The organism is Streptomyces sp. NPDC001889, from assembly GCF_053594535.1.
Genome location: NZ_JBSFER010000011.1, coordinates 1 through 57,671, shown reverse-complemented (window position 1 = coordinate 57,671; position 57,671 = coordinate 1). Strand labels below are relative to the sequence as shown.

Annotated in this window: 42 protein-coding genes (1 of these 42 running past the window's edge); 16 read left to right on the top strand and 26 right to left on the bottom strand. The window is 73.1% G+C overall.

The window, feature by feature from the left end:
• The 3 genes in view from ACWCRA_RS14430 to ACWCRA_RS14420 are tightly spaced (each overlapping or abutting the next) and all read left to right on the top strand, a layout consistent with a single transcriptional unit that may run on beyond the window.
• Positions 1-115: the final stretch of a sodium:solute symporter family protein gene (locus tag ACWCRA_RS14430; protein ID WP_351543745.1), read on the top strand. The gene continues 1,451 nt to the left of window position 1, outside the view; 115 of the gene's 1,566 nt are visible here — the last part of the coding sequence; its start codon lies beyond the left edge, outside the window; it ends in the stop codon at positions 113-115.
• A complete protein-coding gene (locus ACWCRA_RS14425) occupies positions 112-714 on the top strand; it encodes a sigma-70 family RNA polymerase sigma factor (protein ID WP_351543742.1) in 603 nt (200 codons plus the stop codon). Before ACWCRA_RS14430 ends, ACWCRA_RS14425 begins: the two co-directional genes overlap by 4 nt.
• Complete coding sequence (locus ACWCRA_RS14420; protein WP_451067719.1) at positions 711-1,010, top strand: hypothetical protein; 300 nt, start codon at positions 711-713, stop codon at positions 1,008-1,010. Before ACWCRA_RS14425 ends, ACWCRA_RS14420 begins: the two co-directional genes overlap by 4 nt.
• Before the next feature lie 30 nt (positions 1,011-1,040).
• Here the strand turns inward: ACWCRA_RS14420 and ACWCRA_RS14415 are convergent, their stop codons facing one another.
• Genes ACWCRA_RS14415 through ACWCRA_RS14405 form a run of 3 tightly spaced genes read right to left on the bottom strand, consistent with a single transcriptional unit; the run spans position 1,041 to position 2,789 of the window.
• Positions 1,041-1,985, bottom strand: coding sequence for a hypothetical protein (locus tag ACWCRA_RS14415; protein ID WP_351543739.1), 945 nt, complete (start codon positions 1,983-1,985; stop codon positions 1,041-1,043).
• Positions 1,982-2,581: an RNA polymerase sigma factor gene (locus ACWCRA_RS14410; protein ID WP_351543736.1), complete on the bottom strand. Its 600-nt coding sequence runs from the start codon at positions 2,579-2,581 to the stop codon at positions 1,982-1,984. Before ACWCRA_RS14410 ends, ACWCRA_RS14415 begins: the two co-directional genes overlap by 4 nt.
• Positions 2,559-2,789 (bottom strand): hypothetical protein, encoded by a 231-nt coding sequence (locus ACWCRA_RS14405; protein WP_451067718.1) that lies wholly within the window; start codon positions 2,787-2,789, stop codon positions 2,559-2,561. Before ACWCRA_RS14405 ends, ACWCRA_RS14410 begins: the two co-directional genes overlap by 23 nt.
• A 464-nt stretch (positions 2,790-3,253) precedes the next feature.
• On the opposite strand from ACWCRA_RS14405, the gene ACWCRA_RS14400 reads away from it, so the two are divergent.
• The 3 genes from ACWCRA_RS14400 to ACWCRA_RS14390 all read left to right on the top strand — a co-directional run bounded on the left by ACWCRA_RS14400 (position 3,254) and on the right by ACWCRA_RS14390 (position 6,733).
• Positions 3,254-4,657: a cytochrome P450 gene (locus ACWCRA_RS14400; protein WP_451067717.1), complete on the top strand. Its 1,404-nt coding sequence runs from the start codon at positions 3,254-3,256 to the stop codon at positions 4,655-4,657.
• 222 nt (positions 4,658-4,879) lie between these two features.
• Positions 4,880-6,223, top strand: coding sequence for a cytochrome P450 (locus tag ACWCRA_RS14395; RefSeq protein WP_451067716.1), 1,344 nt, complete (start codon positions 4,880-4,882; stop codon positions 6,221-6,223).
• A 66-nt stretch (positions 6,224-6,289) separates the two neighbouring features.
• Positions 6,290-6,733, top strand: a complete 444-nt coding sequence (locus tag ACWCRA_RS14390) for a BlaI/MecI/CopY family transcriptional regulator (protein WP_351543725.1) — start codon at positions 6,290-6,292, stop codon at positions 6,731-6,733.
• Here the strand turns inward: ACWCRA_RS14390 and ACWCRA_RS14385 are convergent.
• The gene (locus tag ACWCRA_RS14385) at positions 6,669-7,637 is read right to left on the bottom strand and encodes a zinc-binding dehydrogenase (RefSeq protein WP_351544031.1); all 969 of its coding nucleotides are present in this window, start codon (positions 7,635-7,637) and stop codon (positions 6,669-6,671) included. The two genes, ACWCRA_RS14390 and ACWCRA_RS14385, sit on opposite strands and share 65 nt — an antisense overlap.
• Positions 7,638-7,912: 275 nt before the next feature.
• Between ACWCRA_RS14385 and ACWCRA_RS14380 the strand changes: the two genes are divergently transcribed.
• Positions 7,913-9,355, top strand: a complete 1,443-nt coding sequence (locus tag ACWCRA_RS14380) for an aminotransferase class V-fold PLP-dependent enzyme (protein ID WP_351543723.1) — start codon at positions 7,913-7,915, stop codon at positions 9,353-9,355.
• Positions 9,356-9,385: 30 nt separating this feature from the next.
• On the opposite strand, the gene ACWCRA_RS14375 is transcribed toward ACWCRA_RS14380, so the two are convergent.
• Positions 9,386-11,098 carry an ATP-binding cassette domain-containing protein gene (locus tag ACWCRA_RS14375; protein WP_451067715.1) on the bottom strand — a complete coding sequence of 571 codons (1,713 nt, stop codon included), beginning with the start codon at positions 11,096-11,098 and terminating at the stop codon, positions 9,386-9,388.
• Positions 11,099-11,447: 349 nt separating this feature from the next.
• On the bottom strand, positions 11,448-11,897 hold the full coding sequence (locus ACWCRA_RS14370; protein WP_351543717.1) for a PPOX class F420-dependent oxidoreductase: 450 nt from the start codon (positions 11,895-11,897) through the stop codon (positions 11,448-11,450).
• 199 nt (positions 11,898-12,096) lie between these two features.
• On the opposite strand from ACWCRA_RS14370, the gene ACWCRA_RS14365 reads away from it, so the two are divergent.
• On the top strand, positions 12,097-13,065 hold the full coding sequence (locus tag ACWCRA_RS14365) for an N-acetyltransferase family protein (protein ID WP_451067714.1): 969 nt from the start codon (positions 12,097-12,099) through the stop codon (positions 13,063-13,065).
• 130 nt (positions 13,066-13,195) lie between these two features.
• On the opposite strand, the gene ACWCRA_RS14360 is transcribed toward ACWCRA_RS14365, so the two are convergent.
• A complete protein-coding gene (locus ACWCRA_RS14360) occupies positions 13,196-15,529 on the bottom strand; it encodes a chitinase C-terminal domain-containing protein (RefSeq protein ID WP_351543711.1) in 2,334 nt (777 codons plus the stop codon).
• Positions 15,530-15,856: 327 nt separating this feature from the next.
• Here ACWCRA_RS14360 and ACWCRA_RS14355 point away from each other — a divergent pair, with 327 nt between their 5' ends.
• On the top strand, positions 15,857-18,151 hold the full coding sequence (locus ACWCRA_RS14355; RefSeq protein WP_351543708.1) for an excinuclease ABC subunit UvrA: 2,295 nt from the start codon (positions 15,857-15,859) through the stop codon (positions 18,149-18,151).
• Between the two features lie 123 nt (positions 18,152-18,274).
• Here ACWCRA_RS14355 and ACWCRA_RS14350 read toward each other — a convergent pair whose 3' ends face one another.
• Both ACWCRA_RS14350 and ACWCRA_RS14345 read right to left on the bottom strand, forming a co-directional pair.
• Positions 18,275-18,772 (bottom strand): hypothetical protein, encoded by a 498-nt coding sequence (locus tag ACWCRA_RS14350; RefSeq protein WP_451067713.1) that lies wholly within the window; start codon positions 18,770-18,772, stop codon positions 18,275-18,277.
• Positions 18,773-18,890: 118 nt separating this feature from the next.
• Positions 18,891-19,460: a TetR/AcrR family transcriptional regulator gene (locus ACWCRA_RS14345; RefSeq protein ID WP_351543702.1), complete on the bottom strand. Its 570-nt coding sequence runs from the start codon at positions 19,458-19,460 to the stop codon at positions 18,891-18,893.
• Positions 19,461-19,620: 160 nt separating this feature from the next.
• On the opposite strand from ACWCRA_RS14345, the gene ACWCRA_RS14340 reads away from it, so the two are divergent.
• Complete coding sequence (locus ACWCRA_RS14340) at positions 19,621-22,092, top strand: glycoside hydrolase family 3 protein (protein WP_451067712.1); 2,472 nt, start codon at positions 19,621-19,623, stop codon at positions 22,090-22,092.
• A 124-nt stretch (positions 22,093-22,216) separates the two neighbouring features.
• Positions 22,217-23,026 carry an SAM-dependent methyltransferase gene (locus ACWCRA_RS14335; RefSeq protein ID WP_451067711.1) on the top strand — a complete coding sequence of 270 codons (810 nt, stop codon included), beginning with the start codon at positions 22,217-22,219 and terminating at the stop codon, positions 23,024-23,026.
• Positions 23,027-23,043: 17 nt separating this feature from the next.
• Here the strand turns inward: ACWCRA_RS14335 and ACWCRA_RS14330 are convergent, their stop codons facing one another.
• Positions 23,044-24,288: a cytochrome P450 family protein gene (locus tag ACWCRA_RS14330; protein ID WP_451067710.1), complete on the bottom strand. Its 1,245-nt coding sequence runs from the start codon at positions 24,286-24,288 to the stop codon at positions 23,044-23,046.
• A 255-nt stretch (positions 24,289-24,543) separates the two neighbouring features.
• On the opposite strand from ACWCRA_RS14330, the gene ACWCRA_RS14325 reads away from it, so the two are divergent.
• Together ACWCRA_RS14325 and ACWCRA_RS14320 are read left to right on the top strand one after the other, a co-directional pair.
• Entirely contained in the window at positions 24,544-24,843 is a 300-nt protein-coding gene (locus ACWCRA_RS14325; protein ID WP_351543691.1) for a hypothetical protein, read from the top strand.
• Positions 24,836-25,792 carry a hypothetical protein gene (locus tag ACWCRA_RS14320; RefSeq protein WP_451067709.1) on the top strand — a complete coding sequence of 319 codons (957 nt, stop codon included), beginning with the start codon at positions 24,836-24,838 and terminating at the stop codon, positions 25,790-25,792. Before ACWCRA_RS14325 ends, ACWCRA_RS14320 begins: the two co-directional genes overlap by 8 nt.
• A gap of 232 nt (positions 25,793-26,024) precedes the next feature.
• On the opposite strand, the gene ACWCRA_RS14315 is transcribed toward ACWCRA_RS14320, so the two are convergent.
• The 15 genes from ACWCRA_RS14315 to ribA all read right to left on the bottom strand — a co-directional run bounded on the left by ACWCRA_RS14315 (position 26,025) and on the right by ribA (position 52,873).
• Entirely contained in the window at positions 26,025-26,258 is a 234-nt protein-coding gene (locus ACWCRA_RS14315) for a ferredoxin (protein ID WP_351543687.1), read from the bottom strand.
• Positions 26,255-27,451 carry a cytochrome P450 gene (locus ACWCRA_RS14310; RefSeq protein ID WP_451067708.1) on the bottom strand — a complete coding sequence of 399 codons (1,197 nt, stop codon included), beginning with the start codon at positions 27,449-27,451 and terminating at the stop codon, positions 26,255-26,257. Before ACWCRA_RS14310 ends, ACWCRA_RS14315 begins: the two co-directional genes overlap by 4 nt.
• Positions 27,452-27,641: 190 nt before the next feature.
• The gene (locus tag ACWCRA_RS14305; RefSeq protein ID WP_351543681.1) at positions 27,642-28,067 is read right to left on the bottom strand and encodes a hypothetical protein; all 426 of its coding nucleotides are present in this window, start codon (positions 28,065-28,067) and stop codon (positions 27,642-27,644) included.
• Positions 28,068-28,210: 143 nt separating this feature from the next.
• The gene (locus ACWCRA_RS14300; RefSeq protein WP_451067707.1) at positions 28,211-29,119 is read right to left on the bottom strand and encodes a hypothetical protein; all 909 of its coding nucleotides are present in this window, start codon (positions 29,117-29,119) and stop codon (positions 28,211-28,213) included.
• Between the two features lie 175 nt (positions 29,120-29,294).
• The gene (locus tag ACWCRA_RS14295) at positions 29,295-30,470 is read right to left on the bottom strand and encodes a DUF418 domain-containing protein (protein ID WP_351543675.1); all 1,176 of its coding nucleotides are present in this window, start codon (positions 30,468-30,470) and stop codon (positions 29,295-29,297) included.
• Positions 30,471-30,660: 190 nt separating this feature from the next.
• Positions 30,661-31,551, bottom strand: coding sequence for an SGNH/GDSL hydrolase family protein (locus ACWCRA_RS14290; protein WP_351543672.1), 891 nt, complete (start codon positions 31,549-31,551; stop codon positions 30,661-30,663).
• 703 nt (positions 31,552-32,254) lie between these two features.
• Positions 32,255-33,388, bottom strand: coding sequence for an acyl-CoA dehydrogenase family protein (locus ACWCRA_RS14285; RefSeq protein WP_351543669.1), 1,134 nt, complete (start codon positions 33,386-33,388; stop codon positions 32,255-32,257).
• Positions 33,385-33,636 (bottom strand): phosphopantetheine-binding protein, encoded by a 252-nt coding sequence (locus ACWCRA_RS14280; protein ID WP_351543666.1) that lies wholly within the window; start codon positions 33,634-33,636, stop codon positions 33,385-33,387. The genes ACWCRA_RS14285 and ACWCRA_RS14280 overlap by 4 nt, the downstream gene beginning before the upstream one ends.
• A gap of 98 nt (positions 33,637-33,734) precedes the next feature.
• A complete protein-coding gene (locus ACWCRA_RS14275) occupies positions 33,735-34,658 on the bottom strand; it encodes a 3-hydroxyacyl-CoA dehydrogenase family protein (RefSeq protein ID WP_351549906.1) in 924 nt (307 codons plus the stop codon).
• Between the two features lie 823 nt (positions 34,659-35,481).
• The gene (locus ACWCRA_RS14270; RefSeq protein ID WP_451067706.1) at positions 35,482-45,183 is read right to left on the bottom strand and encodes an SDR family NAD(P)-dependent oxidoreductase; all 9,702 of its coding nucleotides are present in this window, start codon (positions 45,181-45,183) and stop codon (positions 35,482-35,484) included.
• On the bottom strand, positions 45,180-47,324 hold the full coding sequence (locus ACWCRA_RS14265; RefSeq protein ID WP_451067705.1) for a non-ribosomal peptide synthetase: 2,145 nt from the start codon (positions 47,322-47,324) through the stop codon (positions 45,180-45,182). The genes ACWCRA_RS14270 and ACWCRA_RS14265 overlap by 4 nt, the downstream gene beginning before the upstream one ends.
• Before the next feature lie 372 nt (positions 47,325-47,696).
• A complete protein-coding gene (locus ACWCRA_RS14260; protein WP_451067704.1) occupies positions 47,697-49,580 on the bottom strand; it encodes an NAD(P)H-dependent oxidoreductase in 1,884 nt (627 codons plus the stop codon).
• Between the two features lie 23 nt (positions 49,581-49,603).
• On the bottom strand, positions 49,604-50,641 hold the full coding sequence (locus tag ACWCRA_RS14255; protein WP_351549894.1) for a formylglycine-generating enzyme family protein: 1,038 nt from the start codon (positions 50,639-50,641) through the stop codon (positions 49,604-49,606).
• Positions 50,638-52,326, bottom strand: a complete 1,689-nt coding sequence (locus tag ACWCRA_RS14250; RefSeq protein WP_351549891.1) for a WD40 repeat domain-containing protein — start codon at positions 52,324-52,326, stop codon at positions 50,638-50,640. Before ACWCRA_RS14250 ends, ACWCRA_RS14255 begins: the two co-directional genes overlap by 4 nt.
• Positions 52,319-52,873: a GTP cyclohydrolase II gene (gene ribA, locus ACWCRA_RS14245; protein WP_351549888.1), complete on the bottom strand. Its 555-nt coding sequence runs from the start codon at positions 52,871-52,873 to the stop codon at positions 52,319-52,321. Before ribA ends, ACWCRA_RS14250 begins: the two co-directional genes overlap by 8 nt.
• A gap of 1,546 nt (positions 52,874-54,419) precedes the next feature.
• On the opposite strand from ribA, the gene ACWCRA_RS14240 reads away from it, so the two are divergent.
• The 3 genes from ACWCRA_RS14240 to ACWCRA_RS14230 all read left to right on the top strand — a co-directional run bounded on the left by ACWCRA_RS14240 (position 54,420) and on the right by ACWCRA_RS14230 (position 56,336).
• Complete coding sequence (locus tag ACWCRA_RS14240; RefSeq protein WP_351549885.1) at positions 54,420-55,235, top strand: SDR family NAD(P)-dependent oxidoreductase; 816 nt, start codon at positions 54,420-54,422, stop codon at positions 55,233-55,235.
• Between the two features lie 218 nt (positions 55,236-55,453).
• Positions 55,454-55,822, top strand: coding sequence for an STAS domain-containing protein (locus tag ACWCRA_RS14235; RefSeq protein ID WP_351549882.1), 369 nt, complete (start codon positions 55,454-55,456; stop codon positions 55,820-55,822).
• A gap of 88 nt (positions 55,823-55,910) precedes the next feature.
• Positions 55,911-56,336 (top strand): ATP-binding protein, encoded by a 426-nt coding sequence (locus ACWCRA_RS14230; RefSeq protein WP_351549879.1) that lies wholly within the window; start codon positions 55,911-55,913, stop codon positions 56,334-56,336.
• 151 nt (positions 56,337-56,487) lie between these two features.
• Here ACWCRA_RS14230 and ACWCRA_RS14225 read toward each other — a convergent pair whose 3' ends face one another.
• Entirely contained in the window at positions 56,488-57,357 is an 870-nt protein-coding gene (locus ACWCRA_RS14225) for an alpha/beta fold hydrolase (protein ID WP_451067703.1), read from the bottom strand.
• Positions 57,358-57,671 lie beyond the last annotated feature (314 nt).

The window sequence follows — 57,671 nt, the reverse complement described above, 5'->3', positions numbered from 1 at the left end:
CGCGGGCACCGCCGTTCTGCGCCGGTGCGGCACACCCGGCGGTCCCGACACCACCTCGCTCGCCGCGCGACCCCATCCGACACCCCGGCCCGAGACGGGAACCAGCTCCCCATGAGACGGACACCACGCGCCACCTCCACCCTCGCCCCGCCGGCGCCACAGCCGGAGGGGGGCGCGCCCGCGGCCGGCGGGCCGGGGCCCGGCACGGACACCGGCCCCGCCGAGCCGGAGCGGGAAGCGGCGCTCGCCCGTCTCTTCGAGCTGCACTACACCTCGATGCTCCGGCTCGCCGCGCTGCTCGGCGCCGACGACCCCGAGAACATCGTCGCCGAGGCCTACTACGAGATCTACCGCAAATGGCGGAAGCTGCGCGACGCCGACCGGGCCGAGTCCTATCTGCGCTCCGTCGTCTGCAATCTGACCCGGATGCGGATACGCCACCTCCAGATCGTCCGCAAGCACGCCGGAGCCCCGCCCGCCGAGTGGACGGCGTCCGCCGAGCACACCGCTCTGCTCCACGACGACCAGCGGGCCCTGATCACCGCCCTGCGGCAGTTGCCGCCCCGGCAGCGCGAGGCTCTCGTGCTGCGCCACTGGATGGGGCTCAAGGAAAGCGAGATAGCCACGGCCATGGGAATCTCCACCGGCTCGGTCAAGACCCACACCGCACGCGGAATCGCCGCGCTCACCCAGGTGCTGGAGCACCGCCGGTGAACGGCCAGGACACCGAGCCGGTCCACGGCCACGGCACCGAACGGCAGTTGCGCGAGGCCATGGAGGCCCTCGCCGGACAGGTGCACCCCGCCCCCGGCGCCTACCGCGCCGCACGGGGGGAGTGGCACCGCCGCGAGCGCAGACGACGGCTGACCCTCACCCTCCTCGTCGCCGTCGTCTTCACCCTGGCCGTCCTCGCCGGGCTCTGGGTGCTGAACTCCGCTCCCGCCGGCTCCGGGGCCGGCTTCGGCGACGAGCGCCCCCCTGCCCCCACGGCCCCGCCGTCCGGCGGCTGAGACCGTGCGGCCCGGGCCGCCGGCGGTCCGTCAGATATCGGCCGCGACCGCGCTGTCGTGCGGCTCCGGCCCCACCACCAGCACACCGGGACCGTCGCCGGTGGCCAGCGAGACCCGCCAGATCCGCCGCTCCCACCCCGGCGGCCAGACCGTGCCCGCGTCCCAGCGGATGCCCTCCAGCCGGACCCCCTCCAGGGCCACGGCGGACAGATCCGCCCCCCGGAAGTCATCACCCGCCTCCTCCGTCTCCACCACCGCCGCCAGCAGCGACTGCGCCGACTGCCCCGCCGCCTCCAGATCGTCGGCGAGATCCCGCGCGACCTCCAGCGCGCCCGTCCAGGGGACCGGGCCGTCACCGAGCCGGGGCAGCAGCTCCGCCTCCAGCAGCCCCCGCGCCCCCCGGGCCGCGTCCATGAGCCGCCCGGCCCGTGCCGCCAGCCGCGCCCGGGCCACCTCCGGATAGTCGTACCCCGTCAGCGCGGGCGGCCGCGGCGGTGCCTGCGGCAGGGAGAGCACGTCCCCGAGCGCCGCCGCCACCCGCGCCGGCACCGCGCCCGACTCCTCGGGAACCCGTCCCTCCTCCAGCCGCGCGACCAGCTCCAGCACGGCCTCCAGCGCACGGCGGACCGTCACCTCCAGCTCCCGGGGCCAGTAGGCCCGCGCCATCCGCAGGGTCTCCTCGCGGTACTTGAGCCGGACCGCCGCCGGATGCCGCATCAGCACACTCCCGCACCCCGCCGAGGGGCCCCGGCGCACCCGGACCTCCTCGCGCACCCGGTCCGCCCGCCGCACCACGGCGGCCAGCGTCCGCCGGTGGGCCGCCGCCAGCAGCCGGCTCAGCGCCAGATCGGGATCGCACGGCTCCGGCGGACCCCCCTGGCTCATCAGCGAGTCGTAGACCGCGATGCCCACCTGCCGGTGCGCGTCCGCCAGCAGCGCGTCGAGCCGGTCACCGCCCCCGTCCGCCCCGCTCATCCGTCCCCCTCCCGCTCCCCGGGCCCGCCCGGATGCCCCCGGCGGAGGCTCGCCTTGAGCGAGGCCCGGGCCCGCGCCAGGTTCTGGCGCACCGCCTCCGGGGTGATCCCCATCGCCCCGGCGCTCTCCTGGGCGGTGAACCCGTCCAGATTCCACGCCATCGCGGCCCGCTGCTTGGCCGGCAGAGCCAGCAGCAGCTCGATCACCCGCTGCTGCTCCGCGCTCAGCTCCGCCGCGTGGGCCGGGGTCTGCCAGTGCGGCGAACGCACATCCGGGACCTCCGCGCACGGGTCCTCGGGCCGCACCTGCTGGCGCAGCCACGAACGCCAGGCCACCGTCCGCAGCCACGCCTTGGGGTGCGCGATGTGGACACCGGGCCGGCACATCTGCGTGAAGGCGTCCTGGGCCGCGTCCTGCGCCTCGTTCCACGACGCCCCGCTCAGCAGCAGAAAACGGACCAGACCCGGGTACTCGGCCTCGTGCAGCTCCTGCGCCAGACCGATACCGGAGGGCGCGCCCTCCGGCACCGGGCGCTGCGGTGACGGCGGCACCGGCACACCGGTCAGCTGCAGTTCAGCGCCCGCCGCGTCCTCCATGAGGGCTCACCCCTGCTCCGCCGAACGGGCCGGTGACACGGAGGCCGACAGCCGCCGGGGCACGGCGCTCCGCACGGTCCGGCTCCGTGAGCTTCTCCATGACGGCCTCCTCCACCAGCCGCTTCACAGCCCGGCGCGCGGACTCCGCCATCCGCCAGACGGCGCCGAGCACCACGACCACCGCCGCTCCTGACACCACCACATCCACAGAAGCCTCCTGACACCCCGCCGCACACCCTGCGCGGCACCGGGGATCTGTAGTGCGCGGGAGAACCGGAAGTGTGACATCGTCCCGCTCCCCGGGACCGGTCCGCCGGTGGCGGCGGCGCGCGTCCGGCGCGAGGGCTGCCCCGGCCACCAGCCGACGGTGCGGAGAGCGAGGATTCCGTCACAGCGGGTGATTCGCCCGGTACGGGTGTCCGCCCGTCCCGGCCGCCGGCCCCCCGGCGGCCGTCCGGGCCCAACCGGTCGGTCAGAGGAGCGGACTGACGGCGTGTCCGGCCGAAACGGAACAGGGATATGCTGCGTGCGGCTCAGGATCTTGTAGGACCGCAGCAGGGTGTGCGGGCTCCGCGGTCCGATGCCGGAAGAGTTGTTCGTGAGCGCCCCGCCGGGAACCTCCGTGACCGCGTCCGCCCGCGCGGCGCTCCTCACCATGGCTTCGGAGGCCTTGTGACCACCCCGCGCCCAGACGTCCACCGCGATGCCCACGCCACCGTGCCGCCCCCCGGCTGCCCCGCGCACAATCTGGGCCCCGACGGGCTGCACCGGCTCTACGGGCCCGTGGCGGAGGGCAATCCCCGGGGGCTGTACGAGATGCTGCGCCGGGAGTACGGTCCGGTCGCGCCGGTGCTGCTCCACGGCGACCTGCCCGCCTGGCTGGTGCTCGGGCACCGGGAGAACCTCGAAGTGATGCGTACGCCGTCGCTGTTCACCCGGGACTCCCGCGTCTGGACGATGTTCCAGCAGGGGCGGGTGGCACAGGACTCCCCGCTGATGCCGATGCTCGCCTGGAAGCCGGTGTGCGTCTTCACCGACGGCGACGAGCACGCCAGGCTCCGGATCGCCGTCACCGACGGGCTCTCGCAGTTCAACCGCCACGGGGTGCGCCGCTATGTCACCCGGCACACGCGTCAGCTGGTGGACGCCTTCGCCGCCACCGGTGAGGCCGACCTCATCCGCGATTACGCCGAGAAGCTGCCGATGCTGGTGATGACCCAGCTCCTCGGCATGCCCGAGGAGAACGGGCCCCGTCTGGTCGAGGCGTCCCTCGACCTGATGAAGGGCACCGAAACCGCCCTGGCCAGCAATGACTTCGTGGTGGAGACCCTGCGCAACCTGGTGCGGCGCAAGGCGGAGCGCCCCGGCCGGGATCTCGCGAGCAGGCTGATAGGCCATGAGTCGGCCCTCACCGAGGACGAGGTGGTCGAGCATCTGCGGCTGGTCCTCGTCGCCGCCAATGAGACGACCGTCAATCTGATCGCCAACACGCTGCGGCTGGTCCTCACCGACCGGCGCTTCCGCGCCAGCCTCTCGGGCGGTCAGATGACCCTGCCCGACGCCCTGGAGCAGGTGCTGTGGGACGCCCCGCCGCTCTCCACGATCCCCGGGCGCTGGGCCATCGGCGACACCGTGCTCGGCGGACGCCAGATCAGGGCGGGCGACCTGTTGATGCTCGGCCTCGCCGCCGGCAACACCGACCCGGAGATCCGGCCCGACCTCTCGGCCCCCGTCCACGGCAACCGCTCGCACCTCTCCTTCAGCAGCGGCCCCCACGAGTGCCCGGGCCAGGACATCGGCCGCGCCATCGCCGACACCGGCATCGACACCCTCCTCACCATGCTGCCCGGACTCGAACTCGCCGTCTCCCACGGCGACCTCGACACCAGCGCTGCCTGGCTGAGCGAGCGCGTCGGCTCCCTGCCCGTGCGGTTCGAGCCGGTCCGCCCGGCCGCCGAGGCCGAGCAGCAGAGCCCGGCCGGCGCGCAGCCGCTGCCCGCGGCGCACTCCCGCCCCGCCCCCGCGTCCGCACCGGCGTCCGGGCGGCGCCCCTGGTGGAAGGCGCGCCGGCGCTGACGCGACCGCGTACCGCACCACGGATGCCGGGGGGAGACGATCCCGCCGGCATCCGGCATTCTTCCGCTCCCCCGGGGCAGAAGTAGAGACGGCAGACTCTGGGAATGGCGCATTCCGGTGAGTACTATGCGGCGTAGTAGTGCAGCCGTATCGTGTGCCGTGCGCCGTCGTACACCTCGCCGCGATCGGATGGCAGGCCGAAGCAGAAGAGGAGTACACGAGTTGTCCGCTGGCTTGCAGCAGATACCCGGCGCCCCCGGCGCGCTGCCGATTCTCGGCCACGCCCTGAAGCTCTGGCGGGACCCGCTCGGCTTCCTCACCTCGCTCCGGCGGACCGGACCCCTGGTCCGGGTCGGCCTCGGCACCCTGCCCGTGTACGTCGCCACCAGCGCCGAACTCATCCACCAGGTCACCGTCGCCCAGTCCCGTTCCTTCGAGAAGGGCCGGCTCTACGACCGGGTCCGCCCGCTCTTCGGCAACGGCCTCGCGAACGCGAACGGCGAACACCACCGCAGCCACCGCCGGCTGATCCAGCCGATCTTCCACCGGACCCGGATCGCCGGCTACACCGAGGTGATGAGCCGGCACGCCACCGCGCTCGCCGCGTCGTGGTCGGACGGCCAGCGCGTCGCCGTCGAGGAGGCCATGAGCGACTACACCATCGCCACCCTCAGCGAGACGATGTTCTCCGGCGACTTCGGGCGCCCCGCCGTCGACGCGGTCCGCCGCGACCTGCCCGTCATCCTGAAGAACGTCCTGGTACGGGCGGCCTCCCCGAAGTTCCTCGACGGACTGCCGATCCGGCCGAACCGGGATTTCGACCGGGCCAGGGCGAGCATGCGGGGCATCATCGACGAGGTGGTGGCCACCACCCGGCGCGAGGGCTGGAGCGGACGGCACGACCTGGTGTCGCTGCTGCTCGACGTCCGGGACGAGGACACCGGCGCCGGACTCACCGACCAGGAGATCGGGGACGAACTCGTCACGATCCTCTTCGCCGGAACCGAGACCACCGCCTCCACTCTCAGCTGGGCCTTCCACGAACTCGCCCGCCACCCCGAGGTCGAGCGCCAGGTGCTGGCCGAGATCGACGAGGTCGTCGGCACCCGCCCCGTCACCTACGACGACGTTCCCCGGCTGACCACGATCCGGCGGGTGCTGGACGAGGCCATCCGGCTGCACGGCGTCACCCTGCTGATGCGCCGCACGACCGAACCGGTCGAACTCGGCGGCTACCGCCTCCCCGCCGGTGCCGAGATCGCCTTCAGCCTGTACGCCGTCCACCGCGACCCGGCTCTTTACCCGGACCCCGACGTCTTCGACCCCGACCGCTGGCTCCCCGGCCGGCGCGAGAGGATTCCGCGCGAGGCGTTCGTCCCCTTCGGCGCGGGCAACCGCAAGTGCATCGGGGAGGCCTTCGCCTGGACCGAGGCGACCATCGCCCTCGCGACCGTCCTGGCCCGCTGGCGGCTGCGCCCGGTTCCCGGCCACACCACCCGCGAGGCGGCGTCGGCGATGGCCCACCCCGACCACGTCCCCATGATCCTGGAGGCGCGGCGGAACTGACACCGGGCCGGCCGCGCCGGGGGAGGCCGCTTCCCCCGCGCTCCGGCACGCTCCTAGGCTGGTCCCGTGAGAGGCCAATTAGGAGAACTCGAAGACGCGGTGATGACCCGGCTCTGGCGGTGGAACCGGCCGGTGACGGTCAGAGAGGTCATGGTGGACCTCCAGCGGGAGCGCCCCATCGCCTACACCACCGTCATGACCGTGATGGACAAGGTGCACCGCAAGGGCCTGCTGCGCCGGGAACTCGACGGCCGGGCCTACCGGTACACGCCCGTCTCGACCCGCGCCCGCCACACGGCGGAACTGATGCACGAGGCCTGGTCCCGGAGCGACGAGCCGGCCGGTGCCCTGGTGGCGTTCTTCGGCGCGATGACCGCCGAGCAGCGCGGCGCCCTCGCCGACGCGCTCCGGTCCGCCGGTGCCACCGGCGGCCGAAGACCCGACCTCAGATCCGGACGACGAGCTTGCCCGCCCTCCGGCCCTCCTCCAGATCCCGGTGAGCGGCCGTGATCTCGTCCAGGGCGTAGACATGGACCGGCCCGAGGGACAGCCGCCCGGCCGCGATCCGGTCCAGCGACTGCTGGAGGACCTCCGGGGGCAGATCGGCGGAGCCGCCGCCGTAGGCGGTCAGCCGGACCCCGCGCGGCAGATACTCGATCGGGTAGAACTCGTGGACGATCCACTGGTTGGAGAGCATGCCGGTGAAACAGACCGTGCCGTGCACCCGGGTGGACGCCAGAGTGTCCGGCAGCGTCGGTGTCCCGACCAGCTCCAGCGCGGCGTCCACTCCCTCGGGGACGATCTCGCGCACCCGCGGCGCGATGGTGCCGTCGTCCACCAGCGGATGATCGACACCGTGCTCCGCGAGCGCACCGGCCCGCTTCGCGGAGCGGGTGGTCGCCAGCACCACCGCTCCGATGTCCTTTGCGAGCGCGGCGGTGGCCAGACCCAGCGCGGAGGTCCCGCCCCGGATCAGCAGGGTCTGCCCCGACCGCAGATCCAGCCCGGTGGTCAGCGAGCCGTAGGCGGTCTGGAGAGTCTCCGGCACCGCGCCCAGCGTCTCCCACGGCAGATCGGACGCGAAGGGGATCACCTGGGCGCGCGGTACGACGGTGTACTCGGCGTAGCCGCCGTCGAAGGTGCGCCCCATGCCCCCCATCACCGTCATGACCTGCTGCCCCGGCCGCAGCACCCCGTCGGGGTCGGCGTCCACCGTGCCCGTCGCCTCGATGCCGAGGACCCGGGGCAGGGTCACCCCCTCGGCAAGCCCCAGCCGGGTGTGCAGCTCGGAGCGGTTGAGGCCGAACGCCCTCACCCTGATCCGCACCCACCCCGGCTCCGGCTCCGGGACCGGCAGGTCCCGGAGCCGGAGATTCTCCGGTGGGCCGGGCTCGTCGAGGACGACAGCCCGCATGGTCTTCTCCGCCACGGAATCTCCCTTGCTTGTCCGCCGCGCCCATCGTGACCCGGCGACCGGCCGCCCCGGGGGAACCTCCGCGCCGGACACCCCCGGACCGCCCTGATGGCCGCATGCCGCGGCCCCGCTCCGGGGACCCGCCCGGCCCGGCGGCGGGTGGCGGCCGGGCCGGTCACCACCGGCCGTGGCGCGGCGTTCCGTGCCCCGGCGTTCTTGCCGACCCGGTGTGCCCGGCCGCATCCTGGGAGCCGGGGAGCCGGACAGGGGATGGAATGACCGAGAACGTCACCGAGACCGACGACCGACCGACACCCGGGAACCGCCCCGACACCGCCTCGGAGTTCGCGCGCATACGCGCCACCGAGTACGGCTACCTCGACGAGACCGGCCACATATATCTCGACCACACCGGGTCCGGCCTGCCCGCCCGGCGGCAACTGCGCGCCCAGGCCGACCGGCTCGCCCGGGGCGTCTACGGCAACCCGCACACCGACAGCCCCGCCTCCACCCCCACCACCGCCCTGGTGGAGCGGGCCAGGGAACGGGTGCTGGACTTCGCCGACGCCGATCCGGCCGAGTACACCGTCGTCTTCACCGCCAACGCCACCGCCGCCTGCCGGCTCGTCGGTGAGGGCTACCCCTTCCGGCGCCGGAGCGCGGAGCTGCTGCTCACCCTCGACAACCACAACTCCGTCAACGGCCTGCGGGAGTTCGCCCGCGCCCGGCGCGCCCCCACCACCTACATCCCCCTCGCCGGTCCCGAGCTGAGGGTCGCCGACGACGACCTCGGACAGGCGCTGCGGGGCCGCAGAGGAGGGCGGGGCCTCTTCGCCTACCCGGCACAGAGCAACTTCACCGGGGTCCAGCACCCCCTGGAGTGGATTCCCCGGGCCCGGGAGCGCGGCTGGCACGTGCTGCTCGACGCCGCCGCGTACGCCGCCACCAACCGGCTGCGGCTCAGCCGCTGGCCCGCCGACTTCACCGTACTGAGTTGGTACAAGGTGTTCGGCTACCCCACCGGCGTGGGCTGTCTCATCGCCCGCACCAGCGCGCTGGAACTGCTGCGGCGGCCCTGGTTCTCCGGCGGCACCATCCAGGTCGTCAGTGCCCAGGGCCAGTGGCACCGGCTCGCCGACGGCGGGGCCGCGTTCGAGGACGGCACGGTCAACTTCCACGCCATCCCGGAGATCTGCACCGGGCTCGACTGGGTCGAGTCCGTCGGTGTCGACGCCATCCACGGCCATGTCGCCCGGCTCACCGGCCGGCTGCTCACGGGCCTCACCCGGCTGCGCCACAGCGACGGCCGCCCGCTGGTACGGCTGTACGGGCCCCGCACCCCCCACCGGCGCGGCGGCACCGTGGCCCTGAACGTGCTGGACGCCCGCGGCCGGATCGTGGACGAGCGGGTGGTCGCCCGGGACAGCACCGCCGCCCGGATCTCCCTGCGGACGGGCTGCTTCTGCAATCCGGGCGCGGGCGAGGCGGCCTTCGCGATCGGCTCACCGGCCCTGCGGCTCACCGGCCGGGACCGCACGGTGGTGACCATGGAGGACTATCTCACCCGGCTCGGCCTGCCGTCGGGCGGCGCCGTCCGGGTATCGGTGGGCCTCTCCTCCAGCCCCCGGGACGTGGACGCGCTGCTGGGGTTCCTGGAGAGCGCCTACCGCGACCGGGAGCCCCTCCCGGACGGCCTGGTCCCGCGCACCAGCTGCTGACGGACCGGAGGAGCGGCCGGGCGCGGGAGTTCAGCGCCCGCCCGCTCCGCCGGCGAGCGGCCGGTGCGGGGTGGGGCACCGCCGCCGGAGCAGCCACCACGCCGCCGCCAGGAAGAGCACCGTGAAACCGCAGAGCAGCAGCCAGCGCGTCCAGGGGGCATGGCCGAAGGTGTCCCCGTACGAGGAGAGCAGCGGCGGGCCCAGCGGGGAGGCTCCCCGGGCCCAGAGCCCCTCCAGATCCACCGCGGCGCCCAGCGCCTCGAACGCCCAGCGATTGGTCATCGCCGCGCTGATCCACTGACCGGCCGACGCCATCAGCGGCGCCGGTACGAACGCCCCCGAGAACAGCACCTGCGGGAAGCAGAGCAGCGGCAGCGTCAGCGCCGCCTGCCCCGGGTCCGAGACCGCCGCCGAGGTGAGCAGCCCCAGCGCGAGACCGGCGGCCGACGCGAGGGCGCTGGTGACGAAGAGCGACCCGTAGACCCCGGGCGCCGCCTCGGGCAGCCGGTCCCCGGCGCGCAGCACGGCGAGCAGCAGCGCGTCGGCGAGCGCCAGCACCGGGAGCAGCAGGGTGACCTTGGCGGCGAGATAGGGGCCGAGCCGCAGGGTGGTGAGGCGCTCCCGGCGGACCACGGCGAGTTCGGCGCAGATCTGGAGCAGGCCGTAGGCGAGTCCGAAGAAGAACGCGCCGAACGCGATCCAGAACAGCACCATCGCCGTGGACGAAGGGCTGGGCCGCGCGGGATCGAAGACCCCCGGCCGGAACAGCAGCGCGAACATCGCCACGATCATCACCGGTGAGCCCACCATGATCGCCGCCGACAGCCGGTCGCGCCGCAGCAGTTCGGCGGAGCGCCGGGTGAGCAGCAGCCACTGGGCGAACGCGCCGGGGCCGGGACGGGGACCGGGGCGCCGCCGTGCGGGCACCCGGGGCAGGGGCGTCGGCTCCACCGCCGGAACGGGCGCCGGGCGCTCCGCCACCGCCGCGTACACCTCGGTGAAATCGGCCGCCCCGAAGTGGCTCAGCACCTCGGCGGGCGGCCCCGCGTGGGCCCGGGAGCCGTCCGGGGCGAGGAAGACGACCTGGTCGCAACGGGCCAGATCGGCGGGGGAGTGGGTGGTCAGCACCACCGTCACGCCGGAGGCCGCGAGTGTGGCGAGGGTGGTCATCAGCCGGCCGCCGGTCGCCGGGTCGAGTCCGGAGGTCGGTTCGTCCAGGAACAGCACCCGGGGGCGGGCCAGCAGCTCCACCGCGATCCCGGCCCGTTTGCGCTCACCGCCGCTGAGCGTGCCCACGGGCTGTCCGGCGACCGGGGTGAGCGCCAGTTCCCCCAGCACCCGGCCGACGGCCTCCGGCGGGGCGCCGCGCAGCCGGGCCGCGTACTCCAGACTGCGCCGCAGGCCGAGGCCCCGGTGGAGGATGTCGTCCTGCGGGACGAAGCCGAACGGCACGGCCGCGGCGGCCGGTTCGAGCCCGTCGTGGCGCACCAGGCCGCCGGTCGGCCGGCGCAGCCCCGCGAGCGTCTCCAGCAGCAGGGTCTTGCCCGCGCCGCTGCCGCCCGCGATTCCCGTGATCCGCCCCGGGGCCACGTCCAGGGTGATCCCGCGCAGCGCCTGCCGGCCGCCGCGCAGCCGCAGCCCCGCCCCCTCGGTCCGGATACGGGCCCCGCGGGCCGCCCCCGGCCCGTCCGCCATCCGCCCGGATTCCGTCTGTCCGGTCTCCGTCTGTCCGGTCTCCGTCACCAGTCCACTCACCGTCCCGGCCGCCCCCGCCCCGGCACCGTACGCGGGGCCCGGCGGCGCCACAGCCCTGCCCTGCCCGCCCGCCGGGCCGGGCACACCTGATGCGCGGGGGCCGGCGGCGAATTCACCCGGGCGGGGTGAGGGCCGGCCCCGGCGGCCCCGGCGAGGAGGGCCCGGGCGCCCGCCGCCGGACCGGATCGGCCTGCGCGGAGGCACGGCGGCGGCCGAGACGGTGCGCCAGGACCGGCGCTTCGCCGCCGGACCCGGCCTCGACGGCGGCACCCGGGCCGCACCGCGTGACCGGGGGCGGTCCGGCGCGCGCCACCGGTCCCGGGCGGGCGCCGCGCTCTCAGACGGCCCCCGGCTCCGGTGGCAGCACCCCCGCCGGGAAGCTCTCCACCCCGACGATCCGGCGCACCCGCTCCGGCTCGATCAGCACACTCACCCGCCGCTCGCCCCGCACCCGCATCTCGAACCGCTCGGTCCCGAGGTACCTCTGCGCCAGCAGATCGATGTCCCGGTCCGCCTCCGGCCCCTCCACGAACCGGACCGCCCGCCCCCGAATCTGCACCCGGTCGTACGGGTCGTCCTTCGCCGCGTGGGAGAGATACACCCGCGGGTCATGGCGGAGATTCCGTTCCTTGACCCGGCCGACGGCGGTGTTGAACAGCAGCAGATCGCCCATGGTGCCGAGCCACATCGGACTCACATGCGGCGCGCCGTCCGGACTGACGGTCGCGACAAACCAGATATGGGCCCCCGTGACCCGCTCCCGGATCTCCGGACTCATCACGCTCATGCGTCACCTCTCGGCCAGACCTGCGGGCCCCCCGCGGCGGCACACCGCCCGGGAGCGTACGACAGCCTCACCCTAGTCACGCCGTCTCCCGCCCCTCCCGGTTTCCGGACGCGGGGACGTGTCCGGGGATGTTAGGGTCTCCGGCATACCGCACCTCATGGCGGCCTCCCCCAAACCGTATTCCCACGGAGGCACTGTCATGTCCGCGTATCCGCATGTGCGCCCCTTCCACCGCGAGGACCGCGACCAGCTCACCACCCTGGTCAACGCGCACGCCGCGGCGGTCGTGCCCGGCGCGACCGTCTCGGTCAACACCGTCCTCAGCAGCCTCGAGCGCTGCCCCGACGAGTACATCACCGACCCCTGGATCGCCGAGCGCACCACCCTCGTCGCCGAGCACCGGCAGCAGATCGTCGGCGCGGCCCATCTGCTGCGCTACCGCAACGACCCCGATGTCGGCGAGGACTACCGGGACACCGGCCACATCGCCTGGTTCGTGCACAACCCCGGCGCCTTCGCCGGACCGGACGGCGAACACCCCGCCGATCTGCTGATGGCCGCCTGCCTCGCCCAGCTCACCCGCTGGCATGTCCGCGCCCGCCACACCGACGGACAGCTGCCCGCTCCCGGTGTCACCGGAGTCCCCGAGCAGTGGCCCCATGTGCGGGCCGTGCTGGAGCGCGCCGGTTTCGTCCACACCGGGCACACCGAGATCCTGCTGATCGCCGCGGTCGCGGAGCTGCCCGCGCCCGGTCCGGCCCCGCTGCCCGGGCTGACCCTCCACCGGACCCTCGGTGACCTGGGCACCCGGCTCACCGCCCGGCTCGCCGGCGAGCCCGTCGCCCATGTCGAGCTGGACACCACCCTGGAGCGCCCCGAGCGGCACGCCCGCTCCGGCGGTGTCGCCGACATCGCCGATCTCGTCCTGCCCGACGACCCGCACCCGGGACTCCTCGGCTGGCTCCTCGGCGAGGCGGGCCGCTGGCTGGCTCTCTGCGGCTGCGACCGGGTCCTCGCCTACGCGGACGAGAGCGACGCGGGCGCTGAGGGCGGTGAGATCGCCGCGCTGACCGCGCACGGCTTCCACGAGCTGACCCGGACCGCGCGCGGCTGGGAGCACCGCCCCGCCCGACCGGCACCCTCCGGCCCTGGGGGAGTCCGGGCATGACGAAGGCCCCCGGCGGCGGCAAGGCCAGGGACACCGCCGCCGGGGGCCTTCGGGTTCAGAAGGTGCTCAGAGGGTGTTCAGAACATGTGTTCAGAACGGGGGCTCAGAGGGTGCTCCGAGGTCGTCCGGATCAGCAGGGACCGAGGTCCTGCCAGACACCCCACTGGCCGGTGGTGCCGGGCTCGTCGCCCTTCGTCCACCACTTGGCCTTCCAGTTGCGGGACTTGTGCGAGACGGTCACTCCGGTGCCGAACTCCCCGGCCGCGCTCCACGCCGGCGCGGTGCAGGTGCCACCGGGACCGCCCGGTCCACCCGGGCCGCCGTCGCCCGGCTCGACCAGCTTCACCCCGCGCGCCAGGTCGGCGGCGATGGCGTACGACTTGCCGCCGAAGGTCACCGTCCAGTTGGAGGGGGTCGAGGTCGGCGAGTAGTAGACGAAGTCCAGCTCGACGGAGGCGCCCGGGGCCAGCGACTGCCAGGCCGGCAGCTTCAGCGAGGCCCGGTGGAAGTCGCCCTTGAGACCGCCCACATTGGGACCGGTGTGGTCGCTGCGGATGATCGAGGTGCCGAAGCCGGACTGGTCCTTGGCGTTGCCGGGGGCGGAGGTCGCGTAGTCGAACTGGAACTCCGTGCCGCCGGGCAGAGCCGTCTTGGTGTTGTTGGTGATCTTCAGCTTGGGGCTGATCGGGTAGTTGGAGTCGCCGAGGGCGAACTGCCCGAAGTCGACGTCCACATTGACCGCCTCGGCGGGCAGCGCGATGTTCGACTTCTTGTTGCCGTAGCCGGCGGCGGCCTTGTACTTGTCGTACATCAGCGTGGTCAGCGTGTCGCCGGGCTCGTACTGGCCCTTGGCCGCGTTCCAGCGGTAGTCGCCGGCCAGCTCCCAGATCATGGTGCCGCCGATGCCCTTGGACACCACATAGTCGGCCTTGGCGGCGATGGACTGCTCGTCCTCGGTGGAGAGGAAGACCTTCTTCTCCGCGTTCCACAGCCACGGCGCGACCAGCGTCGAGTCGTACTTGCGGGCGTAGGTGCCGGTCAGCCGGGTGTTCGCGGGGAGACCGAACTTGGTGACGTAGTCCCCGACGATCCCCTTCTCCAGGTTCTTGGCGTGCCACATCGGGTTGAAGCCCGCCGGGGCCTCCCGGCCCGTGGTGTCGGTCTCGTGCCAGATGTTGTCGATCCCGACCGCGCCGTCACCGCACTTGGTCAGTCCCGACCCGGCGGGGCAGCTCGTGGCGGCCGACTTGCCCCACAGCCCGTCGGTGCCGCCCTGGACGTTCTTCCAGCCGCGCGAGTAGTACGGCAGACCGATGTTGATGCGGCCGGCCGGCATCGAGCCGCGGAAGTAGTGGTAGGCCCAGTCGGTGTTGAGATAGCCGATGCCGCCGTACTGGGCGGTGGAGTACACACCCGCCCCGGCCAGCTCGGAGTCCTTGCCGTCGTCGAAGAGGGCGGCGTTGGGGCCGACGTGCTCGTTCCAGGTGCCGTGCAGGTCGTACGACATGATGTTGACGTAGTCCAGGTACTTCTGGATCTGGAACGTCTCCATGCCGCGCAGCAGATACCCCGAGGAGGGCGCGGCCACGGTGAGCAGGTAGTGCTTGTTGTCGGCGGCACCCGCGCGGTCGAGCTTCTCGCGGAGCGTCTTCATCAGCACGGAGTAGCTCTTGACCAGACCCGCGCGCCGCCCGTTGGCGATCTGCCAGTCGAGCGGGTTGCCGGCGTCCTTCATCGTGGTCGGGTACTCGTAGTCGACGTCGACGCCGTTGAAGCCGTACTTCTTCATGAACTCGACGGCCGAGTCGGCGAAGGTGTTGATGCCGGCGTGGTTGACCGAGCCGTCGGGGTTGGTGGTCATCGAGTAGAAGCCGCCCGAGTCCACCCGCTTGCCGTTGTCATCGGTGTAGCCACCGGTGTCCGACCAGCCGCCGACGGAGATCAGCGTCTTCACGTTCGGGTACTGCTTCTTGTACTTCGTCAGCAGATTGAAATGGCCCTTGTAGGGCACCGCCGGGTCCATCTCGGCCCCGGGGACGCCGGGGAAGGTCATCCCGGTGGAGGGGTTGTTCGGGCCGTCCTTGCCGACGGACAGCTTGTTCGCCCCGTCGATGGCCCCGAACGCGTAGTTGATGTGGGTGATCTTGTCCCACGGGATGTCGGAGGCGAGGTAGGCGGGCCGGCCGTCCTTGCCGGTGCGCCAGCTGGCGAAGTAGCCGATGATGCGGCGCTGGTGGTCGGCGCCCATCTTCTCGCGGCCCTCGGTGTCGTAGACCGAGCAGTACGGGACGTCGACGCCGGGCGTCGCGTAGAGACCGTCGGGGCGACAGGACTCATGCGGGACCGCGGCCTGGGGCGCGGGGGCGGCCTGGGAGACGCCCGCGGAGAGCGAGCCGGTCAGCAGCGCGGCGACGGCCGCGCCTGCCGCGAACAGCGTCGCTCTGGTACGGATGGGGGACAGCACGGTCTGATCCTCCTGGTGGGGGGCCCAGTCGCCCGGGGGGCGCTGGGGGTGATCTGCCTCGCTCGACATGCGTGGGGGTGGAGCGTGTTGGTCCCCGGGTGTGCGCACACCCGGAACCGAATCCGCGGAGGTGACGCAGAGATTAAAAGGACTAGACCAGCACGTCAATAGGTCCGGACCAGGCGAATCGGGGTCGGCGAAGCCGCAGGTGAGCGAAGATGGACGCCGGGGGAGAGGGGGCCGCGCACCGGCTCGGACCGCCGCCGTGCCGCCCCGGCCCCCGGTGAAGAGCACCACCTGCGACGATCAAGGAAAAGGGATTTCCGAATGACCCCTGCCGAACCCGGCCGGCCGTCGATACCCGCCGACGGCCACACCGTGATCCAAGTCCGGGGAGCCCGGGAGAACAATCTGCGGAACATCGACATCGATCTGCCCAAGCGCCGCCTCACCGTCTTCACCGGGGTCTCCGGCTCGGGCAAGTCGAGCCTGGTCTTCGGGACCATCGCCGCGGAGTCCCAGCGACTGATCAACGAGACCTATACCGCCTTCATCCAGTCGTTCATGCCGAGCCTGGGCCGTCCCGATGTCGACGGGCTGCACAATCTGAGCGCGGCGATCGTCGTGGACCAGGAGCGGATGGGCGCCAACTCCCGCTCCACGGTGGGCACCGCCACCGACGCGTACACCATGCTGAGGATCGTCTTCAGCCGCCTCGGAACCCCGCACATCGGCACCTCCGGCGCCTTCAGCTTCAATCTGCCCGAGGGCATGTGCCCCCGCTGCGAGGGGCTCGGCGAGGCCTCCGAGATCGACATCGACCAGCTGGTCGACCGCGACAAGTCGCTCAACGAGGGCGCGATCACCGTCCCCGGATACGCCGTGGACTCCTGGCCCTGGTCGGTGATGGTCTCCGCCGGCTTCCACGACCCCGACCGCAGGCTCCGTGACTTCACCCCCCAGGAGTGGGAGGACCTCCTCCACAAGCCGCCGGTCAAGGTCAAGGTCGGCACCAGCAACCTCACCTACGAAGGGCTGGCGGCCAAACTCCAGCGGACCTGGCTCGTCAAGGACCGCGAGGCGCTTCAGCCGCACATCCGGGCCTTCGTCGACCGTGCCGTCGTCTTCACCCGCTGCCCCGAGTGCGAGGGCACCCGCCTCACCCGGGCCGCCCTCTCCTCCCGCGTCAATGGAGTCAACATCGCCGAGTGCTCGGCGATGCAGATCAGCGATCTCGCCGAGTTCGTCCGCGGTGTCGACGACCCCGGTGTCGCCCCGCTGCTCGCCGGCCTCCGGCACCTCCTGGAGTCCCTGACCGAGATCGGGCTCGGCTATCTCAGCCTCGACCGGCCCGCCTCCACCCTCTCCGGCGGCGAGGCCCAGCGCGTCAAGATGGTGCGCCACCTCGGTTCCAGCCTCACCGATGTGACCTACGTCTTCGACGAGCCGACCATCGGGCTGCACCCGCACGACATCCAGCGCATGAACGACCTCCTGCTGCTCCTGCGCGACAAGGGCAACACCGTGCTCGTGGTCGAGCACAAGCCCGAGGTGATCGCCATCGCCGACCATGTCGTGGACCTCGGGCCCGGCGCGGGCGAGGGCGGCGGCGAGATCTGCTTCAGCGGCACCGTCGCCGGACTCCGTGCCTCCGGCACGCTCACCGGCCGCCATCTGGAGCACCGGGCCCGGCTGCGGGAGCGGGTGCGCCCGCACCGGGGGCAGCTCTCCATCAAGGACGCCGATCTGCACAACCTCCGGGACGTCAGCGTGGACATCCCCACCGGGGTGCTCACCGTCGTCACCGGAGTCGCGGGATCGGGCAAGAGCTCGCTGATCCACGGCTACCTCGCCGACCGGGAGGGCGTGGTCGTCGCCGACCAGTCCCCGATCCGGGGCTCGCGCCGCTCCAACCCGGCCACGTACACCGGACTGCTCAATCCGATCCGTACCGCCTTCGCCAAGGCCAACGGCGTGAAGGCCGCCCTCTTCAGCGCCAACTCCGAGGGTGCCTGCCCGAAGTGCAACGGGCTGGGGCTCGTCTACACCGACCTCGCGATGATGTCGGGTGTCGCCTCCCCGTGCGAGGAGTGCGAGGGGAAGCGGTTCACCTCCGAGGTGCTCACCCATCTGCTGCGCGGCAGGAACATCAGCGAGGTCCTCGGGATGTCGGTGGCGGAGGCGCACGCCTTCTTCCCGACCGGGCAGGCGCACACCATCCTCGGGCGGCTCACCGATGTCGGGCTGAGCTATCTGCGGCTCGGTCAGCCGCTGAACACGCTCTCCGGCGGCGAGCGGCAGCGCCTCAAGCTGGCGATCCACATGGCCGAGAAGTCCTCGGTCTACATCCTCGACGAGCCGACCACCGGACTCCACATGGCCGATGTGGACAAGCTCCTCGCCCTGCTCGACCGGCTGGTCGACGAGGGCAACACGGTCGTCGTCATCGAGCACCACCAGGCCGTGATGGCCCACGCCGACTGGCTGATCGACCTCGGTCCCGGCGGTGGCCACGACGGAGGACAGGTGGTGTTCACCGGGACGCCCGCCCAGCTCGTCGCGGACGCGGAGACACTCACGGCCCAGCATCTGCGCGCCTATGTGGGAGAGCCGGCCGGCTGAGCCCCCGCCCGGCCGCCCGGTGTCCGCGGGGTCCTCGGGGCCCTCGGGGCCTTCCCCCGCGGGCACCGGCCGGGGGGTGCGCCCCAACGGCCGGCGCGGCGGCCCGGAGACCGCCGCCCGCGGCTACGGAGCCGTTCCGGCGGGCCGCCCCGCTCCCGCCATGAACCGCCACACCAGCCCGTGGCCGAGCAGCACCAGCAGGCTCAGCAGGATCGCCTCGGCCTGGATCGGCCTGAGGCCGATGGCGCCCGCGATCCCGGGCGCCAGCCCCACCACCGCGATCAGCAGATAGACGGCCGCCGCACCCAGCTGGGGCAGTACCAGCGAGGGGAAGGCACCCTCCCGGGACCCCATCCCCAGCAGCCGCAGCGTCGACAGACAGCCCACCACCGAGATCACCACGAAGCTGGCCCGCCAGATCCCCGGTGTCCCGCCCCCTCCCACCTGCGCGAACAGCCCCATCAGCGCGGGCAGCAGAAAGGAGAGGTAGACCCCGCCCACCACGCGCCGCCGGGCCGGTTCGCGCAGCCACTCCTCATGGTTCTGCACCACGTTCCACCAGAGGCCGACCAGGGTGAAACAGGTGGCCGAGAAGAGCGCGTAGAACGTACTGACATCCACCGGGCCTCCTGCGTCGGGCGCCGCGCCGTCCCGGGCGGCACCCGCCGAGCGTCCCATGCCGGTGCGCCCACCGTGGTGGACCGACACCCCGGGCGTACGGGACGGGGCCGCCGCGCGGTCAGCCGCGCGGGCGCAGCAGCGCGAGGAAGTCGCGGAACGCGTCCGGCATGTCGACGGCCTCCGGGTCCAGCAGCCACTGGTACTGGAGCCCGTCCATCACCGCCGTCAGCAGGGGAGCCGCCTGCTCCGGGGTGAGGCCGCCGGCCAGCTCCTCGCCGTACTCCGCGCGCAGCACCTGGGCCATCTGCTCGCGCACCTGGCCGTACCGGCGGGTGAAGTACTCCCGGGCGGGATGGCCGTCCGTGACGCTCTCGCCCAGCAGCGCCGAGAAGGTCTGCACGATGCCGCCCCGCATCGCGTTGTACTCCACGAGGGAGGCGAGCAGCTCCAGCCGCCAGGCGCCCGGGGAGCGCGCGGCGGCGCCGGTGTCCCACTGGTCGCGCTCCTCCAGAACGGCGACGAGCAGCGCCTCCTTGGTGGGGAAGTAGTGCAGCAGGCCCTGCTGGGTGAGGCCGACCCGCTCGGCGACCGCGCCCAGCGACGCGCCCCGGTAGCCGCGCTCCGCGATCACTTCGAGGGCGGCGCGGAGAATCTCCGCACGCCGCTCCCCGCTTCTGGCCCTGGCCATCACCCTCGGTCCCTCTCCCTCGCACCCGCGACTCCCTGCCGAAAGGACCGTACGTCATCGGAAATATTACAGACAGATAACAAACCCTACCGGTCTACAGGTAATCGGGCCACCATGGCACCACGACACCGTTCCCGCACCCGCAGAAGGAGACACGGCCGTGGCCGACACCCCCGCACCCGCCCCCGCGCCCGACCACGCCGAAGCCGTCGAGACCGCCCTCGGGAAACTCGGCCTCGACGCCAAGGCCGCGCTCCTCGCCGGGCAGGACATGTGGTCCCTCCCGGCCCTCCCGGAGATCGGACTCGCGTCCCTGGTCATGTCGGACGGTCCGGTGGGTGTCCGGGGCACCCGGTGGAGCGCCGACGACCCCTCGATCGCCCTGCCGTCCCCCACCGCGCTCGCCGCCGCCTGGGACCCCGCCCTGGCCCGCCGGACCGGACGGCTCCTCGCCCAGGAGGCCCGCCGCAAGGGGGTCCACGTCCTGCTCGCGCCCACCGTCAATCTGCACCGCTCCCCCCTCGGCGGGCGCCACTTCGAGTGCTACTCGGAGGACCCGTACCTCACCGGCGAGATCGGCACCGGCTATGTCCTCGGTGTCCAGGACGGGGGAGTGGGCACCACCGTCAAACACTTCACCGGCAACGACGCCGAGACCGACCGCTTCACCGTCGACAACCTCATCGCCCCGCGCCCCCTGCGCGAGCTGTATCTGGCGCCGTTCGAGGCCATCGTGAGGAACGCCCACCCCTGGGGCATCATGGCCGCCTACAACCAGGTCAACGGCTCCACCATGACGGAGCACCGCTATCTCCAGAACGCCGTGCTGCGCGGCGAATGGGGCTTCGACGGCTTCATCGTCTCCGACTGGCTCGCCGCCCGCTCCACCGCCGGAGCCCTCACCGGCGGACTCGACGTCGCCATGCCCGGCCCGCGCACCGTCTACGGCGAGGCGCTGGCCGCCGCCGTCCGCGACGGCCTGGTCCAGGAGTCCGACGTGGACACCGCCGTGCGCCGGGTCCTGCTCCTCGCCGCCCGCGCCGGCCTGCTCGACGGGGCGGAACCGGCCGTCACCGAACCCCCCGCCCGCATCGACGGCCAGGCCCTGGCCCGCGAGATCGCCCACCGCTCCTTCGTCCTGCTCCGGAACACGGCCGTGCCCGGCCGCGCCGCCGCGCTGCCCCTCGACCCCGCCCGCACCGGCCGGATCGCCCTCATCGGCGCCGCCGCCCGCGACGCCCGCGTCCTCGGCGGCGGCTCCGCCACCGTCTTCCCCGAGCGGGTCGTCTCCCCGCTCGCCGGCCTCGCCGCCGTACTGCCCCCCGCGGACCTCACCTACGCGGTCGGCGCCGACCCCCACGACGAACTCGGCCCCGCCGGAACCGGCTTCACCCTCACCGCGATCTGCCGCGACCGCGCCGGCCGGACCATCGGCGAGGCCACCCTGCCCGGCGGCCACGTCCAGTGGATCGGCGCCGACCTCCCCGCCGGAGTCACCCACGAGACCCTGCACTCCGTGGAGATCCGGGGCCGGTACATCCCCCGCGAGAGCGGCGAGCACACCTTCGGCACCCGGGGCATCGGCGCCTTCCGGCTCACCGTCGGCGACCGGGTCCTGTGGGACGGCGCCCAGCCGATGGGCGACGAATCCGACCCCTTCGGCGCCTTCTTCGGCGCCCCGCGGGAGCGCGCCCGCGTCCCCCTCACCCGGGGCGAGCCCACCACGGTCTCGCTGCGCCATGTGATCGACAGCACCGTCGGGACACCGATGCCCGCCGTCGTCTTCTCCCTGCTGCACGCCGAACCCCGCCGTGACGCCGACGAGCTGATCGCGGAGGCCGTCGAGGCCGCCCGCGCGGCCGACACCGCCGTCGTGGTCGTCGCCACCACCGAGAGCGTGGAGTCCGAGGGCTTCGACCGCGCCGGTCTGTCGCTCCCCGGCCGCCAGAACGACCTGGTGCGCGCGGTCGCCGCCGCCAACCCGGACACCGTCGTGGTCGTCAACGCCGGCTCCCCGGTGGAACTGCCCTGGCGCGAGGAGGTCGCGGCGATCCTGCTGACCTGGTTCCCCGGCCAGGAGGGCGGCGCCGCGCTCGCCGATGTCCTGCTCGGCGCCCGGGAGCCCGGCGGCCGGCTCCCCACCACCTGGCCCGCCGCCCTCGACGACGCACCCGTCACACGGGTCGTCCCGTCCGACGGCGCACTGCCCTACAGCGAGGGCCTCTTCATCGGCTACCGCGGCTACGACCGGGCCGGTACCGTCCCCGCGTACCCCTTCGGCCACGGCCTCGGCTACACCACCTGGGCGTACGAATCCCTGGAGGCCCGCCCCGGCGCCGTCCGGGTGCGAGTGCGCAACACCGGTGCCCGGACCGGCCGGGAGACGGTGCAGATCTATCTCGCGCCCGCCCCCGGGGGCCCGCACGAGCGTCCGCTCCGCTGGCTGGCGGGCTTCGCCTCCGTCGAGGCCGCGCCGGGGGAGACCGCCGAGGCCGAGATCGTCCTGTCCCGCCGCGCCTTCGAGATCTGGGACGAGTCCGGCCACTCCTGGGAGTTCGTCCCCGGTCCGTACGAGGTCCACGCGGCACACGCGCTCGACGACGCGCGCCTGACCACCACCCTGGAGGTCTGAACCCGCGCCGCCGTGCCCCGGGAACCCGGGGCACGGGCCGCCAACCGGCGTTCGCCCGGGGGCCGGTGACCGCGTGGTGGGCCGTACGGGATACTGGAGCACCACACACCAGGAGGCAGAACGCGTGAACGGCGACATATCCGGCAAGCGGCAGGAGTCCGGGCTCGACACCTCCCTGCCGCACTCGGCCCGGATCTGGAACTACTGGCTGGGCGGCAAGGACAACTACCCCGTCGACCAGAAGGTGGGGGAGGAGTTCCGCGCGTTCTTCCCCGGCGTCGTCGATCTCGCCCGCGACTCACGGGCCTTCCTCGTCCGGGCCGTCGACCATCTGGCCCGGGAGGAGGGCATCCGGCAGTTCCTGGACGTCGGCACCGGCCTGCCCACCGCCAACAACACCCACCAGATCGCCCAGCGGGCGGCCCCCTCCTCGCGCATCGTCTACGTGGACAACGACCCGCTGGTCCTGGCCCACGCCAGGGCCCTGCTGGTGGGAACCCCGGAAGGCGCCACCGACTACATCGACGCCGACCTGGGCGACCCCGCGGCCATCGTCGAACAGGCGGCGCGGACCCTGGACCTGGCCCGGCCCGTCGCCCTCACCCTGATGCAGGTCGTCGGGCACATCGCCGACCACGGCGAGGCGCGGTCGACCGTGCGGGCGCTGATGGACGCGCTGCCGTCGGGCAGCTATCTGGTGTTCAACGACAGCGTCGACACCAACGAGGCCAACGCCGCCGCCACCCGCCGCTACAACGACAGCGGCGCGGCCCCCTACCATCTGCGCAGCCCCGAGGAGATCGCCGGGTTCTTCGACGGCCTGGAGCTGCTGGAGCCGGGGGTCGTACCGCTGGACCGCTGGCGCCCCGACCCCGCCGAGGACACCCCCCGGGACGAGGTCATCGCCCTGGGCGGGGTCGGGCGCAAGCGCTGACACGGCGGGCCCGGCGCTCAGCCCCTCCCCGTCCCCCGGTGGTTCAGCAGCACCGGCAGGGCGGCGACGTCATTGGCGATGAACGAGCGCTGGAACCCGAGCGACCGGGGATCGCCCGCGAGGGCGATCCCCGGGAACCGCGCGAACAGGGCGGGCAGCGCCACCCCGGCCTCCAGACGCGCCAGAGGGGCCCCGAGGCAGTAGTGCACCCCGTGCCCGAACGCCAGATGCTCCTTGTCCGCGCGGTCCAGGTCGAAGGCGTCCGCGTCCCGGTGGACACCGGGATCGCGGCCGTGCGCCCCGAAGGCCACGAGCACCGCGTCACCGGGCCGCAGCACCACCCCCTCACCGAGGTCGATGTCCTCCGTTACCCACCGCAGCGGCAGATGCATCACCGCCGCGTGCAGCCGCAGGGTCTCCTCGATCGCATCGCCCCACCGCCCCGGATCGGCGCGTACGGCATCGAGCTGCCGGCGATCCGTCAGCAGCGCCCGCACGGCCTGGCCGATGAGGGCGATCGTGGTCTGGCTCCCGGCTCCGAGCATCAGAATCAGCGTGGAGACCAGCTCCTGCTCGCTGAGCCGGTCCGCACCGCCCTCCCGGGCCGCGAGCAACAGGGAGGTCATGTCCTCACCGGGCTCCCGGCGCCGGAACGCGACCAGCGCCTTCATCGTGGCCATCAGCCCGTCACGGACGGCCGCGGCGTCCTCCTCGCTGACCCCCGTCGCCGCCACCCGCTCGAAGACCCGCAGCACCTCGGGGCGCTGATCCTCCGGTACCCCGAAGAGATCACAGATCACCCGGGTCGGCACCGGATAGCTGAACAGGGCCCGCAGATCCACCGGTTCATCGCCCGGCCGCTCCTCCAGCGCGTCGAGCAGACCGTCCACGACGGCGGTGACCCCCGGCCGCATCGCCTCGATCCGGCGGGGTGAGAACGCGGGGCCGATCAGCCTCCGCAGCCGGGTGTGGTCGCCGCCCTCGGAGGTGAACATGGACTCGGTGTCCACCCACGGGAAGAGCCAGGACACCCGCCCAGGCCGGTACCCGGGCACGGCCGCCCGCGCGTCCCGGGAGACCCCCCGATGCGTCAGCAGCCTTCTGACCACGTCCCCCCGGGAGACGGACCAGGCCGTCACCCCTTCGGGCAGCCCGACACGGACGGCGGGCCCCGCCGCACGGAGCCGGTCGACCTGCTCGTACAGATCCGGGCCGCCGTCGCTGCCGAGCGGCACGGGGGCGCTGGTGCCGGAACTGGTCATGCTCATCCTCCTGTGGCGGTGCGCGGACCGGTGACGCGCACCACGATCCGCCCTGCGCGGCGCCACGTCCACGCCTCCGCGCGCGGGCGGCCGGCCATCGCCCCCGGACGCCCATGAACCCCCGTCACCCGGTGTCCAGCACCGCCGCGTTCGTCGTAAAAGGCGATGGAATTCACGGATGAAACGCCCATGCGGCCTAATTATGTCGCCCAATTGCTCCACATCAGGGGTGCCCGCACCGTCGTTATTCGGAATATGACGACAACAAAGAGCCCGGCCATGGCGGCCTCCCGCCGTGCGATCGCCCCCGACGCGGTGAGGATGGGACAGTGGGCATTTGTCCCCGGCATGGACCGTTCCGTGCCGGACGGCGGTCACGCCTCGCTCCAGTACGGGGGCCGCTGTGTCGAACTCAGATACTCGTCCTCCGTGGTGGAGGACCTGCTGACGACCATCGGCCGGCTTCAGGACGAGTTCGCCCGGCGCTCCGGCACCGGGTACGCGCCGTCCGCCGCCAGCCGTGACGAATGGACGGGGAATATCGTCCATGTATGAGGAGTACGACCCCTACGGTTCACCGTCCCCCCACCCCGATCAGCACGGTTACGTTCCCTGGGAGGAAACGTATGTGCCCTCCCCGGTGGAATCCGTCGCCGCATATCAGCCGATGGGCCCGCCGGTCATGGAGACTCTCGACGGGGTGTGGGACCCCACCGAAGAGCTGGAGCAACTGCTCCAGAACTCCGGAGTCCATGAATTCGACGGACTCCCCGGCCACGGCCGGAAACCGGAACCAATGGACGTGCCCCTGCGCACGGGGCTCCTCGGGCCGCCCGCCGAGGCACCCCCCAGACCACCGGCCCCGCACCGCCGGCGGCGCCGGCCGCCCAACCGGGGTCCCAAGTTCCTGCTCGCGCGGGCGATCAGTTTCTCGATCGCCGCGCTCGCCGCCGTCATCGTCTCCATGGTCAGCGTGCTCGGCGGGATGGTGGCCCTGGACCCGCTGCGGAGCATCGCCGACCCCCGGCTGCCCCAGACCCTGATCCACTGGTGGCCGCTGCTGGTCTACGGCCCCTGGATCGTCGCCTCCCTCTCCATCCTGCGGGCCTCGCTCCACCGCCGCCGGGCCGTGCACTCCTGGTCCGTGGTCCTCATCTTCTCCACGGTCGCCACACTGCTCTGCATCACCCAGGCGCCCCGGACCCTCACCGCCGCGGCCGCCGCCGCGCTGCCGTCCATCGCCGCGCTCGCCTGCTTCCAGCAACTGGTCCGGCTCATCACCATGGTCCGGCCGCCGCGCCAGGTCACCGCGCGGCACCGGCACACCGTTCCCCCGCCTCCGCCACCGGCCGACCGCCGCCCGGCCGGTGACCACCCGGTCAAGCCCCAGACCCCCGTCCGCGCACCCCTGTCCGAGCCGGACCGGACCATCCAGCTCCGCAGACCCCCCGAACAGGGCGCCTTCCCCCGCCGCCCGCAGACCCGGCACGGCGAATTCCTGTAGCCGGCCCCGCCGAACGGCCGCGCCGCGGCCGGGTCCCCCCTCGTGCCCGGCGGGAGGAAGCGGCCGCGCGCGCCTCCGGCGGCACCGGACCCGGCGGCTCGGGGACGGACGACCTCTCCCCGGGCGCCGATCCCCCGGCCCGGAGGGGCCACGGCGGCCGGTCCGCAGGCCACGGCCCGGAGGGCGACGAGGCCCGTCCCCGGACCACGGCCCGGAGGGTGGTCAGGCCCGGTCACGGCGCCCGGCCGGTCACGGTGATCGCCCGCACCGGACACAGCCGTACCGCCTCCCGCACCCGGTGCTCCTGGCGCGCCGCCGTCCAGGACGGGAGCAGTTCGCTCAGCCCGTCGTCGTCCTGGGTGAACACCTCGGGCGCGGTGAGCGCGCACATGCCCGCCCCGATGCAGACCTCCCTGTCCACCTCGACGCGCAGACCCTCCCGGCTCTCCGCCGCGCCGCCGGTCACCAGGCGACCGGCAATTCCAGCATGCCCTGCAGGGTGTCGCCGGGTTTGAACGGGACCTGGTCGGCGGGGACGGTCAGCCGCAGCCCCGGCAGCCGCACGAACAGCGACCGCAGGGCGATCTCCATCTCGGCACGGGCCAGATTCTGCCCCAGGCACTGGTGCACTCCGTAGCCGAAGCCGATGTGGTGGCGCGCCGCGCGGCTCCAGTCCAGGGCGTCCGGCGCCGGGAACGCGTCGGCGTCCCGGTTGATCATCGAGGTCGCGAACACGACCCCGTCGTCCGCCCGGATCGTCCCCCCGCCCTCGACCTCGATGTCCTCGACCGCCACCCGCAGCATGCCGTCCGCGATCGACAGAAACCGCATCAGCTCCTCGATCGCCGCCGGCATCAGCGACTCGTCCGCCCGGAGTTCGGCGAGTCGCTCCGGATGCTGGAGCAGGGTGAAGACCCCCAGGGAGATCATGTTCGCGGTGGTCTCATGTCCCGCGATGAGCAGGATGATGGCCAGGCCGATCAGTTCCTCGCGGTCCAGCGGGCCCGCCGCCCGCCCGCGCCGGATCAGCTCGTCGAGCAGCCCGTCGCCGTCGCAGGGGCCGGCGGCCCGTTCGTCGATCAGCCCGCCCATGTACGCGTCCAGCCGGTCCCGTGCCCGCACGCTGTCCTCGCCGGACCGGCCGCGCAGCAGGATGCGGGACTGCTCCTCGAAGAAGTCGTGGTCCGCGTAGGGGACTCCGAGGAGGTCGCAGATCACCATCGACGGCACCGGCAGGGCGAAGGCGCCCACCAGTTCGGCGGGCGGCCCCTTCTCCACCAGCTCGTCCAGCAGCCGGTCCACCGTCCGCTGGATCGCCGGCCGGAGCGCGGCCACCCGCTTGAGGCTGAAGCCGGGGATGAGCATCCGGCGCTGGGCGTTGTGCTCGGGATCGTCGACCCCGAGCAGCGCGACCCGGCGCGGGCCGATGGCGGCGATACGCGGATTGGTGACCGGGAAGGACCGGTGCTCCCGGTCGCTGGACAGCCGGGGATCGGTCAGCAGCTCTCGCGCGAGCGCGTGGCCGGTGACCGCCCACACCGAGCGGCCGTCGTAGAGCGATACGCGGCTGATCGGCCCCGCCGCGCGCAGGGGTTCGTAGGCCGTGGGAGGGGTGTAGGGGCAGGCGCGGCTCTGGGGGAAGGCGACGGTGTCCGACAACGGGGGCCTCTCAGAGGTGGGAGTCCGATGTGCCGCTTCATTACATGCCTCGGGCACCTAACCGTCTACGCGTAGTTCGGCCAAATCCCCCGACCCGGGGCGAAATGTACGTCCGAGCGGCCCACCGAACGGAGAGGCGTACGCGAACCTCCGCCGCGGCGGTCCCGGGCCGGCCGGCACCGCCGGGGTGCTACGGCGGACCCCCGGGCAGGACGGCGGAGTGGTCCCGCGGACGGCGGGGCGACGAGCGGCAGGGCAGGACGAGATGTCTCGCCCAGCGCGCCCGCGCCTCGCCGGCCGTCGCCGCCGGGAACCCGAACTGCTCACCGGCCCCGGGCCAGCCGCACCAACAGGCCACGTACCAACCGGAACAGGGGGCCGTGAGCCGGGTCAGCGAAGGCCGGTGCTCGGCGAGAATCAGCTGCGCGTGCCCGGCCCGGCGGCCCGGAGCCGGCGCGGTGCCGCAGAAATGCATCTCGGACTCGTCCGCGGTCCACAGCCACCCCCGCTTCCACACATACGCCTTCGCCCTGCGCTCCGTGGTGTACGGGGTGCGCAGCACCGCCGTACAGCCCGGCCAGTCGCACTCGAAAACCCGCACCTGTACCCGTGCCATGCGAGCACGATACGGACCACCGGACGCCCGCACCCGCGCCCGGCCCGGCCGTCACCGATACGGACGACACCCCTCCCGGACGCTGACGCGCCGCACACCACCGCACCCACCGCCGACGGCCGGCGCGCGCTTCCCCCGCCCGTTCACGCGCAGGCCATCCCGTCCTTGACCTCGGGCCACGCCTCCACGCCCGCGGGGGTGCGCACATACGCCCTCGACCCGTCGGCCGCCAGCCACAGCTCCCGGTCGCCGAGCCGGTAGCGCGTGTCCCGCGCGTCATCGGGCAGGGCCGCGCTTCCGTCGTACCGCGAGGTGAGCATCGACGCCGGCAGCACCCCCTCCGGGTCCCGGGCGTACGAGGCGCGGTCCGTGGTCGCGTCCAACTCCACGAAGTGGGCCTTCTCCCACGCGCAGTGCTCGGCACCGGAGTATCCGGTCACCCTGGTGACCGGGACCCGTCTGCCGTCGGTGTCGGTCCAGATCTCATAGCCCCGGGTGTCGGTGAAGGAGGCCGGAAGCTCCGCCGGATCGCAGGAGGCGCTGGTGTCCGGCCCCCAGCCCGGGCGCCCCGGCTGGTCCTCGGCCACCACCACGGCGATCCTGGTCCTGCCCTTCACATCGAAGGAGTACAGCACGCGTCCGTCGGCCTCGGCCTCCACGCGATAGCCGTACCGGGGCAGGTCGGGCTGTTGCATGTCGAAGAACGCCGCGAGCCCCTCCTCCGGGGTCGCCCCGCCGTCCCCCTCGCTCCAGGTGTCGCCGCCTCCGCCCGAATAGATGGCCCCCTCGCACTCCAGCGCCCGGCCGGCCGCCCCCGAGAGGAGCCTCATACCCTCCGGGGTGTCGTTGTCGATCTCCCGGCCGCCGTTGCCGTGCCGTACCAGCAGCGGGCCGCCGTACGGGGAGGCGGGCGGCTCCCCGGCGACCACGAGGCCCTCCGGGGCTCTCCCGTTCGCGCCGCCGCCTCCCGCCCCCCGCCCGGTGTCGCACCCGACCGCCACGACCGCGATGACGACCACCGCCGCCGACCCGGCCACTCTGCTTCCCCGCATGTCTCCCCCACCACTGTCCGCTCTCGGATCTCTGCCGTCCGTGACGGTTCTCCGCCGCCCGTGACGACGGTCCGACGCCCGGAACCACGGTTCGGTTCCGGGCGCCGGACCGGCACGCAGGAGGGAGGAGGGAGGAGGGAGGAGGGAGGGACGGGACAGCGGCGGGGGAGTGCGCTCAGCGCCGCAGCGCCCACCTCTGCACGGACTCCAGTGGGCCCGTCCGGAAGCGCCGCAGCCACAGTGCGGAACCCGCCATCAGGACCGCGCACACCACCAGCCACAGCCCCATCACCCACCAGGGCCGCCACGAGTCGTCCAGCCGGTGCGCCAGCCCGAGCCCGAAGCCGTACGACACCAGCACACACAGCACATTCTGAAGGACATACCCCGACAGAGCGGTCCTGCCGACCGAGGTGAGGCCGTTCATCAGCGGCCCCGGCCGCCGTATCCGGTCCACCAGAACGCCGATCAGCCCGATGTAGCCGAGCGCGGTCAGCGGACCGGCCACGTATCGGTCCAGCAGGAACAGCTCCGGCCCGGCGAGCGAGGCGGCGACACTGAGCGGCAGCCCGAGACCCAGCCCCCACGCCAGCAGACGGGCGCGGATACGGCGCCCCACGGGCTCGGCGCCGAACGCCCCGGCCCGGAAGAGCCGCACCCCGAGAAGGAACAGGAAGACCAGCAGGAAGAAGGTGAGCACCGGCTCCAGCCGGAGCGCGAGGGCGTTCTCCAGCCGGAAGGCGATCTGCTCGCCCCAACTCCCGTACGCGTACAGATCGGTCACCTCGCGCGAGACCGACCCGCCACCCTGTTCCCCGGTCCCGGCCAGAGCCGCCGTCAGCAGGCCGATCAGGGCCAGATGCAGCCCCAGCGCCCACCACATCACCCGGTTCTGCACCACCTGCGAACGGGCCAGCAGCCACGCGACCAGGAGCGCGGTCACCGCGTACCCCATCAGCACATCCCACGCGAAGACCAGCACGAAGTGCACCGTCCCCTCGGCGAACAGAAGCAGGGCCCGCCACCGGTAGCGCCCCGGCCACGGCTCACCGCGCCGGACCGCCGATCCGTACTGAATGGCCAGGCCCACCCCGAAGAGAATCGTGAGCAGCGAGAGGAACTTGCCGTTCGCCAGCAGCCGTGCGACACCCTCGGCCGCGCCGGCGAAGGAGTCGAAGGACGGCTGCGCCTCGCCGCTCAGTACCCCCCACTCCGCGCCGGGACCGGTGAAGATCCAGACGTTGGTCATCAGAGTGCCCAGAATCGCGGCCCCGCGCAGCACGTCCAGCAGTGCCAGGCGGCGGGGCGGCGGTCCCGCGGTCGTCGTCGGGGAGGTCATGGTCTCGGTCATGTCTTCATCGTTTCTCCCCGCCGGACCACCCACGTCATGACCGCAGACGAAGAGGCGCTACATCTTTCGGTGTAGCGCCCGGGCGAGGGCCCCGACCTGCGCACGACGACCCACCCGGCGCGCCGCGCCGGATGGGTCGTCGTGGTCGTCGTGGAATGCGCTGGTACGGAGAGGGAGGAGAGGGACGCCGCTAGAGAGCCGGCCTCATCGCATCCGCCAGTACCTGATGGCCGGTGGGGTTGGGGTGGATGTCCTGGAGCGCGCCGCAGACGAAGGTCAGCTGGCAGATGCGCGCCACATTGGTCGGAACCTTCCCCACACCGGCGACATCCACGTCGGGGGTGAAGGCGAAGGACTCATAGGCGGTGGCGAAGTCCGCCAGGGTGAAGTGCGTGTTCCGGTAGTGCTTGGCCACGATCTCGTTGAAGGCCTGCTGCACACCCGCCGACTGCTGCGCGATGATCTGCCCCTGTGCTCCGGTGAGCCAGGTCACCAGGAAGGGGTTGACGGAGTTGGCACCCGCGAGATGGGTCTGCGTGCTCGACGCCGTGTTGATCGCACTGGTGATTCTGCCGAGGTTGGTGTCGAGGGTCTTGAGCGCCCGCAGGGTGCAGCTCACATCGATGGCGCCGTTGACGAAGCACGTACCGATGTCGTTCCCGCCGATGTTCAGCGAGACGAACTTCACCCGGGTGCCGTTCTGCTTGAGGAAGTCCACCGCCTTGCCGAGCTGGGACACCGTCTTGTTGGCGCTGTCCTTGTAGTCGCAGATACCGCGATTGATCATCGTCGCGGTGGTCTCGCCCGTGCAACCCAGCTTGATATGACGCAGATTGGCATCCGTCTTCTTCAACTGGGTGAAGAGTTTGTCCGTATAGGCCTGGTCGGTGTCCCGCTGCACGTCCGGCTGGAAGCCGCTGGCCAGCGAGTCGCCCAGCGAGACGTAGTAGGTGGGCTCCGCACTGGCCGCCGTGCCCCGGGCGTCGGCGGGTGCGGCCGTTGCGCCGGCCGAGCCGCCGGCCATCAACCCCAGCAGGGTGGCGGCTGTGGCGAGAAATGCGAGGGGTCCGCGGATACGCATCTGCTGTCTTCTCCTCTGAAGCGAAGGGGGACTCCCGGGTCTCCGAGCCGGCTCTCTGGTGGTTCCCGGAGGATTCCCGGAGATTTCTCGGCTGCCGCTCGGCTACCGCTCGGGGGTTTCCCGGGTGTTTCCCGGGTGTCGCTCGGATGCCGCTCGGGTGTCGCTCGGTTGTCTCTTCAGGACGTTGACCGACTGCACGGCGGCCCGAGCGCGAGCCGTTCAACCCCGCTGTCTCCGGGGATCTGTTCCGGCCGTCCCTCCGATGCCCCAGGAGCCCCCTCCACCCCTTCTGTCTCCTCCCGTCCCGCCTGCCCTGCCTGTCCTGCCGACCGGTGGACATCCCGGATTCCGCTCCGCGGCTGATGGCCGTGCCCTGCCTCCCGGTACGCGGCGACGGCCCGAGAGGAGGGAACACCGGCCGGACCTGCGCCCACCCTCCGACCCGCCTGCCCGCCGACGCCGGGCCTCCGCACCCGGGTTCCGTCTCCGCCCCGGCTGAAATCGCGGACCCGAGTGCCCACGGCTCGCTGAACGGCCGAATGCCGGTGTCGCCCGGCTGCCGGAGAGGGGGACGAGTGGGACGGGCCGTCCGTACCGGCCCCCGGCGGTACGGACCCGGGCCGGGAGGGAGGGAACCCACACTCCACCACGCCCGGGATCGGCCCGTACGCCGCAGATCCGCCCGGGCGGCGGACTCACCGTCTCACGGTCGCGGTGTTCCGCCGAGGTACTGGTAGGCATCCTGGGCGATGGTGATCTCGTGGAGCTGGGTGGTGCCCTCGATGATCTCCATGATCTTCGTGTCGCGGTAGTGCCGCTGAGCGGAATGGGCGGGGCTGCACCCCTGTGCCCCATGGATCTGCACGGTGTTGGCGGCGGCCTGCGAGGCCGCCGAAGCGGCGAAGTACTTCGCCATCCACGTGGCCTGCTGATGGTGCGGATCGTCGGTGTCCTTGAGCTGCCCGGCACGGGCGCAGAGAAGCCTGGCCGCCTGGGTGTCCGTGACCATCCGGGTGATCATCTGCTGGATGAGCTGATGTTCCCTCAGAGGGGAATCGGCGGTGTGGGCGATCGAGGCCTCCAGGCACGCCTGAAGAATCCCGGTGGTCCCGGACGCCACACTGAAGCGGCCGATGTCGAGGGCGGCGGGAACGACGGTGTGAAGGGCGAACCCGTCGGGTCCGAGAAGCGCGTCGGGGGAGACGGGTGTGTGGTCGAAGGAGATATCGGCGTGCATGGCGGCACGGGTGCCGAGAAGGCCGGTGAGCGGCTGCACATGAACCGTCGCGTGCGACGGCTCGACGAGAAAGCCGGTCACGCCGGCCGGAGTCCGGGCGAGCACCAGCAGCACCCCCGCCGTCTGTCCGCCGGTCACCCAGCGCTTGGTCCCGTGCAGGGTGTGTCCGGCCGCAGACCGCGGGGTGGCGGTGGTCCTGAGCCCTGCCGGATTCGACCCGGCCCCGGTCTCGGTGAGACACAACGCCCCGGTCGTGCTCCCGGCAGCGAGCCCCGGAAGCCAGCGCTCCCGCTGCTCAGGAGTGCCCCAGCGCGCGACGGCCGAGACCACCATGGTGTGCGCGGTGAGCAGACTCCGCACGGACGAGCACCCACGGCCGACTTCCTCGTGCAGAACACCCAGCCCTTCCATGCCCACCCCCGCACCACCGCGCGCGATGGGCAGAATCGCCCCCCACCAGCCGAACTCCCCGATGAGCTGGAGAACGTCGGGCGGAACACGCTGGTTCCTGTCGAATTCGGTCGCATGGGGAGCGATATGGGCTTCGACCTGGGTGCGGGTGGTGTGCCGGACGTTCTGCGCGCTGGTGGGGTCGGTCATGGGGAGGTCGTCTGCGTGAGCCGTTGGATCAGTTCGTTGATGGCGGTGATGGTACGGAAATTGTCGGGACGGAGTTCATCGTTCGGGATCGTGATTTCGTAGGCCTTTTCGATGTGGGTGATCAGCCGGACGGTGAAGAGGGAGTTGGCCACGCCGAGTTCGTAGATGTCGTCGTTGTCGTCGAGGGCGAGTCCGGGGTAGGTGTCGGTGAGGTAGTGGTTGATGGTGGGCGGGGGGTGATGGGTCATTCTCTTTCTCCTTCTCTATCGGATTCTTTTCCGGTTGTTGTTCCGGTGGCTTTTGCTTTCTGTGGTGTGTGGTGTGTGGTGTTTGTGTGGGGTGTGGTTTAGGGGTAGGGGTAGAAGCCTTGGTGGGTTTTGCGGCCGTGGAGGTGGGCGTTGACCATGTGGTGGAGGAGGGGGCTGGGGGTGTATTTGGGGTTGTTGGTGTGGTGGTGGAGGTTTTGGAGGCTGTGGAGGATGGTGTCGAGTCCGATGAGGTCGGCGGTGTGGAGGGGGCCCATGGTGTGGCCGAGGGTGGTGGTGAAGAGGGTGTCGATTTGTTCGGGGGTGGCGATGTTTTCGTGGACGAGGTTGATGGCTTCGTTGATGGTGGTCATGAGGATGCGGTTGGAGATGAAGCCGGGGGTGTCTTTGATGGTGAGGGTGTGTTTTCCGAGGGTGGTGAGGAGTTGTTGGGTGCGGGTGATGGTGTCGGGGGTGGTGTGGTGTCCGGGGATGAGTTCGACGAGGGGTTTGAGGGGGGCGGGGTTCATGAAGTGGATGCCGATGATGTGGGTGGGGCGGTGGGTGAGTGCGGCGATTTTGGTGATGGGGTGGGTGGAGGTGTTGGCGGCGATGATGCAGTGGTCGGGGCAGTGGGTGTCGAGGAGGGGGTAGAGGTGTTGTTTGGTTTCCCATTGTTCGGTGGTGTTCTCGATGACGAATTCGGTGGTGGTGAGTTGGGTGTGGTCGGTGGTGCAGGTGATGCGGGTGAGTGCGCGGTCGGGGTCGTGGTCGGGTGGGGGTGTGGGGTGGGGTGTGGGGGGTGGGGTGTCGATGCCGGTGCCGGGGCCGGTGGGGATGGTGGTGGTGTGGGGGGTGGTGGGGGTGAGGAGGTGGTGGAGGCGGAGGTTGTGGTGGATCTGTTGTCTGGCGTGGTCGAGGATGGTGGGGTCGGTGTCGATGAGGAGGACGTCGTGGTGGGCGGTGGCGAGGTTCTGTGCGACTCCGGTGCCCATGGTTCCGGCTCCGATGACGGCGACGCGCATGCGGGGTTCCTCCGCGGGTGAGGGGGTGGGGGTCGGGGGTGGGGGTGGGGTGTCTTTCCGGTTTCCGGTTCTTTCCTTCTTTTTTCTTCTCTTTTTTCCCGCTTTCTTTTCTTCTTGTTTTCTTTTTGGTTTTTCGGTTCCCTTTCCGCTGGTCCGGTTCGGGTCTGGCGGGTTCGGTCCGGCCCGGTTCGGTCCGGCCCGGTTCGGTCCGGCCCGGGTTGGGCGGGGCCGGTTGGGGCCGGTTGGGGCCGGTCCGGGTTGGGTGCGTCCGCCGGTTCGGTCCGGGTTGGGTTGGGCGGGGCCGTGGGTTGAGGCCGGCGGGGGTCCGGGTTGGGCCGGGTCTGGCGGGTTGGGGCCGGTCCGGGCCGGGTCTGGCGGGTTGGATCTGAGTTGGATCTGGGTTGGATCTGGGTTGGTTTGGGTTCGGGGTGGGTTCGGCGGGGGCCCGGGGTGCGGGGTGGGGTGGGTTCGGCGGGGGTTCGCGGTGGGTTGAGTCCGGCGGGGTTGAGTCTGGGCTGGGCGGGGTTGGGTTCGGCGGGGGCCCGGGGGGTGAGTTTGGGCTGGGTTTGGGTTGGGGGTTGGGGTGGTTTGGGGGTTGTTGGCTGGTTGTTTGTCCGTGGGGTGGGCGGCGGGTCCGGGGCGCGTTGCCGGCGTTTGCCGGCGGGTGCCGGGGTGTCTGCCGGTGGGTGTGGCTTCTGTCGGTGGGTCCGGGGTGTCTGCCGGTGTGTGTCGGGGTGCCGGTGCCGGTGTGGGTGCTGGCGGGTGCCGGTGTGTGTTGGTGGTGCCGGTGTGTGTTGGTGGTGTCGGGGTGGGTGTTGGTGGGTCAGTTGGCTGGTGGGTGGGGTGGTGGGGTGGTGATGGCGTGGGCGAGTTCGGCGATGGTGAGGTTGTTGAAGAGTGTGGGGAGGGTGATGTGTATGTGGTGGGTGGTGCGGAGCTGGTTGAGGAGCTGGATGCCGAGGAGGGAGTGTCCGCCGAGTTCGTAGAAGTTGTCGTGGGTGCCGATGGGGTGGATGCCGAGGTGGTCCTGCCACAGGGTGGTGAGGGTGTGTTCGGTGGGGGTGGTGGGGGGTGTGTAGGGGGTGGTGAGCGGGGGGCGTGGGTGGGCGTGCCGGGATGCTTCCGTCCCGGTGCTGGTTCCGGTGCCGCTGCCTGCCCCGCTGCCCGTCCCGCTGTTGGTTCCGGTGCCCCTGTCTGTCCCGCTGCTGCTGGTTCCGCTGCCCGTCCCCGTCCCCGTCCCCGTCCCGGTGCTGGTGCTGGTGCTGGTGTGGGTTTCTGTGTGTGTGGTCGTGTCGGTATGGGTGGGGGTGGGGAGGGTGGTGCTGGTGTGGTGGGTGAGGGTGGTGAGGGTTTTGGTGGCGATGGTGATCTGGGGGGTGGGTGTGTGGGTGAGGATGCGGTCGAGGGCGGCGGTGCCTTCGGCGGGGAGGATTCCGGTGCGGAGGTGTTCGAGGAAGGTGGTGTCGCGGCGGGTCGGGGCGGGGCGGGGTGGGGCGGGAGGGTGAGCGGCCCGGGTGTGTCCGCCGGCGGCTCCGTCTCCCGCGGGGCCTGTGCTGCCCGTGCCTGCCTCTCCTTCCGTGCCGACCGTGCGGGCCGTGTTTCTCGCGGGGTTCGTGCTGCCGGTACCGCCGTCTCCTCCCGCGAGGCTGTCTCCTCCCGTACGGCCCGCTTCTCCCGCGGGGTCGGTTTCTCTCGTACGGCCCGCTTCTCCCGCGGGGTTGGTTTCTCTCGCACGGCCTGCTTCTCCCGTACGGCCGTCTTCTCCCGTACGGCTGTCTCCGTCCGTACGGCCTGCTTCTTCCGCGGGGTCGGTTTCTCCTGTGGGGTTTGTGCTGTCTGTGCGGGCCTCTGTTTCCGTGCCGTGTGTGCCTGGCGCAGGCTTTGTTTCTTCTGTCCTGGCTGTGCTGCTTGTGCGGTCTGTTCCTCGGGTACGGCCGTCTTCTCCTGCGGGGTTTGTGTTTCCCGCACGGTCCGTGCTGCTTGTGCCTGTTGTGTGGGCTGTTTCTTTCCCGGGGTTGGTTGCTTCCGTTCCGGCTGTGTTTGCTGTGCTGTTCGTTTCTTGTGTTCTGGCTGTGCTGTCTGTTGTTTTGGTGTCGTGGGTTCCGCTGGTGCTGTCAGTGCTGTCGGTGCTGGTTGTGGTGTCTGTTCTGGTGGTGTGGTCTGTGGTTCCGGTGTGGTGGGTGTTGCCGGTGCTGTTTGTTTCTGTGGTGCTGTCAGTGCTGTCGGTGTCTCTTGTGCTGTCCGTTTTTTGTGTGCTGCCGGTTTCTGAGTTGTTGTGTGTGCTGCTGGTGTTGTTGGTGGTGTGGGGGTTTTCCGTTTCGTGGGTGCTGTCCGCTGTTCCGGCGTGGTGTGCGGTGTCCGTGCTGTGGGTGGTGTTTGTGCGGGGGGTGCCGGCTGCCGGTCCTGTGGTGTCCGTGCTGCGGGTTGTGCTGCCGGTGTCTGTTTCCCGGGAGCCGTTTGTGCTGTCCGGGCTGTCTGTTTCTCCGGTGTGGTTCTGTCCTGCCGGGCTGGGTGTGCTCCGTGTCGTGTCCGGCCGTTCCGTGCTGTCTGTTCCTGCGGCAGGGTTGGTGTTTGCCGTGTTTCCCGTCGTGTGGGTGCTGCCGGTGTCGCGGGTGCTGTCCGTGTCTCCGGTGGGGGCTGTGCCGTTTGTGCTGTCGGTTCTTCCGGTGCTGTCCGGGCCTCTTTCTTCGCGGCCGGTGTCTTCCGTGTGGCCGGTGTTTTCCCCGTGGTCGGTGCGGGCTGTGCCCGTGGTGTGGTCTGTGCTGTCCGCTCTTCCGGTGGTTCCGGTGGTTCCGGTGGTTCCGGTGGTTCCGGTGGTTCGGGTAGTTCGGGTGGGTTCTGGGCTGGTGCTGGTGCTGGTGCTGTGGGTGGGTGTGTGGGGGGTGGTTTCGGTGGAGGTGCCGTCGCGGAGTGCGGGGAGTTTGGTGGTGAGGGCGCGGGCTTTCTTCATGGTGAATTCGCGGGCGTGGAGGAGGGTGTGGCCGTGTTCGTCGAGGAGGGTGATGTCGAGGGTGAGGGTTTCGCGGTGGGGGTGGCCGGGGTGGTGCTGGAGGAGGCTGTAGAAGGTGGAGGGGAGGGGCCGGCTGATGGTGATGGTGTGGTATTGCAGGGGCATGTGGTAGTGGGGTTCGAGGTAGAGGCTGGCGTATCCAGTGGCGATGTCGAGGAGGAAGGGGTGGAGGGCGAGGTGTTCGAGGTCGGTGGTGAAGGGGCGGGGCAGGCACAGGCGGGCGAGTGCCCGGCCGTGGCCGGCCCAGATGCGGTCGATGCACTGGGAGCGGGGGCCGAAGGTCATGGGCCCGTTGTGGTGTAGGGGGGTTACTTCCTCGAGTCCGTAGCGGTGGATGAGGTTCTCCGGGTGCCCTGCGGGGCGGGGGCTGTCCGCGGGGCGGCCGTGGGTGTGCGGTGCGCGGGGTGCGGGGCCCCGGTCCTGGCTCCGGCCGGTGCGGTGGCCGTGGTTTCCACCGGCACCGCCGCCGCTGTCACCCGTGCCCGTGCCGGTGTCTGTGTCTGTGTCTGTGCGGGTGTCTGTCGTGGTGCGGGTGTGGCCGGTGCGGGTGTTGTCCGGGGTGTCGGGGCCGCTGGTGTCCGGGTCCGGGTGGTGTCCGTGCCGGGGAGGGCTGGGGCTGTCCTGCCGGCGGGTGGTTCCCCGCGGCTGTGCCTCGTCGCTGTTGCGGTGGTGTGTGTCCTGCGGGCCGCTGGGGGTGGTGTTCCTCCCGGGCCCGCCCGTGCTGCCTGTGCCGTCCGGTATTCCGGCGCTGTCTGTGCCGTGCGGTTTTCCGGTGCTGTCTGTGCTGTTGTGGCTGTGGGTCCCGGCCGGTTGCGGTTCCTCTTCCCGGCGGGTGTTCCCGTGCGGTTTTCCGGCGCTGTCCCGGTGGTGTCCGCTGTGCGGGCCGTCCGGGCCGTCCGGGCCGGTGGCCCCGCGCGGTTCCCCGTGCCCGTCCCCGTCTTCGTCTCCGTCGCTGTGATGGCCGCGGTGGTGTGTGGTGTGCGGGCCGCTGGGGCTGGTGCTGCCGCCGGGGTGGCCTGCGGTGTCCGGGCGGTGTGTGTCCTGCGGGCTGTCCGGGGCGGGGTTCCCGCCCGCTCCGTGTGTGCCGTGTCTGTCGTGTGTGCTGTTGGTGGTGTGCCGGCTGTCCGGAACTTCCGGGGTATCCGGGCTGTCCGGATCTTCCGGGGTGTGCGGGGTGGGGGTGGCGGTGCCATTGACGTGTTCGGTGGGGGCGGGCTGGTTGGGGTGGTGGCTGGTGACGGTGAAGCGGAAGGCGCCGTTCACGCGTTCGAGGGTGATCAGGATTTCTTTGGTGTCGCGGGTGCTGAGGACGGCGGGGGTGAGGAAGAGGACGTTGTCGAAGCGGAGGGGGCCCGGGTGGCCCTGGTCGGCGAGGGCCGCGCGGATCATTTCGAGGTAGGCGGTGCCGGGGATGACGGGGTGTCCGAGCATGCGGTGGTCGTCGACGAGCCAGTGGCCGGGGGCGAAGCGGGCTGTGTAGAGGGCGTGGGTGGCGGTGCTGGTGACGCGGGTGTGGAGGAGGGGGTGTCCGAGTGCCACGGCCCCCGCCCCCGCCACGGCCCCCGCCACGGCCCCCGCGACGGCCCCCGCGACGGCCCCGGGTGCGGGCCGGGGCGTGGGCTCCTCCTTCCGTGCGCGGCCGGCCGCCGGCCGGAGCGGAGTGCCGGTCACCGGCCGGGGCGGCGGGCCGGGTTCCGGTGGCGGTGCGGTCTCCGGCCGGCGCGGCGGGCTGGTTTCCGGTGCCGGTGTGGCCGTGTGCCGGGGCGCTGGGCTGGTTTCCGGTGCCGGTGTGGCCGTGTGCCGGGGCGCTGGGCTGGTTTCCGGCCGGGATTGTGGTGCGGGTGCGGGTGCGGGTGCGGGTGCGGGTGCGGTGCCGGTGACGGGTGTGGGTGTGGGTGTGGGTGTGCCGATGGTGCGGGCGGCCATGCCGGTTTCCTGCCAGGCGTCCCATTGGAGGGAGGTGGTGGGGCCGGTGGTGGTGGTGCGGTGGTGGGCGAAGGCGTCGAGGAAGGCGTTGGCCGCGCAGTAGTCGGCCTGGCCGAGACCTCCGGTGAAGGCGATGGTGGATGAGCACAGGAGCATGAAGTCGAGGTCGAGGCCGGCGGTGGTTTCGTGGAGGATGAGGGTGCCGGTGGTTTTGGGGGCGAGGACCCGGTGCGCGGTGTCGGGGTCCTTCAGCTGCATGAGGCCGCTGCCGGGGATTCCCGCGGTGTGGATGACGCCGTGGATGGTGCCGAAACGCCGGCGGGCCTCGGTGACGGCGGTGTGCATCTGCCGGCGGTCGGTGACGTCGGCCTGGACCAGGAGGACTTCCGCGCCGAGCTGTTCGAGGGCGGCTGCCCGTTCCGCGGGGGTGGCCGGGGGCGTTCCGGTGGTGTTCCCGGCCGTCTCCGGGCCTTTCCTCTTCCCGGTCTCCTGCTGCCCGGTTCTGTCGGTGAGTCCGTCCGGTGTCCCGGTTCTGTCCCCGCCCCCGGCCCGGCCCCCGGCCCCGGTCCCGTCCCTGTTCCTGTTCCTGTCCTCGTTTCCGTTTCTGTCCTCGGCCCGGTTGGTGTGCTCGTTTCTGCCGCTGTGGGTGCGGGGTGGGGGGAGGGGGGTGCGGGTGGTGAGGACGAGGCGGGCTCGGACGGTGCGTGCGAGGTGTTCCGCGAGGGTGAGGCCGATGCCTCCGAGGCCGCCGGTGATGAGGTAGACGCCGTGGTCGCGGAGACGGGGCGGGGTCCGGGGGGCCGGGGGGAGGGGGAGGGGTTCCCAGCGGGGGGTCCACCGTCGGGTGCCGCGGTGGGCGGTGACGGGGTCGTGGGGGTGGTGGAGGATATCGGCGAGGATCTGTTCGGCGGCGCGGGCGGCGGGGCCGGGGGTGCTGCCTTCCCGGCGGGCTGCCGCCCTCGGCCGCGTCCCGGGGTCTGCCCCCTGCCCGGCCCCCTGCGCGGCATCCGGTCCGGGGTCTGCGTCCGGCGCGGCACTTGGTCCGGTCCCCGGTTCCGGTCGTCCCGTGCCGGATTCCGTTCCCGTTCCCGATTCTGACCCGGCGTCTGCCCTCGCCCCGGTCCCGGGTCCGGTTGCCGGGGCGGTCTCCGTTGCCGTTCCTGTCCCTGCCCGGCCGCCGGCACCCGTGCCCGTACGCGCACCTGTGCCCGCATCTGTGCCCACGCTTGTACTTGCACCTGCATCCGTACTCGCATCTGTGCCTGTGCCTGTGCCTGTGCCTGTGCCTGTGCCCGTGCCCGTACGGGTACCTGTGTCCGGTGCCGGTCCGGTTCCTGTGTTCTGTCCCGTTCCGAGGTCCGGCGCTGCTCCCGCTCCTGCTCCTGCTCCTGCTCCCGCTCGTGCTCTCGCACCCGTGCCCGTGCCCGTGTTGCCCGTGCCTCCGTCCGCGTTCGTGCCTGTGCCTGGACCTGTACCGGTGTCCCGGTCCGTGCTTGTTCCTGCTCCCGTGTCTCCGTTCCCGTTCGTGTCTGTACTTCTGTCCCTGCCCGTGCCCGTGCCCGTGCCCGTGCCCGTGCCCGTGCCCGTGCCCGTGCCGGTGCCTGTGCCGGCACCCGTGTCCGTGTCCTGGCCCGTGCTTGTTCCTGTACTTGTGTCTGTTCCTGTGCCGGTGTTCCGGTTTGTGTCTGTGGTTGTTCCTGTGTGGGTGTTGGTGTCTGTGGCGGCTTCTGGTTCTGGTTCTGGGTTTGTTGTGGTGCGGGGTGGGGTGTGGAGGTCGGTGTCGATGCTTTGGGTGGTGAGGCCGGGGTGTTCCTGGGGGGCGACGGTGCAGGGGCCGGTGAGGGTGGCTTTCTCGGGGCTGACGGGGTCGGTTCCGGTGACCTGGCGCAGTTCGTTGGAGACGACGGCGAGGTGGAGTCTGTGGTGGGAGTGGCGGGCGGCCCATGCCTGGGTGAGGAGGAGGAGGCTGGTGAATCCGTGGGTGGTGTGGGTGGTGAGGGTGTGGGTGGTGGGCGGTCCGGTGGTGGGGGTGGTGGTCCAGAGGTGGACGATGGTGCGGGGTGGTGCGGGGAGGTGCTGGAGGAGCAGGTCGTAGTGGCCGCGGTCGCCGGGGGCGAGGCTGTAGCCGCGGGGGGTGTGCTGCTGGAAGGTGTCGCCGGGGGTGACGGTGGTGACGGTGTGCCCGGCGTGTTCCAGGCGTTGGGTGAGGTGTTCCGTAATGCCGAGGGTGTCGGCGAACAGGAGCCAGTGCCCGGGTGCGCGGGCGAGTTCGGCGGCGGTGACGGGGGCCGGCGGTGCGGTGGAGGCCCAGGCGGGGACGGAGAACCAGTCCGTCATGTCCGCGAGTTTCTCCAGTCTCCCCGCACCCGCACCCGCACCCGCATCGGTTTCGGTTTCGGTTTCGGTTTCCGGGTCTCTTCCCGTTTCCTCGCCCCTGCCCCCGCCCCTGCCCCCGCCTGTGCCTGTGCCTGTTTCCGTGCTGGTTCCGGTGCCGGTCTCTGTGTCGGTGACGGTCTGCGGGCTGCTGGCCGGTGCGGCCCCCGCCCCCGCCCCTGTTCCTGTTTCTGTTCCTGTCCGCGCCCCTGTCCGCGTTCCTGTTTCTGTTTTCGTTTCTGTTTCTGTCCTGGTTTCGGTGGTTGTGGTGGTGGTGTGGTGGGGGGTGGGCCAGTGGTGCTGGCGGTTGAAGGGGTAGGCGGGGAGGGGGACACGGGCGGGTGGCCGGGTGGGGGGGTGGGTACGGGGCCAGGCGGGCTGGGCGCCGGTGAGCCAGAGGCGGGCGAGTGCGGTCAGCAGGGTACGGCGGGCGGGGGTGGGGTCGTGGGCGGCGGGGAGGGTGGGGATGGTGGTGCGCCGGCCCCGGTCGGGGGGCAGGAGCTGGAGGGCGAGGCTGCCGGCGGACTGGCCGGGGCCGGTTTCCAGGAGGACCCGGGCGGGGGTGCGCCAGAGTTCGCGGATGCCGTCGGCGAAGCGGACGGTCTCGCACATGTGGCGGGCCCAGTAGCGGGGGTCGGTGGCCTGGGTGCCGGTGATCCAGGTTCCGGTGAGGTTGGAGATGTAGGGGATGTCCGGCGGGCGGAGGGTGAGGGTGCGGGCGAGGGCGGTGAGGCTGTCGCGGGCGGGGTCGAGGAGGGGGGTGTGGTAGGCGTGGGTGGTGGGCAGGAGGCGGCTGGCCACCTCGGCGCGGGCGAGGTCGTGGTGGAGCCGGTGGACGGCGTCGGGGGGGCCGGCCAGGACGCACAGGGCGGGCCCGTTGACGGCGGCGACGCTCACGCGGGGGTCGAGCGCGGCGGCCTCGTGTTCGGGCAGGGGGACGGCGAGCATGGCGCCGGGGGGTGTGCGGTCGATGAGCTGGGCGCGCAGGGCGACCAGGCGGGTGGCGTCCTCCAGGGTGAGGACGCCGGCGAGGGTGGCGGCGACGTACTCCCCGATGCTGTAGCCGGTCATGGCGTCGGGGTGGATTCCGAACGACATCCACAGGCGGGCCAGGGCCCATTCGGTCATGAAGGTGACGGGCTGGGCGTTGACGGTCCGGTGGAGAGCGCTGTCCCCGGCACCCCCGGTCCCGGCACCGCCTCCGGCACCCCCGCCCCCGGTCCCGGTCCCGTCCCCGCCGCCGGTCCCGCTTCCTGCCCCTGTTCCGGGGGTGGTGCGGCCGAGGAGCGCGGGCAGGTCCAGCCCGCTGCCCGCCCGGGCGTCGTGGCCGGCGGGCCCGTCTGCCGGGGTGGTGTGGCCGGCGGGCCCGGTGCCGGCGGGGGGGTAGAGGAGGGTGCGCGGGTCGGTGCCGAGGTGGGGGGCGAACAGGGCGGCGCAGCGGTCGATTTCCTCGCGGAAGACCTGTTCGCCGGTGTAGAGGTCGTGGGCCATGCCCGGGTACTGCTCGCCGAGGCCGGGGAACATGAACGCGATGGCCGGGGCGGGGTCCTGGGCCCTGGCGCGCAGGAGACGGCGCGGGGCGGGCGCGGTGAGCGCGCGCAGGGCGTCGGCGCGGTCGTGGCAGACGAGGGCCTGGCGGTGGGTCAGGGGGACCCGGCCGGCCTGGAGGGTGTAGGCGGTGTCGGCGAGTTCCTGGCCGGGGTGGGCGGCGAGGTGGCGGGCCAGGCGCCCGGTGGCGGTGTCGAGGGCGTCCTCGCTGCCGGCGGACAGCACCAGCAGCTGCCACGGCGGTGAGGGCACCGGCGTGCCGGGCGCCGGGGCCTCCTCCAGGACGGTGTGCGCGTTGGTGCCCCCGGTGCCGAAGGCGCTGACACCGGCCCGCCGCGGGGTGGCGCCCCGCGGCCAGGCGGTCAGGGCGGAGACGACACGGAACGGGGAGCGTTCCAGTCCGAGGTCGGGGTTGGGGCGGCGGAAGTGGAGGGTGGGCGGGATCTGGCCGTGTTCCAGGGCCAGAATGGTCTTGATGAGCCCGGCGGCCCCGGCGGCGGCGTGGGTGTGGCCGATGTTGGTCTTGACCGAGCCGATACCGCACCCCGGCCCGTCCGCGCCGCCCGCGCCCCCTGGGCCGTTCGCGCCTCCCGCGCCTCCCGCGCCGTCCGCGCCCCCTGGCCCGTCCGCGCTTCCCGTGCCGCTGGTGCCGCTGGTGCCGCTGGTGGGGGTGGTGAAGACGCGGGTCAGGGCCTCGACCTCGATGGGGTCGCCCAGCGCGGTGCCGCTGCCGTGGGCCTCGATGTAGCCGATGGTCTCCGGCGCGGTGCCGGCCATGGCCTGGGCCGCGGCCACGGCCCGCGCCTGTCCCTCCGCGCTGGGGGCGCTGAACCCCACCTTCGCCGCGCCGTCGTTGGTCACGGCGGTGCCCTTGATCACGGCGCGGACCGTGTCGCGGTCGCGCAGCGCGTCCTCCAGGCGCTTGAGGACCACGATCCCCGCGCCGGAGGAGCTGACGGTGCCCCGGGCCCCGGCGTCGAAGGCCCGGCAGTGCCCGTCGGGGGAGAGGATGCCGCCTTCCTGGAAGAGGTAGCCCTCCACCTGCCGGGCCCGTACCGTCACCCCGCCGGCGAGAGCGGTGTCGCAGTCCCCGCCGAGCAGTCCCTGGACCGCCAGGTGCACCGCGACCAGCGATGTCGAGCACGCCGTCTGCACGGTCAGCGCCGGGCCGCGCAGACCGAGCCGGTAGGCCACGCGGGTGGCCAGGTAGTCGCGTTCGTTGCTCAGGTGCGTCTGGAGCCACCCGGCGCGTTCCAGCAGACCGGGCGCCGCCTCCAGATACCGGCGGTAGGTGTTCTCGTACGCTCCCGCGTACACGCCGACGGGCCCGCAGCCGTGCCCGGAGGCGTAACCGCTGTTCTCCAGGGCCTCCCAGGCGCATTCGAGGAAGACCCGGTGCTGGGGGTCCATCAGTTCCGCTTCCCGCGGGTTGATGCGGAAGAACGCGGCGTCGAAGAGCGCCGGGTCGTCCAGGACGCCCCGGGCCGGCACGTACGCGGGGTCCCGCAGGGCCGCCGCCGGGATGCCCGCCCCGGTCAGCTCCTCCTCGCTGAAACGGGTGATGGTCTCCCGTCCCTCGCGCAGGTTGTCCCAGAACGCGTCCGCGTCACGGGCTCCCGGGAACCGGCACGCCAGTCCGATGACCGCGATCTCCAGGCCGGTGCTCATGCCTGCGTGTCCCCCCGCTCCCGCCGCGCGCGCCGCCCGGCCAGCCGGGCCGCTCCCGGCGCCGGGATGCCGTCCTCCGCCGGCCCCGGCCCCCGGCCCCGGTCCGGCCCCCGCTCCCGTTGCTCCCGTTCCCGTTCCCGTTGCTCCCGTTCCTGTTCCTGTTGCTCCCGTTCCTGTTCCTGTTCCTGTGGTGGTGTGCCGGTGCGATGGGCGAGGTAGCGGGCCAGCGCGGTGACGGTGGGGTGGGCGAAGAGGTCCACGACGGGGATGTCCGCGCCGGTGGTCTCCCGCAGGCGCCGCTGGACCCGGCGGATCAGCAGGGAGTTGCCGCCCAGGTCGAAGAAGTGGTCGTGCGGGCCGATGGCCGCGGTGCCCAGGACCTCGGCCCAGATCCCGGTGACCGCGGCCTGCGCCCCCGCCCCGCCCTCCCCGCTGCCCGCCCCGGGTGCCGCCCCGGGGGGTGTGCCGGGGGCTGTGCGGGGGGCGGGGGTGAAGCGGGCGGTGAGGGCGGTGCGCTGGATCTTCCCGGTGGACGTGCGCGGGATCGCGGTGGTGCGGAAGATCCGGCGGGGGATCTTGTGGGCCGTCAGGCGGGCGGTGAGGAACGCGCGCAGGTCGTCGTCGCCGGCCCGGGCCCCGGGGCGGAGGACCACGGCCGCCGCGACCTCCTCTCCCAGGGTGGGGTGCGGCAGGGCGAACGCGGCGGCCTCGGCGACCGCGGGGTGCGCGCACAGCACCCCGTCGACCTCCAGCGGGGAGACCTTGCTGCCGCCGCGGTTGATGATCTCCTTGAGGCGGCCGGTGATGAACAGATGGCCGTCCTCGTCCAGGTGGCCGCTGTCACCGGTGCGGAACCAGCCGCGGGTGAACGCGGCGGCGTCCGCGTCCGGGTTGTGGGCGTAGCCGCCGATCACGGTCGGGCCGCGCAGCACGATCTCCCCGTTCTCCCCGGGGGGCAGCAGAGCGCCCCGCGGGTCCATCACCGCGACGTCCGCGCCGATGGACACCCCCGACGAGCCGGGTTTGCGCGCCCGCGGCGGCAGCGGGCCGCTGGTGATGATCGAGCATGCCTCGGTCATGCCGTAGGAGTCGATGACCGGTACCCCCAGGGTCTCCTCCAGGGCCCGGGCCACAGCGCCCGGCAGCGGCGCGGAAGCGGACCGCACCAGCCGCAGCCGCCCCCCGCCCGGCCCGCCCGGTCCGCCCGGTCCGTCTGCGGTGGGCCCGCCGGGGCCGGTGAGGGTGGTGAGGACGGCCTGGTGGATGGCGGGCACGGCCGTGTACCAGGTGGGCGCGTACTCCCGCAGCTGGCCGGGGAAGGCCGAGGCGTCGAAGCCCGGCGGGCACACCACGTCCGCGCCCGCGGACAGTGTCGCCAGCCAGGGGCCCATCAGGCCGTGGCCGTGGAAGAGCGGGAGCACGTTCAGGCACCGGTCGCCCTCGCCCAGACGCAGGCTCAGGGCGATGTTGTGGGCCGAGGTGCACACCGCGCGGTGGGTCAGCGGGACCAGTTTCGGCCGGCCGGTCGTCCCCGAGGTGTGGAGCACGAAGGCCACCTCCCCGCCCCTGCCCTCTCCCCTGTCCTCCCGGCCGCCGCCGCCCGCCGGGATGCCGCCGGTGCCGGTGCCGGTACCGGTGCCGGTGGTGGTGGTGGCGGCGGGGCCGGGGGTGAGGGTGAAGGCGCCCGCGGGGCCGGCCGGGTCCGGGGCGAGTTCGATGACCCGGCGGCCCTGGGCGCGGGCCACGGCGGCGGCGAGGCTGTCGCCGCCCTGTTCGGTGATCACGGCGCGGGCGTCGAGGTCGGTGAGGTAGAAGTCGAACTCCGCCGCCCTGCCCGCCGGGTCCAGGGGCGCGGCCTGCCCGGCGCAGGCCGCGCCCAGGTAGGCCACGGCCGCCGACGGGCCGTGGGGCAGTGCCAGGGCGACGCGGTCGGCGGGGGTGATGCCGCAGTCCCGCAGGACCCGTCCGGTCTCCTCGACCCGGCGGGCCAGCTCGCGGTAGGTCAGCGGGGGCAGGCCGGGGGCGAGCAGAGCGGCACGGCCGGGGTGCCGGCCGCAGCGGCGGGCGACGAGCCGGCTGAGATGGAGGTCGGCGGGCTCGTTCGTCCCGGGGGCCGCAGCGTCGCCGTGGGCCAGGGTCATGGTGCTCCTCCTGCGCGTGCGGGGTGCGGGAACGTCCGGGGCCGGGCCCGGCCCGGGGGCCGGGAGAGCCTGGCGGCCGTGGTGCCGTGTGCCGGTCCGGTGCTCCGGCGCCGGGACGGTGGGGGAGGGGTGCCGGGAACGGGCCCGGCGCGTCGGCGGGCGGCTGTCGGCGGTTCGCGGTTCGCGGTGGTCAGTGGTCGGCGGGTGGCGGGTGGCGGTCGGCGGTCGGCGGTCGGTGGTGGTCAGTGGTCAGTGGTCAGTTGGCGGTGGTCAGTTGGCGGTGGTCGGTTGGCGGTGGTCGGGGTCCGGGCTGCGGCGGTCGGCTGCGGGGCCAAGGGGGCCGGAGGGGGTCCGGGGGAGGCTGGGAGGGTGTCAGGGGGCGTGGGGGAGTGCGGGAAGGGCGCTCTCCCGGGGCGCGGCCGGCGGCGCCGGCGGGCCCAGGAGCCGCGCGGTGGTGCGGGCCAGGCGGGCGCCCTGGTAGCGGGCGGCCCGCAGCACGGCCGGGCCGGGGACGGGGCCCTGCGACAGGGACCAGGAGGTTCCGTACGGATTCCCGCCGGCCTCGGTGACGACGGGGTCGGTGTAGCCGGGCGGCACGATGAGCGTGCCCCAGTGGTGCAGGGTGTTGCACAGGGCCAGCAGCGCGCTCTCGCTGCCGCTGTGCGGATGGGCCGTGGTGACGAACGCGGTGGCCGCGCGGACACGGAGCCGGCCCTCCTCGCGCGGGGTCTCGCAGGACTCGAGGAAGGCCAGCAACTGCGGTGCCATGGTGCCGATACGGGCCAGGGCCCCCAGGGCCGCCGCGTCGGCCCACTGGAGGTCGGCGGGGGTCGCGGCGGGCACCTCCGGGGCCGCCGCGCCGGCCGGGCGGTCCGGGTGGGCGCGCCGCAGCCGGACCTCGGCGCCCTCGCGGCGGGCGCCGTCGGCCAGGGCGGCGGCCAGCGCCAGGGTGGGACCCTCGGCCGGGTGGCAGACCACCGCGACCCGCACCGCCCGGCCCCCGCCCCGCCCGGGACCCGTGGCCGAATCCCGCCCCGCCCCCGGGCCGCGGCCCGTATCCCGCCCCGGACCACGGCCCGGTGCCGGGGCCGTGCGTGGGGCGGTGCCCGGCTCCCCGCCCGCAGCCGTGTCCGTCACCGGAACGGCCCCGGACACGGCTGCGCGAGCCGGCGCGGCGCGTCCGTCCGTACCGTCCCCGGACAGCACCGCACCGGTCCCGGCGCGCACTCCCGTACCGTCTCCGGACACCGCGTCCGCGTCCGCTCCCGCTCCCGCCCCCGCCTCCGGTGCCGGTGCCGGGCGTGCTCCCGTGCCCGTTCCGGGTGCCGGCCCCGCCTCCGCACCCTCCTCGGCACGCGTTCCCGGAACCGGAACCGGCCCCGCCCCTGCCTCCGCCCCTGTGCCCGGTGCCGGTCCCGGTTCCGTATCCGCCCCGGTACGCGTTCCCGGGACGGCCCCCGGCCCCGGCCCCGGCCCCGGCCCCGTCTCCGCCTCCGCTCCTGTGCCGGGTGCCGGTCGGGATGGTGCGGTGCCGTTCGCGGCGGCGGGGTCCGGTGCCGGTTCCGGTGTCCGGGACGGTGCCGGGGCGGTGGCGGGGAGGAAGGGCAGGGGGGCGGGGCCGAGGCGGGCGGTGGTGCGGGCGAGGCGGGCGCCCAGGGCGGCGGCGGCCCGCAGGACGTCGGCGGCGACCCGGCCGCCGGGGTCCGCGGGCGCGGACACCCCGTACGGGTTGGCCCCGTCACCGGCGTCCGGGGGCAGGATCAGCGCTCCCCAGTGGTACATGCTGTGGTAGAGGCTCAGGAGGGTGGACTCCCGTCCGCCGTGGAGGCTGGCGGAGCTGGTCATCGCGGTGACGACCCGCCCGGCCAGGACACCGCGCCGCCACAGCGGGGACGCGGAGTCGATGAACCGCTTCAGCGGGTGGGACACGTTCCCGAAGTGGGTGGGGGTCCCGAAGATCAGCCCGCCGGCCCACAGCAGGTCCGTCAGGTCCGCGGTCCGGCCCCCCTCCTCCCCGGCCCCGGCCCCGGCCGCACCCGCACCCACACCCGCACCCGTATCCCAACGCCTGCCCGTGCCCGTGCCCGTGCCCGTGCCGGTGCCGGTGCCGGTGCGGGGCGGCGGGGTGCCGGGGACGGGCAGCAGCCGTACCGCCGCCCCGGCGGCCGCGGCCCCCGCCGCCGCCGCGCGGGCCAGCGCGTGGACGGTCCCGTGGTTGCTGTGGTAGATGACCGCGACGTTCGGCGCCAGCGCCACGTGCCCCGCACCCCCTCGGCGTCTCAGACCGTCTCGGCGAGCCGGAAACCCACCGCGTAGAACGCCCGGTCGTACAGCCCGTGCCGCCGCCGGCAGCGGGCCAGGTCCCCCCGGCGGGTGAAGCTCCCGCCGCGCGCGATGCGGTAGGTGCTGTGGGCCCGCAGGGCGGGGCTGGCCGATTCCAGCCCGCCGGGGTACGGCAGGAGGTCATCGGCGATCAGTTCGCCGCCGGGGTAGGGGCGGTAGTCGTCGGCGGTGTACTCCTCGACGTTGCCGGCCATGTCCAGGGCGCCGAACGGGGAACGGCCGGCCGGGTAGATGCCCACGGGCGTCGAGGACAGCGGCCCGGACTCGGAGGTGTTGGCCGCGTCCGCGCTGAAGGTGTCGCCCCAGGGGAACTCGCGGTCCCCGCCGCCGGCCGCGTACTCCCACTCGGCCTCCGACGGCAGCCTGAACGCCCGCCCGGTGCGCTGCGCGAGCCAGGCCGCGTACGCGTCGGCGGCCTGCGGCGGCACCGTCCACACCGGGTGGTTGGCGAGCTGGTCGGGGTAGCAGCCGAACCGCCACGACGTGGGCAGCCAGCGGGCCCGGGTGTCCTCCAGGAACCGCCGGTACTCCAGGTTGGTGACCGGGTAGCGGCCGATGCGGAAGGCGCCGATGTCCCTCTCGTGCGCGGGGCACTCCTTGCGAATCCACGCCTCCTCGACCCCCGCGTGGCCCCACTCGCCGATCACCCGCCCGACCTCCTGCGGCGGCAGGCCGATCCGCACCCGCCCGCCCGGGACCGTGTCCATCACCGGGTCGTCGGGCCTGATCCGCGGATCGCCCGTGAGCGAGACGAGGGCCCCGGCCGCGTAACGGCGCTCGAAGGGCGCCGCGGGGTCCTCCGCGGCGGCGGCCAGCGCCCGCGGGCCGCCGCCGCTCCCGAGAAGGTCCGCGCCGTGCGCGGCGAGGCTGTCCGCGGCGCAGCGGCCCTCGAACCACGGCGGCAGCCGCATCGCCTGCCGGTCACCGATCATGTCCGAGTTGATGGGGGTGGTCTCTCCGCTCGCGACCGTCATACCGCTCCTTCGGGGATCTCGTAAACGCTGCCGTCGTACGAGCCGGCCAGGAAGCACCGGCGGCCGGCGTGGTAGGCCAGCGAGGAGATGCCGGAGGTGGTGGGCCGCAGCGCCGGCTGCCACCGGCCGCGTTCGCGGTCGAAGACGGCGACGTGGCCGTCGTAGGCGCCGGTGGCGATGAACCGGCCGTCCGCCCCGGCGCAGACGCACTTGACGGAATGGGTGTGCGGGGTGGGCACGCTCTCGCAGCCGAAGTCCGCGTCCCACAGCCGCAGCACCAGATCCCGGCCCGTGCTGGCGAACGCCCCGCCGCCCAGGGCGACACAGCCGTTCGCGATCCGCCCGTGCGCCCCCTCCACCCGGTGCACCTCCGCCAGGGTCCGCGTGCTGTGCCAGGCCACCGACCGGTCGGCGCACACCGAGAAGATCAGCTCCCCCGACACCGCGACGCCCTTGACCGCGTTCTCGTGCAGCGGCAGGTCCCCCACATGCTCGGCGCCCCCGCCGCCCAGGGCGAACACCAGCCCGTCACCGGTGTAGGAGCCGATCACCGCGTGCGGCACACCCCCGCGCTCGAAGACCGCCCCGCAGTTCAGCGGCGAGCGGTGCTGGTGCAGCGCCCGGCCGCTCAGCGCGTCCATGACCAGCCCCAGCTGACCCCCGGTCAGCACCAGGCCCGGGGCGGGCGTGAGGAAGTTGCACAGACTCCCCAGCGACAGATGCTCCTTCCCGTCCCGGCGCACGATGCCCGCGTCCCCCACGCTCAGCACCCGCGCGCCGAGCGCGCAGGCCGCGTTCACCCCGTGCGTGGGCCGCACCACCGCCGCCCGCCAGGCCCGCCGCCGGTAGTCGTAGGTGCGGTACGTCGCCCCGAACGTGCCGAACACCAGCGCGGAAGCGCCCGCGAACGCACAGGAGCGCGGCCATACGTCATCGGGCACCGCGGCCTCGTCGACCTGCACCGGCAGCGGGCCGGACACGTCCCAGATCCGCAGGCTCCGGTCGTAGCTCAGGCTCACCAGCAGCGCCCGCCCCGCGTCCAGGACCAGGCGCTTGACCCCCGAACGGTGCGCGTCCACCCGCTCGCTGACCCCCGAGCGGATCACCACGATCTGTCCCGCGTCGTTCCCCGCGTACAGGGTCCCGTCCGCGCCGACCGCGACCGTGTCGGTCTCCACCCCGCCCAGGTCGATGTCCTCCAGCAGGGCCCCGCTGCCCACCTGCCAGCGCTTGACCGTCCCGTCGTCACTGGAGGTGATCAGCTCGTCCTCGCTGACCCAGGCCGCCGAGATGACATCCGCCGTGTGCCCCGACAGCCGCTGCACCAGCGCCCCGCTGTAGTCGTAGACCCGCGCGTGATGGTCCCGCGACACCGCCGCCACCAGCTCCCGCGTCGGATGCGGAACCGACATCTCCACATCGTCGCTCTGGTCGTTGAACACCGCCAGCAGCCGCAGATCCGGCACCGACCACAGCCGCGCCGTGTAATCGCTCGACGAGGTCACCAGCCGCCGCCCGTCCGGGGTGAAGGCGCACTGGTTCGCGAGATGGTCGTGCACCACCCGGCCCAGGGCCTTTCCCGTCGACTGGTCCCACAGAATAACCTGGTTGTCGTATCCGGCGGTCGCCACATACGCATCCCCGTGCGCCGCGACACCGCTGATGGGACCCTTGTGCTCAATCATAGTCCGCTCGCTTTCCGTCGAGCTTTATCATGTGCCCGGCTTGATTCACCTTCGTCTTCAGATAATGAAAATTCACATGATTCGCATACACGCCCGTAGGGATCTGCAGGGACACATCGACACCCAGTCGCCGCAACTGCTCCGACTTCTCCGGGTTATTGGTCAGAAGCCGTATGCGCCGGATGTCCAGCGCCAGCAGAATCTGCGCCGCACTCGTGTAGTCGCGCAGGTCGCCGGCGAAGTTCAGAGCCCGGTTCGCCTCATACGTGTCATAACCGTCGTCCTGGAGGGTATAGGCGTCGAGCTTGTTGTACAGGCCTATCCCGCGCCCCTCCTGGCGCAGATACACCAGCACCCCCGACTCCGCCTCGATGGTGGAGAGCGCCTCGCGCAGCTGCGGCCCGCAGTCACAGCGCGCCGACCCGAATATGTCACCGGTCAGGCACTCCGAATGCACCCTCACCAGCGGCAGCGGCACCGAGGACGGCTCCCCGAACAGGATCGCCACATGCTCCCTGCCGTCCGCGAGACCGTCGAACGAGACCATCCGGGCCATCCGCAGAGCCCCGGATATATACAGGGGAAGAGGAACCACGGCACGAAGCACAGCCGCTTTCGGACCTGTCTCTGCTGCCTCCATCGGAACCCCTTCAGGTTTGAGGCTGCTGAAATCCCGCTACACAGACGACGGCATGGCGACGGCACGGATCAGTGGTCACTCAAAAACACAGGGATGTTGCATGCTGCCCTGCCGGATACATCGTGTCAACACCCGGATCAATGACTTTTAAGCGGACTTCTTCCGGCCAGGATCTCTCCCGTACGGACGCGCACCGCACTCCCGTCGGGCCGCACCCGGACCGCCTTCTCCACCGGCCCGCGCGGCGCCATCCACCGTAAACACCCGCGGCCGCGGAGAACCCGGCAGCGAGACCCTTCCTATTCGGCAAGCACACCCGCGCACGCGCAAGTCTGTTTCCGGCCACAGCCCTTGCGGGTGCGGTGCGCGAAAGGATCAACGAAAGAAGATCGGAAACACCCGGCGGGGAATTCCGGCGGATCATGAAGGAATGCGCAACGGGCGGTGCCGCGCAGGAGGAAGAGGAACCCCGGCCCCCGCCGGGCCCGCCCCCGGCCCGCCCCCCGGCACCGGCCCGCACATGCCCGCACCCGCCCCCGCGCCCCGGACTCCCGCCTCCCGGCCCGCGCTCACGCGCCCGCGCCCCGCACCCGGGCCGCCCCCGCGGGCCCGCCCGCAGCCCGGCCCCCGCGGCCCCGGCCCGCCCCCTGTCCCGGCGCACACCCCGGCCCCGGCCGGCCCGCTGACCCTGGCCGGTTCCCCTCGCCCCCCGGAGCACTCCCGGCCCCGCCGCCCCCGCAGCCCGGCCCCGCCGCCTCCTCCCGGCCGCCCGCCGGCGGACCCCGCCACCGGCACACGGACGCCCCGCCGCACCCCCCCTTTTCCCTGCCGCACCCCCCCTTTTCCCTGCCGCACCCCCCTTTTCCCCGCCGCACCGCCCCTTCCCCTCCGGTTCCTTGTCCCTTTCCGGCCCGGCCCGGCCCGGCCCGGCCCGGCCCGGCCCGGCCCGGCCCCGCGGCGCGGAACCGGCCGCACTGGCCCGGCGCGTTGCCCGTTGCCCGCTGTCCGGCCCGCCCGCTCCCGCTGTCCGCCGGCGACACGGCCGCCCGCCGCGCACCCCGCCCGCCCCCGGTGCGGTAGAAACACCCCGGGGGCCCCGGCGTCCCCGCGCACCACACCCGCGCACCACACCCGCGCCCCACGTCACGGAACCCGCGCCGGAGGCCGCACAACCGCGGCACACGGCACGGACCTCACGCCAGACGCCAGACGCCAGACGGCAACGGCAACGGCGGACGGCGGCGGCGCAGACGGCACCGGGCGCGGGCCGCACGGCGCACGGCACCGGCACACGGCACCGGGAACGGGCCGTACGGCAGACGGCAGACGGCACACGCACACAGCACACAGCAGACGGCAACGCACACGGCACCGGGCGCGGGCGCGGGCGCGGCCCGCACGGCGCGGGCGGCACACCCCCCGCCGCACACGGTGTCTCGCAGACGGGACGGGCATGGACGGCCAGAAGGTTTTCATCGTCACCGGCGGGGGATCGGGCATCGGCGCCGCCACCGTGCGGCTGCTGCGCGCCGGCGGGCACCACGTGGTCGCCTCCGGACGGCGCCCCGGCCCGCTCCTGCGCGTCGCCGCCGAGACCGGGGCGCTGGCCCACCCCGGGGACACCGCCGACCCGGACGCCGTCACCGCCCTCGTCGAGACGGCCGTCACCGCCCACGGCCGTCTCGACGGACTCGTGCTGAACGCGGGCACCGTCCGGCCCGGCGCGGTGGGCGACCTGTCCACCGAGGACTGGGAAGCGGTCATGCGCACCAACGTCACCGGCCCCTTCCTCCTCCAGCGCGCCGCCCTGCCGCACCTGCTGGCGGCCCGCGGCGCGGTCGTGGCCGTCGCCTCGGTCTCCGCCCTGCGCAACGGCCTGGCCAGCGCCGCCTACGCCGCCTCCAAGGCCGCCCTGCTGCACCTGTGCCGCTCCCTCGCCGTCGACTACGGCCCGCGCGGACTGCGCGCGAACATCGTCTGCCCCGGCTGGGTGCGCTCCGAGATGGCCGACCGCAGGATGACCCGGTTCGCCCGGGAGGCGGGACTGGCCGGCACCGAGGAGGCCTACACCCAGGCGACCCGCCTGATCCCCGCGCGCCGCCCCGGCGAACCGGAGGAGATCGCCGAGGCCATCGCCTGGCTCCTGTCGCCCGCCGCGTCGTTCGTCAACGGCGCCGTCCTCACCGCCGACGGCGCGGCGACCGCGCTCGACCCCGGCGTCATCCCCTTCGCCTTCCGCGTCGAGCCCCGCGAACCCGCACCCCGCTGACCCCCGGCCCGCTGACCCCCGGCCCGGCCGGAATCCGGACGGCGGCCCACCGTTTGAAGCCGCCCCGGGCGGCAACAAGCGACCCGCACCCGCCCGCCGCGGCGTGCACGGACACCCGCGCCGGGCCCGCGCCCGGCGCGCCCGCTCGCTGCCCCCGGCGGACGGAAACGGCACACCGGCACACAGGCACACGGACCAGCGGACCAGGGGAGAGACGAGTGACGGTTACGGACCCCCAAGCGGCGCGCCCGGGCACCCGGGCCGTATGGGTCGTGCGCCCGACGGGCGACATCGACGCCGACAGCGCACCCCCGCTGGCCCGGACCCTGCGCACGGCCGCCGCCCGCCGCCCCGCCGCGACCGTCGTCGACCTGTCGGCCACCGCCTTCGCCGACTCCTGCGTCCTGCACCTGCTCCTGGACGCCCAGCACGCCCACCGCGCCCACGGCGCCGCACTGGTGGTCGCGGGACCCTTCCCCCGCGCGGTGGCCCGCCTGTTCGAGACCACGGACGCCGCCGCCCTCCTGACCCTCGCCGACTCCGCCGGCGACGCCCTGCGTACCCTGCGCACAGCGCCCCGGAACTGACCGGGCCGCCGCCGGCCGTGTGCGCCCGCTCCCGCCGGGGCAGGCGCACAGACAGGACACAGGCGGCCGATCAGGAGGGAGTTTCCCGATGACAGCTCAGGACACGACCACGGCCCGCTCCGGTACCGGAACCCGGACGGCCGTGACCACACCCGCCCAGGCACGCGACACGGTACGCCGGCTGCTGGCCGGCGCCCCCCGCCCCCGGGGCCCGGGCCGGGACGCGGAGACCGTCCTGGCCGACGCGCTCCTGGTGACCTCCGAACTGGTCACCAACGCCATCCGGCACGGCGGGGGACTGGTCCGCTTCACCGCCGCGGTCAGCGCCGGAACCCTCCACATCGCCGTCACCGACCGCACCAGCGCCCCGCCGCTGCCCGCACCCCCGCCCCGCCCCCGCACGCTGCGCACCGGCGGCTACGGCTGGCCCCTGGTCCTGCGCCTCAGCACCGGCGTGGCCATCACCCCCGCCCCCGGCGGCAAGACCATCCGCGCCCGGGTGCCCCTGCACTGAACCGCCCCGCCCCGCCCCGCCCGTCCCGCCGCCGTCCGCGGCGCGCGGCACAGCGGCGCGGGGGGCGAGCACCGTGTCCGGCACCCGCCCCCCGCCGAAGACCCCCGAAGACCCCCGGGGACCGCCAGGGGCCCCTCTCCGCCGCTTCCCGCTACTCCGCCGTGGCGTGGGCCGCGTCGCGGATCTGGTCGGTGACGACATCGGGGTGCGACATCATCGCCACGTGCGAGGAACTGATCTCGATCGTGCGCGACTTCGCCCGCCTGGCCTCGAACCGCTCCAGATCCGGGGCGACCGCCTTGTCGTTCTTCGCCACGATGAACCAGGACGGGATCGTCCTCCACGCCGCCGCGGTGGCGTTCTGCCCGAACCCGGCCTGCGCGACGGGCCGCTGCTCGACCGCCATCACCCGCGTCTGCGCCGCCGGCAGATCGGCGGCGAACACCGCGTGGAACTTCTCGTTCTGGATGTACAGATCGGTGCCGCTGGCCGTCCCGTCGGTGTACGGGACCGGGCGCAGCGCCGTCCCCAGATCGCTGCCGGTGAACTTCGTCGACAGGGTGGCGGGGTTCTCCCCCACGTCCGGCATGAACGCCGACACGTACACCAGCGCCTTCACGTTCGGGTTCCCGGCCGCGGCCTGGCTGATGACCGCCCCGCCGTAGGAGTGGCCGGCCAGCACGATCGGGCCCTTGATGCTCTTGAGGACCGAGGCGACGTACGCCGAGTCGCTGAGCACCCCGCGCAGCGGGTTCGGCGGGGCGACCACCGGATACCCCCGCTGCTGGAGCCGCTCGACCACGGCGTTCCAGCCCGAGGCGTCCGCGAACGCGCCGTGGACCAGGACCACGGTCGGCTTCACTCCCTGCCCCGTGGGCTCGGGGTTGGAGGAACCGGAAGGGTCACCGCCGGCCATCGCGGGCCCGGTGGCGAAGACCGCCGCCGCCAGCGCCGCCGACACGGCGGTGGCGCGCACCGCTATCCGGCGCCGCGTACGGGAGGGGGGAGGGGACACAGCCATGAGGGGTCTCTCTTCCTGCTGGGAGGGAAGGCTGTCGCCCCACCGTCCGCCCGGCCCCGCGCGGGCCGCCCCCCGGCCGGTCCGGGAGAGTGAATCGCCCCCGCCGTCCGGGTGACACCCACCGCGCGCCCCGCCTCCCCGGCCCCCGGCCGCCCCCGGCCCCTGGCACCCGCCCGCCCCTGGCCACCCCGCTTCCCCGGCCCAGCGGGCCGCCCCTGCACCCGCCCGGCCCCGGCCGCCCCGGCGCACGGGCCCGGACCGGCTCCCGCCGGCGCTCCCCGGGGGCCACCGCCGTGCCGCGGCACGGCGGTGGC

Bases quoted from the DNA above. Each gene is read 5' to 3' on its own strand.
- ACWCRA_RS14240 (WP_351549885.1), top strand. From the start codon at position 54,420: ATGGACGGCCAGAAGGTTTTCATCGTCACCGGCGGGGGATCGGGCATC.
- ACWCRA_RS14380 (WP_351543723.1), top strand. From the start codon at position 7,913: ATGACCGAGAACGTCACCGAGACCGACGACCGACCGACACCCGGGAAC.
- ACWCRA_RS14280 (WP_351543666.1), bottom strand. From the start codon at position 33,636: ATGACCCATCACCCCCCGCCCACCATCAACCACTACCTCACCGACACC.
- ACWCRA_RS14275 (WP_351549906.1), bottom strand. From the start codon at position 34,658: ATGCGCGTCGCCGTCATCGGAGCCGGAACCATGGGCACCGGAGTCGCA.
- ACWCRA_RS14345 (WP_351543702.1), bottom strand. From the start codon at position 19,460: ATGGCCAGGGCCAGAAGCGGGGAGCGGCGTGCGGAGATTCTCCGCGCC.
- ACWCRA_RS14230 (WP_351549879.1), top strand. From the start codon at position 55,911: ATGACAGCTCAGGACACGACCACGGCCCGCTCCGGTACCGGAACCCGG.
- ACWCRA_RS14370 (WP_351543717.1), bottom strand. From the start codon at position 11,897: ATGAGCGTGATGAGTCCGGAGATCCGGGAGCGGGTCACGGGGGCCCAT.
- ACWCRA_RS14255 (WP_351549894.1), bottom strand. From the start codon at position 50,641: ATGACGGTCGCGAGCGGAGAGACCACCCCCATCAACTCGGACATGATC.
- ACWCRA_RS14320 (WP_451067709.1), top strand. From the start codon at position 24,836: ATGTATGAGGAGTACGACCCCTACGGTTCACCGTCCCCCCACCCCGAT.
- ACWCRA_RS14295 (WP_351543675.1), bottom strand. From the start codon at position 30,470: ATGACCGAGACCATGACCTCCCCGACGACGACCGCGGGACCGCCGCCC.
- ACWCRA_RS14270 (WP_451067706.1), bottom strand. From the start codon at position 45,183: ATGAGCACCGGCCTGGAGATCGCGGTCATCGGACTGGCGTGCCGGTTC.
- ribA (WP_351549888.1), bottom strand. From the start codon at position 52,873: ATGGTCTCGTTCGACGGTCTCGCGGACGGCAGGGAGCATGTGGCGATC.
- ACWCRA_RS14425 (WP_351543742.1), top strand. From the start codon at position 112: ATGAGACGGACACCACGCGCCACCTCCACCCTCGCCCCGCCGGCGCCA.
- ACWCRA_RS14300 (WP_451067707.1), bottom strand. From the start codon at position 29,119: ATGCGGGGAAGCAGAGTGGCCGGGTCGGCGGCGGTGGTCGTCATCGCG.
- ACWCRA_RS14385 (WP_351544031.1), bottom strand. From the start codon at position 7,637: ATGCGGGCTGTCGTCCTCGACGAGCCCGGCCCACCGGAGAATCTCCGG.
- ACWCRA_RS14415 (WP_351543739.1), bottom strand. From the start codon at position 1,985: ATGAGCGGGGCGGACGGGGGCGGTGACCGGCTCGACGCGCTGCTGGCG.
- ACWCRA_RS14355 (WP_351543708.1), top strand. From the start codon at position 15,857: ATGACCCCTGCCGAACCCGGCCGGCCGTCGATACCCGCCGACGGCCAC.
- ACWCRA_RS14285 (WP_351543669.1), bottom strand. From the start codon at position 33,388: ATGACCGACCCCACCAGCGCGCAGAACGTCCGGCACACCACCCGCACC.
- ACWCRA_RS14290 (WP_351543672.1), bottom strand. From the start codon at position 31,551: ATGCGTATCCGCGGACCCCTCGCATTTCTCGCCACAGCCGCCACCCTG.
- ACWCRA_RS14410 (WP_351543736.1), bottom strand. From the start codon at position 2,581: ATGGAGGACGCGGCGGGCGCTGAACTGCAGCTGACCGGTGTGCCGGTG.
- ACWCRA_RS14330 (WP_451067710.1), bottom strand. From the start codon at position 24,288: ATGACCAGTTCCGGCACCAGCGCCCCCGTGCCGCTCGGCAGCGACGGC.
- ACWCRA_RS14265 (WP_451067705.1), bottom strand. From the start codon at position 47,324: ATGACCCTGGCCCACGGCGACGCTGCGGCCCCCGGGACGAACGAGCCC.
- ACWCRA_RS14305 (WP_351543681.1), bottom strand. From the start codon at position 28,067: ATGGCACGGGTACAGGTGCGGGTTTTCGAGTGCGACTGGCCGGGCTGT.
- ACWCRA_RS14365 (WP_451067714.1), top strand. From the start codon at position 12,097: ATGTCCGCGTATCCGCATGTGCGCCCCTTCCACCGCGAGGACCGCGAC.
- ACWCRA_RS14250 (WP_351549891.1), bottom strand. From the start codon at position 52,326: ATGATTGAGCACAAGGGTCCCATCAGCGGTGTCGCGGCGCACGGGGAT.
- ACWCRA_RS14225 (WP_451067703.1), bottom strand. From the start codon at position 57,357: ATGGCTGTGTCCCCTCCCCCCTCCCGTACGCGGCGCCGGATAGCGGTG.
- ACWCRA_RS14325 (WP_351543691.1), top strand. From the start codon at position 24,544: ATGACGACAACAAAGAGCCCGGCCATGGCGGCCTCCCGCCGTGCGATC.